Raw genomic sequence first — 57,671 nt, 5'->3', positions numbered from 1 at the left:
CTTTCGCCTTTCGCAATGCGATCATGCGGTGGATGCCGAAATGGCTTCTCAACCGTTATTTCCAGCGCGGCATCCGTTCCGAAGTACTTGCTGCGTCCTCGCTTCGGATCGAAAACTGAGAAAGCATCGCGCGCGCTGGACCTCACTCATGGGGATCCAGCGCGCCGTGTTTCCCTTCCGAAGTGCCGCCGCTATCACGCGAGAAGGCGACAAACACGCCATCGATTTCATCCTGCCGACGGGCGCGAGCGGGCCCGTCGGCGGTATCGTCAAGGTGATGCCGTTGCAGGGGCGGCCTCGCGCTCCTTGGATTGGGCACTCTCCGTCTCGGCGTGCGGATTATGTTTGACCGCCAACAGAGTGTACATCGTCGGCAGCACGAAGAGCGTGAACATCGTGCCGACCAGCATTCCCATCACCACGACGATGCCGATGGCAAACCGGCTGGCCGCGCCCGCCCCGGCGGCGAAGAGAAGCGGAACGAGTCCGGCCACCATGGCAGCGGTGGTCATCAGCACCGGGCGCATTCTGACGGACGCGGAGTGCAGGATGGCTTCGTGCCGTCCCCATCCGTTTGCTCGCTGCATGTCGTTGGCAAAGGAAACCATCAGGATGCCGTGCTTGGAGATCAGGCCGATCAGTGTGACGAGCCCGATCTGGGTATAGATGTTGAGGGTCGTGAACCCGAGATAGAGCGGCACCAGCGCACCGAAGATCGCCAGCGGCACCGTCACCAGAATGACCAGCGGGTCGCGGAAGCTCTCGAACTGGGCGGCCAGCACGAGATAGATGACGATCAGTGCAAATCCGAAAGAGATCGTCAGCTGGTTTCCTTCCTTCACATATTGCCGGCTGTTCGAGAGCCAGTCGACCGACATGCCGGGCGGCAAGGGTTGGCTCTTCAGAAAGTCGACTGCCTGCCCCATGGTCACGCCGGGCAGCAGCACGGCCGAGAGCGTTGCGGCATTCATCTGGTTGAACTGCGACAGCGCATTCGGCTGCGATCGCATCTCGACGTTGACGACCGTGGACAGTGGTACCAGCGTGCCGGAGCCGGTCCGGACATAGAACTGTCCCAGATTGTCCGGCGTCAGCCTCTTGTCCTCGGGCGCCTGGGCGATGACGTCATAGGAACGGTCAAACCAGTTGAAGCGGTTGATGTAATTCTCGCCCACCATGACGGCGAGCGTGTCGGCAATCTCGGACATGGAGATGCCGAGCTCGCCCGCCTTGGCGCGGTCGACCGAGATATGCGCTTCCGGGCTGTCGAAAGCGAGGTCGCTGTCGACAAAGGCGAACAGACCGCTGCGCCAGGCGGCATTCTTGATACCGTCCATTGTTTTGTAGATCGACGAGAAGCCGTCCGCTGAGCGGATAACCATCTGAACCGGCAAGCCGGCGCTGCCGGCGGGCAGGGGGCTGGGCTGGAAAACCGCCGCATAGACACCGGTCACCCCGCCGGCCCGCGCGGCGATCTCGCTCTGGATCTCGCTCGCGCCGTGGTCCCGGTCTTCCCATTCTTTCAGAATGATGCCGCCGAAGCCGATATTGGCGCCATTCGATCCCCCCATGCCGAAAAAGCTGTCCGCGAATTCGGGGAACGTGTGGAATATCTGCTCGACATCGGAGCTGTATTTTGCCGTGTAGTCGACATTGGCATATTGCGGCGCCTTCGTTTGTACGAAGATGTAGCCCATGTCCTCCTGCGGTGCGAGTTCACGCGCCGCGCTTGTGAAGAAGACGACGATGGCGCCCAGAAAGACCGCGCCGGCGATCAGGACCGCTGTCCTCGATTTCATGGTCATGCCCAGCAGGTGGACATAACGATTTGTCACGCGCTCCATCACATGCTCGATGCCCTGGGCAAGACGCCCTTCGGTCATTTTCGAGTGCAGGAGGCGCCCGCTCATCATCGGCGAAAGCGTCAGGGCGACGACGCCGGAAACGATAACCGAACCGGCGAGCGTGAAGGCAAATTCACGAAAGAGCGCACCGGTGAGGCCGCCCATCAGGCCGATCGGCGCGTAAACGGCCGCGAGCGTGATGGTCATGGCGATCACCGGCCCGACGATTTCACGTGCGCCTGCGATCGCAGCCTGTACCGGCGGCGAGCCTTCCTCGATATGGCGATGGATATTTTCCACCACCACAATGGCGTCATCGACCACAAGGCCGATGGCCAGAACCATGGCGAGCAGGGTCAGAAGATTGAGAGAAAAACCGAACATCAGCATCAATGCCGCGGTACCGAGGAGCGAAAGCGGGATGGTGACGATCGGAATGATCACGGCTCTGAACGTGCCGAGAAAGAGGAAGATCACGGCAATCACGATCACCACCGCTTCGATCAGCGTATGTTCGACCTCCGAGATGGAAGCTTCGACGAAATGTGCGACGTCGAACTGGTTCTTGACCGTAAGCCCCGGCGGTGCGACGCGTTGAATGCCCGGCAGCAGCTTGTTCACCGCATCGACGATTTCCAGCGGATTGCCGTCCGGCGTTGGCGAGATCGATATGAAAACGGCCTGATGCCCGGAGCTGATGGCCTTGCCGTCATAATTCTGGCCGCCAAGTTCCACGGTTGCGACATCTTTCAGATAGACCTGTCCGTTCCCGCCGGTCTTCAGCAGCATATTGCGGAATGCGTCGATATTCCGAAGGTCCGTGGTCGCCGTAATGTTGATGGCGGTGTTCGAGCCTTTGATCTGGCCGGGCGCTGCCTGGACGTTGTTCGCGCGTAGCGCGCGCACGACATCGCTTGCCGTCAGGCCGCGCGCAGCGAGTTTCACCGGGTCGACCCATATCCGCATGGCAAAGGGTGCGCCGCCGTCGATCTGCGCAGATGCGACGCCCGGAACGGACGTGATCAACGGCTGGGCAACGCGCGTCGCGAAGTCTGAAATCTGCGACGGAGAAAGCGTGTCGCTTACGAACGAGACGTATTGGATGGCGGAGGCGCCATCGGTGATTTTCGTGATGACGGGATCGGCCGCGCCCTCGGGGAGGCGATATTTCACCTGCTGCACCTTGGACAGGATTTCCGTCATCGAGCGATCGGCATTGGCGTTCAGGATGAGCTTGGCGGCGATATGGCTCTTCCCCTGTGTCGAGGAAGAGGTGATGTATTCGATCCCGTTGGCGGTCGCGATCGCCTGGGCGATCGGGGTGGTCACGAAACCCTGCATCACGTCCTGTGTCGCGCCGGGGAATGCCGTATCGATATTGATCGTGGCGCTTTCCATCCTCGGATATTGACGGATCTGCAGTGAGAATACTGCGCTCAACCCGACCAGGAAGATAAGCAGGCTGACGACGATCGAAAGGATCGGCCGCTTGATAAAGATATCCGTAAACGTCATGTCACTTTTCCTGCGGGGAGCCGGGTTGCTTCACCTCGAGAGATGCGCCCGGCTGGATTCTGAGCTGTCCGTCCGTCACCACCACGTCTCCGGGCACCAGGCCGCGCGTCACGACGACCTCGTTCCCGATGCGGCGCCCGCTGATGACCGGAACGATATCGGCGGTACCGCCTTCCTTCGGCGTCTCGCCGCGAACGACGGCAATGCTGTCGCCTTGCGCGGAAGTCATGATCGCCGTCTCCGGAACGACCAGGGCGTTTTGTTGCGGGGGCAGAGCGAGCGATGCCGTTACATACATGCCGGGGCGCAGCGCGCCGTCCTTGTTGTCCAGAACGGCTTGTACCGAAACATTGCGCGTATCCTTGCCGATCTGCGGTTCGATGGCGTTGACCTTCGCGGTGAATGTCCGCTCCGGCCAGGCGTCGCTTTTCACATCGACGGTGGCTCCGGTTTTTATCCGGCTCAAATCCTGCTGCGGAAGCGCAAATTCGACAAAGAGCGTGTCGAGCGCGGTCAGCGTTGCGACCTCTTCTCCCGCATTGAGATATTGCCCGGGGTCGATCCGACGGATCCCGACCTTGCCGGCAAAAGGCGCCCGGATCTGTTTCTGCCGAATATGCGCCTCGAGACGCTCGACCGCTGCGGCCGCTTGGTCGCGCTGCGCGGCGCGCTGGTCCCGGCGTTCCTTGGAGTCGACGCCGGTGGACGCAAGGCGTTGCGAGCGCTTCAGTTGCGTCTGGGCAAGCGTCAACGCCGCTTTGGCCGAGGCGAGATCGGCACGTTCGGGGGCATCGAACAACTGGACGAGTAAGGCATCCTTCTCGACGGTGTCGCCTGCCTCGAACTCGATATCGACGACACGCCCGCTTGCCTCCGGCGCAAGCATCACTTCATTGACGGCGCGCAAGGTGCCGACCGCGTCGAGAGAAGCGGGAACCTCTCTGGGCTCGACGACGGTTGCTGTAACGGGAAGCGGGCCCTGTGCCCAGCCCTGCTGGCCGCCCAGCCTTATGTTCCGCCACAACACGAGGCCTGCGAACAAAAGGCCCAGAATGACCAACAGAATGATGATCGAGGAAAAACGACGGCCGAGAGATCGCAGACCGCTCGCGGAAACTGCGCTGTCGAAACGGGATGGAGAGGAGTTATTGTCCGGCATGGAAGAGCCGCCTTTACACGAGGTTGGCTTCGGCGAATTCATAGTTCGCCAGATTGTCGAGGAAGTTGGTGACATAGTCCGGACGCCGGTTGCGGAAATCGACGTAGTAGCTGTGCTCCCACACGTCGAGCGTCAGCAGCGCTTTCCCCTCGCCGGTGGAAAGCGGGCTGGCGGCGTTCGCGGTCTTGGCTGTCTTGAGCTTCCCGTCGTCGCCGAGCACGAGCCAGGCCCAGCCGGAGCCGAACTGCCCCACGGCCGCGGTCTTGAAGCTGTCCTTGAAGGCGTCGACGGAGCCGAAATCTTCAACGATCTTGGCTTCCAGCTTGCCGGGGAGTCGCCCGCCTTCGGGAGAGAGGGAATTCCAGAAAAAGCTGTGGTTCCAGTGCTGGCCCGCATTGTTGAAGGCGGGGGCAAGATCGGCCGCGTCCCTGGCGAAGGCGACGATTTCCTCCACCGATTTGCCTTGAAGGTCGGCATTGGCCTCGACCAGGCCGTTCAGGGTGGTCACGTAAGCCTGGTGGTGCTTGCCGTGATGGAGTTCCAGCGTTTCCTGGCACATCCCGCGCGCGGTCAGGGCCTCGCGGGAAAAGGGCAGGGTGGGGAGTTCAAAAGCCATTCTTCATACTCCTGAAAGCTTAAGGCTTGCGCCAAAAGCGGGATACGCATATTTTCCAAGTGAGAGCTTTGAAAACTATCGGCGACAATATGTCAAGCAGAGTCTTGGAAAATTGGAATTGGTCCCCGCGAAATCCTGCGGAACGGATTCTCATGATGTTGAAAATGCATGGGAAACAGACCGCGGCCGAGCTGGGCAAGAGACTCGGCATCACGGGAGAGGCCGCGCGCCAGCAGCTCAACCGGCTTGCGGCGGAAGGCCAGGTCCGGGCGGATAGCACCCCGGCCGGCGTCGGCCGTCCCAGGCAGCAATGGAGCCTGACGCCCGAGGCGCAGTCGGCTTTTCCCGATACCCATGCAAGTCTCACGGTCCAGATTCTGGAATCCGTGCGCTCCCTTTTGGGCGACGAAGCGCTCGACCGCATTATCGACCAGAGAGAGCAGGATACCCGCATCCTCTATGAAGCCGCGATGTCGGGCCATACCAGCCTCAGGGATCGTGTGGCGGCGCTTGCCGAATTGCGCTCGGCAGAGGGGTATATGGCGGCTTGGGAAGAAGCCGAAGACGGCTCCCTGCTCCTGATCGAAAACCATTGTCCGATATGCGCGGCGGCGAGCCTCTGTCAGGGCTTTTGCCGCACTGAACTGGCCCTCTTCCGCTCTCTTCTCGGCCCTGGCGTAACCGTCGAACGCGCCGAACACATCATCGAGGGCGCCCGGCGCTGCGCCTACATCATAAAAGAAGCATAACGACGATACGCCCTGACGGGAGGCCGTTCCTCACTCCTTGTGGGCTCGTTGCCGGCCGGGTCGGAACGGGGCTATTGTGACTTCAATATCCTGCTCCAGAGCGCCTCTGCTGCCGGCGATTGCCGGGCGGCGGGGCGCCAGAGGCGAATTTCGATGGGGATGTCCTGGTCCGGAGGGCCGGCGCGCAACAGGGTTCCCGCTTCGATATCGTCGCTCACAAGGCTGAGCGCGGTCCATGCGACGCCGCGGCCGTCACGGGCCATGGCCGTCAGGACGCTGGCCAGGTGAGAGGAGAATACGGGCTTGGTTCGCGGTGTGCGTCCGGAGGCGGCCCAGGCTGCGGACAGGATTCTCCCCATGCCGGACTCGGCGGAAAAGGATAGTTGCGGCGCCTTTTCCGGGACGACCTGTTTGGCCAGCTCCGGTGAAATCACGGGCAACAGCGTATCCTCGCCCAGCCGTACGGACCGGAAGTCCTTGCCGAACCTTGTCGTTGCGGCTTCGTGGTGATGGCCGAGCAGAAACTGCGCGCGCCCTTCGATCATCAGTCTTTCGCACGCCACCATGTGGTCGGCCGTTAGTTCCACCGTCACGCTTGTCGGTTCGTCCTTCTCCAGACGGCGCAGCCAGGTCGGAAAGAAGGTCAGCGACAGCGCATGGGTAGAGGCGAAGCGAAGCGTTTCGGACGAAATCTTGGCGATCGCGCGCGCTTCCTCCCGCCCGAGCTGGAGACGGCGGACCGTCTGTTCCGCCACAACCTTAAAACTCTCGCCGGCGGCGGTTAGCTTCATTGTGTGTGTGCTGCGGTCGACAAGCGTGGCGCCGACCCACTCTTCCAGGGCCTGAATCCGCCGGCTGAAGGTCGGCTGCGTGACCGCGCGTTGCTCCGCGGCGCGCGCAAAGCCACCGACCTCGACCAGCACCAGAAAATCGTCGAGCCAATCGATATTCACGTCGCCCTCCTTTCCCGTGCGCCTGCGCAGCGCACCTGAAATCGGGACAGTCTTTTGGGTCGGGAAGGGGAATATCGATGCATCAATCTATACGTATAGCGAATTGGAAGTAGGGGGATGCCGCTGCTAGCTTGGCGCCAATTCCGGAGACACTAGCAGCATCGGTGGACGCATATGAGTGAGAAATTCGACGCGATTTCGCTCGAAATCTACTGGAGTAAGCTGATTGCCGTCGCCGACGAGGCGGCGACCACACTGCTGCGTACCGCCTTCTCTCCAATTATACGTGAATCGAATGATTTCGCGACATGCCTGATGAATCTGCGTGGCGAGACGCTGGCCGAGTGCAGCGGCGGCATCCCCGCCTTTGCGGGGCTTCTGGGGCGGGCCTGCCGGAGTATTCTGGAGCGATTTCCGCTGGAAACCTGGCAGGAAGGGGACTGCGTTTTCACGAACGATCCCTGGATCGCGACGGGACATCTGCCGGACATCGCGCTCATCGCGCCGGTCTTTCACAACGGCAGGCTGGTCGCCTTTTCCGGCACGGCGGCCCATGCGCCCGATATCGGCGGGAGCGTCCGGCCCGACAATCGCGAGATATATGAAGAGGGCGTGTGTATCCCGCCTATTCATCTCTACCGGGCCGGCGTTCGCGAGGAGACCATGCTGCGTCTCTTCCTCAACAATGTCCGGCACCCCGATCTGATCCTTGGCGACATCGAGGCGCAGGTGACCGCCAATCAGGTCTGCCGGAAACGTGCATCCGATTTCCTCGCCGATACCGGGCTTGAGGATTTCGAGGATCTGTCGCGCGAGCTTCACGCCATGTCCGAGCAATCCATGCGGCGCGCGATCGCCGCCGTGCCGGACGGCGTTTATTCCTCCTCCGTTCGTCTCGACGGCGCGGGAAACGAGCCGACGGAGATCGAATGCAGGATCGCCGTCGAAGGGGACGGGATGACCGTCGACTATGCGGGCACGTCTCCCCAGGTCGCCAGTGCCATCAACTGCACCATGAACTACACCCAGGCCTATTCCATCTATCCGCTCAAATGCATTCTGGATCCCTATTCGCGGCGTAATGAAGGGTCCTATCGACCGATCCGCGTGGTCGCGCCGGAGGGGTGCATTCTGAATGCGCGTCACCCCGCGCCCGTCGCGGCGAGGCATTTGTCCGGACACGTCCTCTCCTGTGCGATCTACCAGGCGCTGGCCGATGTATTGCCCGACAGGGTGCTGGCCGATAGCGGCGGCGCACCGGCAATGCGCATTTTGGTCGGCGGCCATGACGATCGGGGAGAGCGATACTCCACCATTCTGTTTGCCAGTGCCGGCATGGGCGCGTCCTCGCGCGCCGACGGGCTGTCGACCACGGCTTTCCCGACCAACTCGGGCGCCGGCAGCATCGAAATTCTCGAGGCGACGTCGCCGCTCCTGTTCAAGCGCAAGGAGTTCCGCCGCGATTCGGGCGGTGCCGGTAAATATCGCGGCGGTCTTGGTCAGACGATCGAGATCGAGAACCGCGCCGGGACGCCCGCCCAGATCGTTATCGTCGGCGAGCGGGAGGAAAATCCCGCCCGCGGCATTTTGGGCGGGTTGCCGGGCGCGGCCGCGTCGGCCGCTGTTTCCGGCGTTGGAACGGTCGGGCTCAAATCGCGCAACCTGCTCAAAAGCGGGTCGACCGTCACATTCGAATTCGCCGGTGGCGGCGGATATGGCGATCCGGCGGAGCGCGACGCGGCGGCCATCGAACGGGATCTGGAACTCGATCTGGTGAGCGGGGAAGCGACCTCTCTCCACTACAATAAGAAGCCCGAGGCAAGTGTTCGAAAATGACAAAAACAATCCGTATCGGGATTGATATCGGGGGAACCTTCACCGATTTCGTTCTTCGCGACGAAGTGCGCGACATGACGAGAACCGGCAAGCTCCTCACGACGCCCGAAAATCCGAGCCGGGCCATCATCGACGGCGTGAAGCGCCTGCTCGATGAAACGAATTCGCGGGCCGAGCAGATCCTCGGCATCGTGCACGGCACGACCCTGATTACCAACACCGTGCTGGAACGGACCGGAGCCAGGGTCGGTCTCATAACGACCGGCGGGTTCGCCGACACGCTGGAGATGGGGCACGAGACCCGCTACGACGTCGACGATCTCTTCCAGAGGCCCGCCCCCGTTATCGTCCCGCGCAATCTGCGGCGCGGTGTGGGGGGACGCATGTTCGCCGACGGGCGGGAATGCGAGACGCTCGATGAGGACGCCGTTGCGCGCGAAGTCCGGCAGCTCGTCGAGGATGAGGGGATCGAGGCGCTGGCCATCTCCTTCATGCATGCCTATCGCAATCCGGCACATGAAAAGCAGGCGCTTGAAGTGGTCCGGGCGATCTATCCGGATCTGCTCGTGACGCTTTCATCCGATGTCGCGCCCGAAATCCGCGAGTTCGAGCGGACGAACACTGCCTGCGTCAACGCTTACGTCCAGCCCCGCGTGCACGATTATCTCGACCGCCTGACGGGCGAGCTGGCAGAGCTGGGCTTTGCGGGCAATCTCTCGATCATGCTGTCGAGCGGCGGTTTGACGACGATCGAGGAGGCGAAAGCCTATCCCGTAAGGCTGATCGAATCCGGGCCAGCCGCCGGCGCCATGGCGGCCGCCTATATCGCCCGCCAGATCGGCGAGGACCATCTTCTGTCATTCGATATGGGCGGCACGACGGCCAAAATGTGCGTCATCGAGAACGCCGAGCCGCATGTCAAATACGACTTCGAGGCCGGGCGGCTCGAGCGGTTCAAACCGGGGTCGGGCCTGCCGCTCAAGGTCACTGTGATCGACATGATCGAAATCAGCGGCGGCGGCGGGTCCATGGCCGTGGTGGACGATCTCGGCCTGATGAAGGTCGGCCCCCGCAGCGCGGGCTCGGTGCCCGGGCCGGTCGCCTATGGCCGGGGTGGCGAGGTCCCCACGGTGACCGATGCCGACCTTCTGCTCGGCTATCTCAATCCCGACTATTTCCTGGGCGGTGAAATGGCACTGTCCCTGGAGACGGTCCGGGACGCGGTGAAGGAGAAGCTGGCCTCGCCGCTCGGGATCGGGACGGAGCAGGCGGCGGAAGGAATCCAGAAGATCATCAACGAGAACATGACGGCGGCCACGCGCATGCATCTCGCGGAGAAGGGGAAGGACCCCCGTTCCTATTCGATGGTCGCGTTCGGCGGCGCCGGCCCCGTTCACGCCTACGGCCTTGCCAAGCTGCTGAAGGTAAGGCGGATCGTCGTGCCGATGGGCGCGGGCGTCATTTCCGCTTTCGGCTTTCTTGTGGCGGCGCCCACCACCGACAGCGCGCGGGGGTACTTCGCGCGCCTCGACCGGATCGACTGGGACGAGGTCAACGCCTTGTATGCGGAAATGCAGGCCGATGCCTGCAAGCTGCTCGTCGAAACCGGGGCGGCGACAGAGGACATCCGGTTCCAGTGGAAAGCGGATATGCGCTATCACGGCCAGGGGTTCGAAATCACCGTGCCTCTCCCGCAGGGGCCGCTGTCGAGCGACGACACGAAGGCCGTCCGCGAGGCATTCGACCGGACCTATGGCGAACTGTTCGGACGGACGGTCCCGGGCATCCCGGTCGAGGTGGTAAACTGGCGATTGTCGTCTTCTCTGGACGCGCAGGATATCAGCCTGGCGCACGATCCTGTCGAGACGCCGGCCGAAAGGCCGTCTCGCGAGGTATTCTTCCCCGACTTCGGGAAAATCGAAACGCCGGTATATGACCGATATGCTTTGCGGCCCGGCACGGTCATCGATGGGCCGGCCATCTTCGAGGAGCGAGAAACGAGCTTCAATGTCGGGCCGGACGCCACGGTTGCGGTGGACGAGTTCTCGAACCTGATCGTCGAGATCCGGGAGCCCGGTTCGCAGTGACCCGTCTCGAAGAGTTCGTCGCCATGCCCGGGCGCAAAGCTCGCACGTATTGAAAGATTTGGATTGACCATGACTGCAGACGCTTTCTCACCTGTAAAAATCATCGTGCCCTGCGGCTCCCTCGGGTCCGGCGTTCGCGAAGAGGAGATCGAGTACGGGCTTGCGAAAGGCGCCATGGCCATTGCCTCCGACGCCGGGTCCACCGATAGCGGCGCCGCCTATCTCGCGACCGGAAAATCCAAGAACAGCCGCGGGGCCGTGAAGCGGGACCTCACCATCCTGATGAAGGCGCATGCGAAGGCGGGCATTCCGGTCATCGTCGGAACCTCCGGCCAGGCGGGTGGCGATCTCAATGTGAACTGGACCCGGGACATATTGCTCGAGGTGGTGAAGGAGCTCGGCATCTCTCCCAGGATCGCCTTGCTTTACAGCGAGCAGAACAAGGCCGAGGTGAAGGCCCTGAATGCCGGCGGGCGGATAAAGCCTCTCCCGCCGCTGGGCGCGCTGGAAGATGAAACGGTGGAGTCCTGCGACCACATCGTCGCCCTGATGGGGGTCGAACCCTATATCGCCGCGTTGGAGCAGGGTGCCGATGTGATCCTCGGCGGCCGCTCGACCGACCCGGCCGTGCTCGCCAGCTTCCCGATCTGGAAGGGCGCGGGCTGGGGGGCTGCATGGCATGCGGGCAAGATCGGCGAATGCGGCGTCCAATGCTCGGTCAATCCGACGCTCGGCTCGGGCGTTCTCTTGACGGTCGGCCGGGACGGGTTCGAGGTCGAGCCACTCTCGGAACGCAATACCTGCACGCCCTACAGCGTTTCCGCGCATATGCTCTATGAAAACACGAACCCCTACCTTCTGAACGAGCCGGGCGGCCAGCTCGATGTAAACAACGCCCGCTACGAACAGGAAGAAGACGGCCGCAGCGTTCGCGTCACGGGAGCGGCCTGGAACCCCGGTACCTATACGATGAAGCTGGAAGGGGCCGGCGGCGGCCGCTATCAGACGATCATGCTCGTCGGCATTCAGGATCCGGACGTTCTGCAGGATGTCTCCGGCTTCCACGACCGTTTCCTGGATGTGCTCTATGCGCGGGCCCGTCAGACCCTGCCGCCCGGGGAAGACGACGATTTCCATATCTCGCTTAGAATGTATGGCTGGAACGCGGTCGATGGGGCGGATGTGCCGGAGGGAACGCCGAACCCCCGCGAAATCGGCGTTCTGTTCGTCGCCACGGCCAAGACGCAAGAGCTGGCCAACTCCATTGCCCATGCCTGCAACCCGTATTTCTTCCACTACCCCGCCGTGATGAACAAGGAACTGCCGAGCTACGGCTTTCCGTTCACGCCGGCCGATATTCCCCGCGGGCAGGTCTATGAGTTCAAGCTCAACCATGTCGTCGAGGTCGAAGATCCGCTGCAGCTTGTGAGAACGGTCTGGGTGAATTCTTAAAATCGGTCGTCGCAGCCCGAGAAAGGGAAAATCGTGACAAAATTGCGCAATGTTTGCCGGCATATTCGTTCCAAACAGGCGGGGCCTTTCTGGGTCACCATGGATATCTGGTTCGACAGCGCGGAAAATTTCCAGCGCTACAAGGACAGCCCGGGGCTGGGCCCGGAAGTGTTCGAAAAGCTGTTCGGAACGGATCCCGATCTGGTCAGGAAAATTCCGGTCCCGGATTTCGATCTCGTCAAGATTTCCTATCCGCGTGCCAACCCGCAGGGCGGGATGGTCGAACGCGACATGCATTCCGGTCAGCAATATGTCCGTCTGCTCGACGTGGAACTCGAAGGCCCGTCGGGTATCGATTGATACGAATTTCGCAAGACGAATAAGGCACCCGGCTTGCTAGCTTCGCCGGACGAACAGATATATTCCGTGGACGGCACATGACGCAGCCTCGAACATTGTATGACAAGCTTGTCGACAGTCACACTGTCCGGCGCCTCGACGAGGAAGGCCGGCAGGTTCTCCTCTATGTGGACCGCACGGTGTTGAACGAATATACGAGCCCGCAGGCGTTTACCGGTCTTCGCGAGGCAGGACGGGACGTGTTCCGCCCCCGCTCGGCGATCGCAGTCGTGGATCACGTCAATTCGACCAGACCTGACCGGGATGCGTTGCGCGCCGACCGGGCGAACGATGCGCAGATGTCCTACCTGCAGAAAAACTGCGACGATTTCGGGATCGAGCTTTTCGACCTCTTTCACAGCCAGCAGGGTATCGAGCATGTCGTCATGCCCGAACTGGGGCTTGCCTTGCCGGGGATGGTGATTGCTGCCGGCGACAGCCACACGACGACATATGGCGCGTTCGGCTCGCTCGGCTTCGGTATAGGCACCTCCGATATCGAACATTTCCTGGCGACCCAGACGCTCGTTTACACCCGGCTGCGCAATATGCGGGTAGAGGTGGACGGGGCGCTGCCGGTGGGCGTGACGGCGAAGGACATCATCATGGCCGTCGTCCGCCAACTCGGCGCCGACGGGGCCCGCGGCTATGCCGTCGAATTCGCCGGATCGGCAATCGGGAATCTCTCGATCGAAGGCCGCATGACGGTCTGCAATATGGCCGTGGAATGCGGCGCCCGCGGCGCGGTGATCGCGCCGGACGAAAAGACCTTTTCCTATCTTGCCGACAAGCCGCGCGCCCCGCGGGGCGCGCTTCTGGAAAAAGCGCTGACCGCCTGGCAGTCGCTTCGTACCGACCCCGGCGCGGCGTTCGACGCATATGTCGAAATCGATGCCGCGGCCATCGCGCCGATGGTGACCTGGGGCACGAGCCCCGACCAGGCGGCGCCCGTTACGGATGTGATCCCCGACCCCGCTCACGAAACCAATGACGCCAGGCGGCGGGATGCGGAACGCGCGCTCGACTATATGGGGCTTGCCCCCGGCACGCGGTTGCGGGACATCGCCATAGATCGCGCATTCATCGGGTCCTGCACGAATGCGCGACTTGAGGATCTGCGGGCCGCCGCCACCGTTTTGCAGGGGCGCAAGGTCGCCCCCGGCGTCGCCGCGGCGGTCGTGCCGGGCTCGAGCGAGGTACGCCGCCGGGCCGAAGCGGAAGGCATCGACAGAATATTCATCGATGCCGGTTTCGAGTGGCGGCAATCGGGGTGTTCGATGTGCCTTGCGATGAATGACGATGTGGTGGCGCCGGGAGAACGCTGCGCCTCCAGCACCAACCGGAATTTCGAGGGACGGCAGGGGGCGGGCGCCCGCACGCATCTGATGAGCCCCGCCATGGTCGCCGCCGCCGCCGTCGCCGGTCGTCTTTGCGATGTCAGGAGCATGGAGGCGAGCCATGCGGGCTGAACCGTTTACGCGTAAATCCGGCGTCATGGCCGCGCTTCCGGCGGCGAATATCGACACCGATGTGATCATGCCCAAAACCTTCCTCAAGGGGATCGACAGGAGCGGCCTCGACAGGGGGCTCTTTCACGATCTTCGTTTCGACGAGAACGAAAACCCGCGTCCGGACTTCGTCCTCAACCGGCCGCCCTGGAACGAGGCGAGCTTTCTGGTGACCGGCGCGAATTTCGGCTGCGGGTCGAGCCGGGAACACGCGGTCTGGGGGCTGCGGCAATTCGGGATCGGTGCGATCGTCGCCCCGTCCTTCGCCGGCATCTTCTTCGACAATTGCGCCAGGAACGGTCTGTTGGCGATCGAGGCGTCCGACTCCCAGGTCGGGATATTGATCGAGCACGCGCAGGCAGGCGTCGGCGAGGTGACGATCGACCTGGAGACGCAGACCATCGCGACGCCGGAACGCAGCTTCCATTTCGATATCGACGAGCGCCGCAAGACGATGCTTCTCAACGGGCTCGATGCAGTGGGGATGACGCTGCAATGGCGCGACGAGATCGAAACCTTCCAGTCGCGCTACCTCGCCGATCATGACTGGCTTGCATAAACCGCCAAAAGGTAATCCGACATGACAAAACCTCCCAGAAAGGTGGTCGTCACCCAGAAGTTCTTCGATGACGAAGCCGTAGCGTTTCTGCGCGGCAACGACATCGAGGTCGAGATCGCCACGCTGCCGGACGGCAAGACCGAGGCGCAACTCGACATAGACGACATGAAAAAGCTGCTGGACGGCGCCGGCGGCTGGATCGTCGGCCATGCGAACATTACGCGCGACGCGCTCGGCGCGCTTCCCGATCTCGCCATCGTTTCCCGGAGGGGCGTCGGGTACGAAAAGGTCGATACCGAAGCGGCAAGGGAACTGGGCCGGGTGGTGACGATCGCGGCGGGCGGAAACGATGCGTCCGTCGCCGACCAGGTGATCGGCATGATGATTTCCGCCGGCCGGCGTTTCCGGGAAGCCCAGAACGCCATGAACGGCGGCAAATGGAACATCCTTGTCGGGACCGACCTCTACCGGAAGAAGGTCGGCATTCTCGGTTTCGGGCGGATCGGCCGAAGCCTTGCCAGGAGGCTGCAGGGTTTTGAAGCCGAGATCATGGTGTGTACGCCGCGCCTCCGGGACGAGGACATAAACGCTTACGGATTGTCGAGCGTCGACTTCGACACGCTGCTGGCCGAGTCCGACTACATCTCGCTTCATGCGCCGCTGACCCCGGAAACGCGCCATATCGTCGACGCGGACGCCTTCGGGAAAATGAAGCCGAATGCGGTGCTGATCAATACCGCGCGCGGCGGGCTGGTGGACGACCGGGCCCTGCTCGAGGCGCTGGAAAACGGCCGGATCCTGGGAGCCGGGCTGGATGTCTATGAAAGCGAGAGCGATCCGTCGATGAAGAGCGTGACGGATGCCCTCATCGCGCGCGACGACGTGATCGCGGCGCCGCATGCGGGCGCATCCACGCATGAAGGCCTCGCGCGCACCAATATGATCGCGTCCGTTTGCGCGGTGGAAGTCATCGAAGGCCGTATGCCGCCGCGCGAATGCATCGTTGTCGACGGCAGGTAGGCGGCCGGCGGCGCGGGGGAACTCAGGGGGGAGAGCGCGCATGAATGCGTCGATCAGGAAAGCCGTTGAGTGTGAACTGGGCGGTGTGCAACTCGCACCCTTCGCCGTCATGGCGGCGCTGAGCGCCGTTCTTTTGGTCAGCGGCCATCTGCAGGACGCAGGCATTGTCGGCGCATTCGCCGTCATGTGGTCGATCGGCTTCGTCCTTTACGCCATCGGAGAGAAACTGCCGATCTGGCGGGACTATGTCGGCGGCGGCCTCATCATGGCGTTTGTCGGCACCGCCGTGATGGTGCATTTCGGCTGGATCGGACCGGACGACCGCGCGTTTCTGGCGGAGTCCGTCGTCGGCAACCGCTTTCTCTATTTCCTGCTGGTGGCGCTGGTCGCGGGCTCGATTCTGTCCGTCGACCGGGAGACGCTGCTGCAATCCGTCCTAGGGCTGGTGCCCGTCATGTTGTGCGGCATCGCCGGCGCGGCGGGTACCGGTATCCTGATCGGTCTGGTCTTCCAGATCGAACCTGCCCGCATCGTCACCCACTATGTCCTGCCCGTGATGGGCGGCGGCAACGGGGCGGGCGCCATTCCGATGGCCGAGATCTATACCGATGTCACCGGGGACAATGCGGCGACCTATTACGGCTTCGCGATCTCGATCCTCACCATTGCGAACATGATGGCGATCTTGATGGCTTCGGCCCTGAACAGGATCGGCGACCGTTTTCCTTCGCTGACCGGCAACGGGAAACTGAGCCGTCGCCCGGATGCGCGCGAGATCCCGCGGCACGGGACCGAACCCGAGCCGGACACCGGGCCGGCCCCAGGCAGCGAACCGAACATTCTGGGCGCGATTTTCTTTTCCGTCGCCATGCTGCTGCTGTCGATGCTGCTCTACACCCTCATGCCGCAGATCCATCTGTTTGCCTGGGTGGTCGTCATTTTCGTCGCGCTCAACCTGGCGAATGTTCTTCCGGCCTCGCTCGTACAGGCCCTGGGGACAATGAACGAATGGGGATTGAAGGCCTTCATCGTGCTGGTGCTGGTCGCCGTGGGCGCGATGACGGACCTGAACGAACTGCTCTCCGCTCTCACCTTCGAGAATTTCGTGATCGCCGGCGTCATCGTTCTCGGCGCGACGCTTGGCACCGCCCTCAGCGCGCGGGTCTTCTCCTTCTACCCCGTCGAAGCCGCCATCGCCGCGGGGCTGTGCATGGCGAACCGGGGCGGCAGCGGCGATCTCGAAGTGCTGGGCGCATCCCGGCGCATGGCGCTTTTCCCCTATGCGCAGATTTCCTCGCGCATCGGCGGCGGCATCGTTCTCTTCCTGGCCGGATATCTGTTCCGCATTCTGCTCTGAGGCGCGAAAAGGGGCCCGGGCGTTTACGTCCTGTTGCCGTCCGTCTGCCTCGCCTGCTTGCGATAGTCGCGCGGGGAAATGCCGGTCCAGCGCTTGAACGCGTTGCGGAAATTGGAAATGTCCTCAAAGCCCAGCAGGACGCCGATTTCCGACACGCTGATATCGGTATCCCGGAGATATTCGCAGGCGAGATAGCTCCTGACCTCGTTTACGATGGCCTGATAGCTGGTCCCCTCGTCGAGAAGCCGCCGGCGCAGGGTGCGCGGGCTCATATTGAGCTTCTCGGCGATTTCCGAGGCGTTGGGCAGGCTCGCCCGGGACGTCATCAGAAGCCGCCGCACGATGCTCTGATAGCCGTGGCTTTCCTCCATCCGCCGCAGCAGCTTCTCGCATTGGCGCAGATAGGCGTCGGCGGTCGAGATATGAGCCGCCGGAAGCGGCCGGTCCAGCACCTCCGACGGACCGATCAGCCGGTTGGCGAAATGCCCGTAGGTGGTCGGTATGCCGACGATATCCGAATAGCGCTTCTCCGGAATGGAGGGCGTATAGGCGAGTTCGAGCTGCGCCGATTCGAGCTGCCGGCCGATCAGCTCCCTGAGCGCCGTCGACACGGCGGAGAAAAACAGGTCGGTGAGGAAATTCGGCGCGCCCGGCACGCTGAAGGCCGGGAAATAGGAAACCACGACCGAATCCTCGGCAAAGACGACCTGCACTCTCCCCTTGTCGCCATTGATCGGATTGTACCGCACGAGAATGCGCGCCGCCTGCCTCAGGGTCTGGCAGCTCATCAGCGCATGTCCGAACAGCCCGTGCGTGCCCAGATGGAACCCCGTGCCGACCATGAGCGGCAGCTCCGCATGGCCGTGCGAAATCTCGACGGCGCGGCAGCACAGATCGTAGAGATCCTTCTCGCGCAACGGTTCGTTGTGGTTTTGCGGAAAATCCGATGCGTCATATCCAAGCTGCCGGAGTGTGGATGCGAGAACTGTGACGTAAGCGGGAGACAAATACATTGTTGGCCTACTCCTACCCCCAGATTGACCGGAACGAACCTTCCGAACGAAAGGTTGCCGGTTTCATTATGGTTTTTTGGTTGGGAGGCCCGCGGCAGGTGTGTGCAGAATCATGCGTGGGGCATCGAAATAGGCAGGGGGATCATAGTCGGAACAGAAAGGTCGGGAAAGAATTTTTAAGATCCCTGTACGGAATAACGAGCTACGGAATAGCGAAACGGGAACCGGCATGCGCTTTCGGATGGAAGAAGAGGCGCGGCGGGGCCGGTCTCGGCATGTCGGGGCGGGGTTGGCGGCGCGATGCGCCGTCCGTCTGCCGTGACGCAGGGGGACGCAGGGAAAGAGCGCCGCGGGATGGCCGTTTTTTACCCCCAACTTGGCCTGTTTGAGGCCTGTCGCCCGATGCCGTTCCATCTAGGCTGCGATTTCGCAGATCGTCTGTCCTGAAGCTGGCTCGATACATGGAAGCCGCAGGGGCAGGCGTTATCAGTAATGAACACGAAGGCCATTGCGTCGCCTTGAAGGGGGGGAGGTTTTTGATGAAAATCATGAATACAGCCGCTATGTCGGTCGCCATTTTGGCGCTGGGCATGACGGCGTCCTATGCGAAGGTACCCGAAAGCCAGGTCAACCGGCTGGGGCAGGATCTGACGCCGGTCGGCGCGGAGAAAGCCGGCGACGGCGGGGATATTCCGGCCTGGACCGGGGGATTGAACTCGATCCCCTCCAATGTCAGCTATCAGGAAGGCGATCATCTGGAGAACCCGTTCCCGGATGACAAGCCGCTCTATGTCGTGGACGGCTCCAACATCGACAAGTACCGGGAGTTCCTGACGCCCGGTCAGGCCGCGATGCTGGAACGCTATGACGACTACAAGATGAAAGTCTTCCAGACGCGGCGGAGCTGCGCCTATCCCCAGAACGTCTACGCCGCGACCAAGCGCAATGCGAGCGTCGGCGAACTCGTGGGCGGCGGCAACGGCGTGTCGAAGGCCATCATGGGCTTCCCGTTCCCCATTCCGAACAACGCCTATGAAATCGTGTGGAACCACACGCTGCGCTATCGCTCCTTCAAGCTGATCCGTCAGTTCGCGGCCATGCCGGTCACGCCGAACGGCTCCTACACGCCGCTGATCGTGCAGGACCAGGCGATCCTGTGGTGGTCCGACCCGACGAAGAAGAGCGCGGAAGACCTCAACAACAACTCGATCTACTACATCGCGCACACCATCGCCCCGGCGCGCGCCGCCGGTAACGTGATCCTGGTGCACGAAGCGATCAACGCGGCCAAGCGTCCGCGCCAGGCCTGGCAGTACAGCCCCGGCACGCGCCGCGTGCGCCGCGCGCCGAACATCGCCTTCGACAATCCCGGCGTGAACACGGACGGCCTGTCCACCGCCGACAGCTTCGACGGCTATAACGGTTCGCTGGAACGCTACACCTGGACCGTGCTCGGCAAGAACGTGCGCTACATGGCGGCCAACAATTACGAGATGGGTCTGTCCGACTATGACGACCTCATCGAGCCGCGTCACCTCAACCAGGACCTCGTGCGCTACGAAAAGCATCGCATGTGGGAAGTGCAGGCGGATCTGAAGCCGTCCACCCGCCACGTCTATGCCCGCCGCGTCTTCCATATCGACGAAGATGCCTGGCAGCTCGCAGCGACCGAACTCTATGACGGACGAGGCGACATCTGGCGTGTGCAGGAACTGGAGCAGATCCAGGCCTACAACGTGCCGCTCTGCGCCTATGCCGGTCAGATGGATTACGACCTGCAGGGCAGCCGTTACCTTGCCTCGGCTCTGAACAATGAAGAGCCCGCGGTGAACTTTTTCGCGGACGAGCTGGACGGCGACGAATATTCGCCCAGCGCCATCCGCCGGATGGGCGCCCGCTAAGGCGGCCAACGGTCCATCCGTTCTCGTGAAAAAGCCCCGGGGGGACACCCCCGGGGCCATTCGCGTTTTCCACCATTGGAGATCGAGAGTGAGTGTGCATCGGGACGTTTCGGACGAAATCAAATGCGGCATCGCGCGGTCGCTGGAAGCGAATATGCAAAGAGACGCGATCTGCCGGAAATACGGGGTAAGCGAAGCCGCCTTCCATGAGGTGAAGGCGTTTTACGGGCCCTACCGGACCTGGGGACTTCTGGCCGATCCGCAAACCGGCGAGGGCGAAGTCGAATGGTTGCGGCGCACCGTTATCGACCTGGCGATGGACAAGGCGATATTGCAGGCGCAGTTGCGTCTGAGGCGGCCGGATTGCGCGGCGGCGGCGCGGCGCGCGGCCGGGTCAACCGGCGGCCGGGGCGAGGTCGTGTCCCGCCGCGATGCGGGCATTCTCGCTTTTCTGCGCCGGTTCGTCGGCTGAGGCAGCGCGGAAGGCGCTCGGCGACATGCCGGTCCACCGTTTGAAGGCACTGCGGAAATTCGCCGCGTCCTCGAATCCCACAAGCGCGCCGATTTCGGCAATGCCGATTTCCGTCCGCCGCAGATATTCGCAGGCGACATGGCTGCGAACCTCGTTGCAGATACGCTGATAGGACGTGCCTTCGCCCGTCAGGCGGCGGCGCAGCGTGCGGGGGCTGATATTCAGCATCGCGGCCACGTCGCCCTCGCGCGGGAATTGCGGTTTCATGCGCAGCAATATCCGGCGCACCTGCGTATGCGTGCCATGCGCGCGCCCCATCTGCGCCAGCAGCTTTTCGCACTGCTCCAGATAAAGCGGCGCCGTTTCGATTTCCGCGGCGGGCAGCGGAAGCTGCATCGCGCCGATGGGCCCCAGAAGCCGGTTGGCCTTGTGGCCGAAGGTCGTGCGTATCTTGATGAGCTCGGAAAAGCGTTCCTCGTCCATTCGCGGCACATGCGCCAGCTCCAGGCTGACGCCGGCGAGATCGGTGCTCAGCAGCTCCCGCAGCGCATTGGCGACGGCGGCGTAGAAGATTTCGCTCATCAGGCCGGGAAAGGACGGAATGTCGAAAGGCGGAACGAAACTCAGCACCACATTGTCGGCGGTATAGGAGACGTTCGCGCAGCGCGTTTCCCCGTCGAGCGGGTTGTAGCGCATCAATATCCGGGCCGCCTGATGCAGTGTCCTGCAACTCATCAGGGCGTGGCCGAAAATACCATGCGAGCCGAGGCTCAGCGAGCGGCCGATTCGCAGACCCAGTTCCGGGTGATGCTCCGCGCTGACGGCGATCCGCCTGCACAGATCCGGCAGGTCGTCGCCGGAAAGCCCGAGCCCCTCGAAGGATTGCAGCATCGACGAATCGAAGCCCAGCTCCTCGATAACCACACAGGCTGCAAGCGGATAGCTTTTCGAGATGCGCATGACCGTTCCCTCCCCGAAATGAAGTCTGGACACACAGTAATGGGCTGTCAATCCGGAGAAGAAGCGCAAGAGAAAACCGCGCATCGGGTAGGTGTATTTGCCTCGGCCATGGCGAGAATCGGGGAAAGGTAAAAAATAAGGGTATTTCGGATTGCGAATTGGGATCGGTCTCTGTCGCGGGACGAAAAATCCGTCGGTGTGGCACTTCCGCCGCCCTGAAATCGGCGGCCGCGAAGGGCCATTTTGAACTGGCCAGATCGAACCGTCACATTGGCCAGAAGCCACCTTCAACCGGCCTGCCTCCTTCACGCATACTCCCCTCGCTTCGAAAGGGAGGAGTTCGTTGCGTCATCCGGCATTCGTCGATGAGCGAACGGCGCTCGCGGAAGCGAGAGAAACAAAAGCACGTAGTAGAAACGTAAAGGGGAAAAGGGGGGAAGGAATGACAATCCTGCATTCGCCCGCGAAAGGCGGGCGGCGCGCACTTGTCGCCGCGTCACTGTTGTTTTCACCGGCGCTTGTCGCGTCACCGGCCGACGCTCTGGAATTCCAATTCAGCGATTTGACGATGCAACTGGACACCACGGTGTCCGTATCCGCCGCCATGCGGACGGAAGAGCGGAGCTGCGCTCACATCTCCTATTTCAACGGCGGTTGCCGCCTGTCGGACGGCTCCGGCGCCGACGTCAACCACGACGACGGCAACATCAATGTCGAACAGGGCGAGATCTTCTCCATGCCCTACAAGGCCGTTTCGGAACTGAGCGGCCAGTGGCGCAATTACGGCTTCTATGTCTCCGGCAAGGCCTTTTTCGATCCGGCCGCCCGCGACATCGATGACGGCTATAACGAATACGGTTCTCGGGTCGGTGGCGGCGCAACCCCGCATGGCGGCCGTCCTCTCAACGACGGGGGACGCAGCGCCAAGAAATACGCCATGCGCGACATCAAGCTGCTGGACGCCTATGCCTATGCGGACTGGGACATTGCCGGCATGCCGCTCAATGTGCGTCTCGGCCGGCAGGTGGTGAGTTGGGGCGAAAGCACCTTCATCCAGGGCGGCGTCTCGTCTTATCTGCCTTTCGACGTGGCCGCGCTTTACCAGCCGGGCCTGGAACTGAAGGAAGTCTTCCTGCCGCAGGGCACGGCCTATGCGAGCTTGGGTCTGCCGGGCGACGTCACGTTCGAAGCCATGTATGTCTATGAGCATGAGAAGTCCGAGCTTCCGGCTTGCGGCACGCTCTTCTCGGTCAGCGATGCACTGGGCCAGGGCTGCGGCTATGGCGTTTCGACGGGCGAGTATTATCCCGGCCTGGAGACTGGCAAATTTCCGCCGCCTATTTACGTACCGCGTATTGAAGACCGGAAAACGAAGGATGAGGGGCAATACGGCTTCGCGCTGCGCCACTATGCCGACTGGCTGGGCCAGGGCACGGATCTCGGGCTCTACTTTGTGAACTTCCATTCCAAGCTGCCCTTCGGCACGTTTACCGGGCTTGTCGATACGCTCAACAACATGCCCTTGATGTACGCGACCTGCGGCGGAGATTTGTCCGGTCCGGTTTGTACAGGAAGTGGAGGACTCACCTTTAACGCACCCGGCGAGGCTTATGACGGTTGGCAACTTCCCGTAAGCAGTTTTTTCTATGGTCTGGGTGGTATTTACGGCGGTGAAAAGTACCTGTTGGCGCAGTATCCCGAAGACATCAAGATGATCGGGGCGAGCTTCAACACCTCCGTCACCATGTTGCCGGCAATCTTCGGCGACGGCACGGCGATCTCGGGCGATATCGCCTACTACCCGAACATGCCGTTCCAGGTGGATACGACGGAAATCCTCGCGCACGACTTCGCGCTCTACGGCTTCACGGCCCAGCCGGGCGAGGCGCCGATCTATACCGGCGAAGTGGTCGCACCGGGGCAGGTCATTCCCGGCTACCGGCGGACCAGGGCGCTGCACGGCTCCTTCACTACGCTCTCCACGCTGACGCCGTCCAACTGGTTCGTGCGCAATACGGGTGGCGACTTCACCGTGCTGCTCATCAATGCGGGCTTCCAGTACCTGCCGGATTCGGAGGGCAACCGCTTCGCGATCCCGGGTTCGCACAAGACGCACCCGAATAGCGGTGTCGCTACTGCGGTCGGCGACCTGTGTCAGGCAAATACTGGCGTGGCGAGCCAGAACTGCTCGCTTACGCCGCGTTATGCCTCCGCCTTTTCGGCGGGCTATCGCCTCTACGCCTTTCAGGACTATCACTCCGCCTTCAACACGGGGTGGACGATCGAGCCGCATGTTTTCTGGTCGCATGACGTGGCGGGTTACTCCGCCGGTCCCATCGGCCCGGGCTTCGTGAAGGGCAAGAAGGTCCTGACCCTCGGCGTCGATGCGAAGTATCAGGGCTTCAAGGCCGGTCTTTCCTACACCATGCATATGGGCGCGGAAAACCGGAACGTGGACTACGACAAGAACTTCGTGGCCATGACGGTGTCCTACGCCTTCTGAGGACTGACGAATGCAATCCGGTCCGGCCCCCTCCTCACTAAGGGCCGGGCCGGTATTCCAGGCCGGCTGCTCCGTAGCATGTGCAGCCTTGTATCGGCATCCCACAATTTCGGTGTCACTCAGGCCGGTCAGGGAGCCTCCTGTCTCCCCGCGCTCTTTCCTCCACTGGCGTCAAAAGACAGGGGGAGGTGGCCCGGTTGCGTCTCTCACGACGCGCCGGGTCATTTTTATTCGGGCGGAAATCTCTTCGTCCTCGCCCATGCCGCGGCTTGATCCCGTCTCCGCAAACGGCCTACCCTGCGCCCTCATTTTAAAGAGTGAGGGTCATGCGCATTCGGGCGGCGGTCGGGTTTCTGGTTCTCATGGCGGTTTCATGGGGCGCGGCGCAACATTCCGCGCAGGCGGAACCGGCCGGGCAGGACCGCGCAGGCGCGGCGCATCCCGTCGCCATCCCGCATTCGCGCGACATCTCCTTCCACGGCAAGACCGGCGGCAGGGACATTCGCCTGCTGGTCTGGGTGCCGCCGGGCGACGCGCCGAAAAACGGCTATCCGGTTCTCTATGCGCTGGATGGCGGTCAGCTCTTCGGCATGTTCTCCGATTTCGCGCAAAGCGCGGCGGCCCGCGCGCGGATGACGGGGCGCGATCCGGCGCTCATCGTCGCGATTACCTATCCCGAAGGCGAATTTTCGTTCGACAGGCGCATTCGCGACCTGACGCCGCCAAGCGACAGGGACGGCTACGTCATGCCCGCCCGCCCCAATGGCCTCCCCTGGCCGGAGCTTGGCGGGGCCGACGCCTGGCTCGATATGATCGAGAATGACATCAAGCCCTTCGTCGCAGCGCATTTCCCCGTCGATGAAACGCGCGAGACCCTGTGGGGGCATTCCTTCGGGGGCATGACGGTGCTGCATGCCGCCTTCGCGCGGCCGGGCGCATTCGACGCCTATGTCGCGGTAAGCCCCTCCCTCTGGTTCAATGACGGTCAGCTCATGCGCGAGGCGAAGCGGTTTCTGGGCACGCCCGCATCCGGAAAGCCCGTTCCGCTTCTGATGATGGCCGGCGGCGCCGAGCAGTCGCTCGACGACTGGGAAAAGCGCAGCGAACACGCCGACAGGTTCCGGGCGTGGAAGGAAAACAACCGGATGATAGGCAATGCGCGCGATCTGGCGGCGCTGATCGAGGAAAAGGGTGCGGCGCGGATCGCGCTGACATTCGAGATCGTGCCGGGGCTCGATCACGGCTCGATCCGGGGCGCGGCGGTGCCGCGCGGCATCGACTTTGCCGGCGAAAGGCGCTGAGGAAAACCGTCAGCGCGCCCGGCGGGCCTCCGACGGCGAGACGCCATAGGCGCGGCGGAAGGCGGTTGCGAAATTGGCCGGGCTCCCATAGCCCGCGATATAGGCAGCCTCCGCCACGCTGATCCCCTCTTCGGCGAGGCGGTGCCGCGCGGTGTCGAGCCGCAGCTTTCTCAGCAGGTCGAAAACGGATGTTCCGTAAACGGAGCGGCAGGCCCGTTGCAGGCTGCTCGGGCTCATGGCGAGCGCCCTGGCGATCTCGTCCAGCGTCAGCGGCTGGTGGAGATGGGCGATCAGGAAATCCTCGATGTCGCGCGCCTTGCGGCGCAGCCCGGCCGACCCGGCATCGCCCGGCCGGTCGGCCAGCGATCCGGTTCCCTCCAGCAGCAGCTCGATGGCGCGCGATTCCAGATAGAGCGTTTCGAGTTCCGGCGTTACGGGGCAAGGCCGCAGGATTTCCTCGGCGATCTGCACGGCCCGGCGGTTGGGCACCCAGTGCCGCACCGCGAGATGGCTGCGCGTGAAGCGCCCGATCGGCGATTGCCGCCCGAGTTCCAGCAGGCCCGTCTTTTCCAGCCATGACATTTGCAGGGTGATGTTCACCTTCCGCGTGCGCGTGCCGCGCAGGCCCCGCCGCGAAAACGAGACCGGCTCGCGCAGCGACACCAGCGTACCGCAGGCCTTGTGACGGGCCGGGCCCGAATGCCCGCCGAACGGGACGACATGATTGTCGTAAATGCCTTCCAGGGATCCGTCGAGGACGAGCGAACAGACCAGCCGGCTCGCCGTGCGGGCGGGCGGCGTGGAAAGACCGTTTTCCATCCCGTCGCTGGAATGAAGGCTCAGCCCGTCCCTCAATTCGATCAGCCGGAACCCCTGCCGGGGCAGGTAGTCCATGCTGGCCGTGCGGGGGCTCGGTGGGTCGGCGGGCGCCATGCGCAAACTCTGTTCCTCTGCAAACCCGCCCAGCCTATACCTTTGACATAATAATGAGAAGCGTTATTAAAAAACCGCCATTACGGCATGATGAAGCGGCAAACTGATTGGATATCAAAGACTTCTGACCGGTCGGCAAAGGCCCGCCCCTTGTCCCATTTCCGTGGGAAGGCTACTCAGTTGATAATCATTCGCAAAACGGCGCAAGCCGGTTCAAGAGCTGGGGGCGATACCATGTTTGAGAGTTTCGACGATAAGGGACGCCGCGCGCGTCTGATGTGCCACGCGGCGCCCGGCGCGCTGGTTCTGGCGCTCGGTCTGGCATTCGCCGGTCCGGCGCAGGCGCAGGACGCGGCCACGGCGGAAGCCGGGGCGGCCGAGGAAGTGACGGCGCCCATCGTCATCGAGGGCGAGGGCGCGCCGGAGACCACGGAAGGCACGAACAGCTTCACCAGCAGCGTCGCCACGGTGGGCGGTAAGACGCCCGCTTCCGTCCGCGAGATTCCGCAGGCCGTTTCCGTCGTCACCCGCGAGCGGATGGACGAACTCAACATGACGCAGCTCGAAGATGCGGCGCGCCGCACCACGGGCATGCTGGTGCTGACCAACGATCCGGGCCGGTCGAGCATTTTCACGCGCGGCTTCGAGCTCGATACGCTGACGGTGGAGGGGCTGCCTGCGCCGCTGTCGAGCATCTACGGCACGCAGCCCGATCTCGCCATTGCCGACCGTGTGGAGTTTCTGCGCGGTCCCGCCGGTCTCTTCACCGGCGCCGGCGAAATCAGCGGCATCGCCAATCTCGGCCTGAAGAAGGCGCATAAGGACTTCGCCGTGAAGGGCAAGGCGTCGGCGGGCTCCTGGAACAATTACCGCGTGGAAGGCGATGTGAACGCGCCGCTGGTCGAATCCGGCGCGCTGCGCGCCCGTCTCGTCGCCGCCTATCAGGACCGCGACAGCTTCATCGATGTGGACGAGAACCAGGTCGGCGTCGTCTATGGCACACTCGGCGCCGATCTCGGCCCGAAGACCAAGCTCGACCTTTTCGTCTGGCATCAGCAGCGCGATTCCGTGCCCTTCAACGGCCTGCCGGTCGACACGAACGGCAATCTGCTCGACATCGACCGCTCCACCTTTGTCGGCGCGTCATGGAACAATTTCGAGAACGAGATTTTCGAAAGCGTCGCCAAGTTCAGCCATGAGTTCGACAACGGCTTCAAGCTCAATCTCTCCGCGCGCTACTCCGACCGCGACGTGGAGCTTGCCTATGCCTATGGCCGCACGGCGATCAATCCGCCGACGACCACGACCACCAGCATGGCCGGGCTCGCCCGTAAATACGATGAGGAAACCTTTTCCACCGACGCGAATGTCGTGATGCCCTTCCAGGCCTTCGGCCAGTTGCAGGAATTCGTGGTCGGTGTGGATTACCGCCATTACGAGCAGACGGTGGAAGAATGGCGAGGGGCGGTTCCCTATTCCTACGACGTTTACAATCCGAACCCCTATGCCGTGCCGAAGCCGGCCATGCCCTATGGCAATCCGGCAAGGAGCGAGCCGACCCAGACCGGGATCTATGCGCAGGGCCGCATTCGCCCGATGGCGGGGCTGACGCTCGTGCTCGGCGCGCGCGAAACCTGGTATGAGAACGAGACCACGGATACCGTCACCGGCGTCGTATCCGAGCGCAAGGACATCGACGGCGAGTTCACGCCCTTTGCCGGTGTGAGCTACGACCTCACGCAGAACATTTCGCTCTTTGCCAGCTATGCCGAAATCTTCCAGCCGCAGTCGCAGATCACGACGCCGGTCACGGGCGAAAACTACGAGGCGGGCGTGAAGTTCGACGGCATGATGGGCGGCGACTTCAACGGCGCCCTGTCCGTCTTCCGCCTGAACCAGACCGACCGCGTGGTGCAAAACCCCTCGAGCCCGGGCGTCTACTACGCCGGCGGCGAAGTGAAGTCGGAAGGCTTCGAGGCGGAGATCAGCGGCAATCTGACCGAGAAGCTCGACCTCTTCGCCGGTTATGCCTTCACCGTCACCGAATATGTGGACGATCCGTCGGTGCCCTCCGGGACGACCTTCAGCACCTATACGCCGAAGCACAATGCGAATCTCTGGCTGCGCTACAGCTTCGGTCCGGATGACGGCGTGCTCAACGGTCTTTACATTGCCGGTGGCGGACGCGCGGTCAGCGACTTCTACAATGGCGTCATCGAAGGGCCGGGCTATGCCACGCTCGACGCGCAGCTCGGCTACAAGGTGACGGAGAACGTGAAGGCGACATTCTCGGTCAATAATCTGCTCGACCGGAAATATTACGAGCGCGTGGGCGGACCGGGGCTTTTCAACTTCTACGGCGCGCCCCGAAATGTGATGTTCACCCTCGAGGCGGACTTCTGACCGGGCCACGCGCCCGCCCATGAAAGAGCGATGCAGGGCCGCCATGCTGGCGGCCCTCTTCTGCGTTCCGGACGGAGCGCCATCCGACGAAAGGTGATGTCCCATGCGTCTTGTCCTTGCAGCCCTCTCGCTGTTCCTGCTCCTGCCCCTGATGGCTGGCCCGGCGAATGCGCGCATGGTGACCGATCTCGCGGGCCGCGAGGTGAACGTGCCCGACCATGTGGACAAGGTGCTGCTGGGCGAGGGGCGTTTCCTGCCCGCGCTCGGCATATTGGAGCCGGAGGATCCCGTCGCGCTGCTTTCCGGCATGATGGCCGATCTCGAACTTCTCGACCCGGCGACCTATCACCAATATGCCGACGCCTTCCCGGCGCTGACCAGGCTGCCGACCATCGGCCGCAGCACGACGGAGACCTTCAGCGTCGAAAAGGCGATCTCGCTCGCGCCCGACGTGGCGATCTTCGGCATCTCCGGCGGCCACGGCCCGTCGGAAAAAAGCGCGCGTGTCATCGAGACGCTGCAGGATGCGGGCGTCGCCGTCGTCTTCATCGATTTCCGACAGGACCCGATCGTCAACACGCCGAAAAGCATCGCGCTGCTGGGCGAGATTCTCGGCCGGGAAAAGAGGGCGGCGGCCTTCAACGCATTCTATGCCGCGCAGCTCGACATCGTCGAAAGCCGCCTCGCCGATGTGAAGGAGCGTCCGACGGTCTTTCTCGAAAGCCGCGTGGGCCTGCACGACCAGTGCTGCGAGACGATGGGCGAGGGCATGCTGGGCCGCTTCATCGGGCTGGCGGGCGGCGACAATATCGCGATCGGCCTCGTGCCCGGCGTGGTCGGCACGGTCTCGATCGAGCATCTCCTCCAGGTTCAGCCCGACCATTATGTGGCGACCGGCATCGGCTCTTCCTGGGGCGATCCCGTCAAGGGCCGCGTGATCCTGGGCACCGGCGCGACGATGGATATGGCGCAGCGCTCGCTGGCCGAGGCGATGGAGCGTCCGGGCCTTGCCGAACTCGATGCCGTGCGCGAGGGCCATGTCCACGCTATATGGCATCACTTCTACAATTCGCCCTTCAACGTCGTGGCCCTGCAGGAAATGGCGAAATGGTTCCACCCCGACCTCTTTGCCGATCTCGATCCGCGTCATAGGCTGGCCGAAGCGTATCGGCGGTTCCAGCCGGTCCCGCTCGAGGGAGCCTTCTGGGCCAGCCTGCCGGAGAAAGCGCAGTGAACGACCCGCGCATCGAGGCGGAGGTCAGCCTCGCCGATTCCTATCGCGCCTTCACCGCCAGGCGCATGGCGGTGCTGGCCTTCTTCGTGCTCGCCACGCTGACCTCCTTCGTCTGGGACGTGGCGACCGGCCCGGCCCTGTTGCCGCTGGGCGATGTCGTGTCGGGCATCTTCGATCCGGAAAGTCTCACCCGGGCGCAATCGGTCATCATCTGGGATGTGCGCCTGCCCTATGCGCTGATGGCGCTTCTGGTCGGGGCGACGCTCGGCCTCGCGGGCGCGGAGATGCAGACCTCCCTCAACAATCCGCTGGCAAGCCCCTATACGCTCGGCGTCACCGCCGCCGCCACGCTGGGCGCATCGCTTGCCATCGTGTTCGGGATCGCGCTGCCCGGCATCCCGCAAAACGTCATCGTGCCGGTCTGCGCCTTCGCGACGGCGATGGGCGCGACGGGGCTCATTCTCGTCTTCTCGCGCAGCTACGGCGCCACCGTCGATACGATCGTGCTTTTCGGCATCGCGGTTCTGTTCGCGATGGAGGCGCTCGTTTCGCTGGTTCAGTTCGTCGCCGACAGCGACACGCTCCAGCAGATCGTTTTCTGGACCATGGGCTCGCTCGGTCGCGCCGACTGGGACAAGATTTCCATTGTCACGCTGGTCTTCGCGGTCTGCGCCGTCTTCTCGTTCTTCGACGTCTGGAAGATGACAGCCCTGCGCGCGGGCGAGGATCAGGCGCGTGCGCTGGGGATCGCGGTGGAACGGTTGCGCATCCTCGTTCTCGTCCGGGCGAGCCTTCTCTGCGCCATCGCGGTGTCCTTCGTCGGCACGGTGGGTTTCGTCGGGCTGGTCGGGCCGCATATCAGCCGGCTTGCGCTGGGCGAGGATCATCGTTTCTTCCTCCCCGGCGCTGCGCTGGCGGGCGCGCTGATGCTCTCGCTCGCCTCGCTGGCCAGCAAGGTAATCGTGCCGGGCCTCATCCTGCCGGTCGGCATCGTGACCGCGCTGGCCGGCATCCCGCTTTTCGTGACGCTGATCGTCCTGCAGCGGAGGTTCGGATGACGGAGGGGCTGGCCGTATCGGGGCTCACCGCCGGCTATGGCGCCCGGCATGTGTTCGACCGCTTGACGATCCCGGCCATTGAGGGCGGAAAGCTCGTGGCGTTGATCGGCCCCAACGCGGTCGGCAAGTCGACGCTGCTCAAGGCGTTGATCGGCATTCGGCCCGTCCATGAAGGCTCCATCAGCCTTTTCGGCGAGGAACTCACCGCGCTTGCCGTCTCGGACCGGGCGCGCCGCATCGGCTACCTGCCGCAGACATTGCCGCAGGCGACGACGCTCGTCGCCTACGAACTCGTGTTGAGCGCGGCGCGGGCGATGGCCACGGGATCGGAAACCCGGGAGGCGGTGGAAGAGCGGATCGACCGCGTTTTCGACGAACTCGACATACGCGAGCTTGCCCTGCGGCGCATGGGCGAGATGTCGGGCGGCCAGCGCCAGATGGTGGGCCTTGCGCAGGTGCTGGTGCGCGAACCCCGCCTGCTTCTTCTGGATGAGCCGACCAGCGCGCTCGATTTGCGCTGGCAGTTGCGCGTTCTCGAAACGGTGCGCACGACCGTGAGCGCGACTGGCGCGCTCTGCCTGCTCGCCGTACACGATCTCAACCTTGCGCTGCGTTTTGCCGACCGGGTGATCCTGCTCGGCTCGGGCGGCCTTCTGGCGGCGGGCGAGCCGACGGACGTGCTGACCCCCGATCTGATCGAAGAGGCCTACGGCGTTTCGGCGCGCGTCGAAAGCTGTTCGCTCGGCTTCCCCATCGTGCTGGCCGACCGGGCCGTCCATCGTAATACCGAACCGGGCTCGCGCTGACGGGCCGAATTGAGGCTATTGGAGGAGAAGATGTTCGTTGTCGAGGCCCGCGTGGAAACCGAACACGCGTCGAAATATATCGCTCAGCTCTGCAAGCATTTCCGGCACAAGGTGCCCGCGGAGTATGACGAGATATCCGGCGAGGTCGATTTCCAGCCGGGGCGTTGCGAATTGAAGGCGGAAGCGGGCGCGCTCTTTATGCGGTGCGAAACCGACGACGAGGAAAATGTCGGCCGCCTCAAATTCATCCTCGAAGATCATTTGAAGCGCTTCGCCTGGCGGGAAAAACCGGAGATCACCTGGAAGGGTGCCCAGGGGCACTAGAACGGTTCGTGGGTCCGGCGCATTCCCTTTCTATCAGGAAGCTCGTCGACGCCGCCGCGCTGACGAGCAGTTCGAGGCCGCTGCGCGCATGGGGACCGTGCGCGAAAGAGATCCCGCCATGCGCCGGATCGTCGAGCAGCGCAAGGATCTGGCATTCGTCGGCGGAAAACCGTTCGGCGGAGCCGGGGCAGAAATCGCGCCCCATGCAATATTCGCAGGCCTCGACGAGCCCGAGAAAAGCCGGCGCGAGAAGGCCGCAGCCATGGGATTCCAGCGCGGCATAAAGGCAGGGCAGGACATTGTCCTCGCCACGGCTACGGGCGGCGTGGCAGCACCGGATCGCGCTGATTGCGATATCCTGTTCGATGGTCGTTCTCATTTTACCGCGTCGTTCGGCAGTTCGTCGGGCCAGGAAGGCGGCCCGCATGGCGATCCGCTATTGCACCAGTTGCAGCCCCGGATTGGCATGGATCAGATAGGCGGCGGGCCGCCCGACCGGGTCTCGCCGCATTGGAACGACAAGGCCGCTCTCTTTCAGCGCCCGGGCGAACGCTTCGGCGGGAACCGCCGCCATGCGCTGCGCCGCCGGGGGCAGCCAGGCACCCAGCGCGGCCTTGGCCGGCTCCGGCTGTCCGTGCTGGAACAGGCTGACGACCTGTAGCAGCCGTCCTTCATCCATGCTCAGCACCTTGCTGCGGGGACAGCGCACATCGAGCGGACGCCGCGTCGCGGCGGCGACCATGTTGATGAGCCCGTCGAATGCGGATGTTCCCCAGACGGGCAGTCCGGCGGACAGAAGGCCGCCGCGCCAGTCCGGGCAGTCTTCGCCCGGCCGTCGCCAGGCTTCGGCGAAGAGTCTCAAGGTCGTCGTCAGCAGCAGCTCCGGTGTCTTCAAGTCCGAAAGCGGCGTGTCGGCGGGGTAGGTGGGCGGCGGTGTCGGCATCCTCGTCTCCGGTTTCCGAAGGATCGCATTCGCAACAAACCAGATTTGATATTGAAAATCAATCGCAACTAGGGTCAAATCCGGGTCGATACTTGTCGACCGCGATGAACGGAGTTGTTGAGGAGGTCCGATGACGATGGAACGCACCGAAGGAACGTCGCTTGAAGAGCTGGATCTGGCGCCCCGGGCCGTCAATGCGCTGAGGCATGGCGGCATCTTCACCCTGGAAGAGGCGGCGCAGTGGAGCGATCGCGACCTTCTTTCCCTGCCGCAGATGGGGTCTGTATCCCTTGCCTCTCTGCGCACGCTGATCGGCGACAGAATAAATGGTTGAACGCCGGATGCCGAACGAGGTCGTTTCGTGAAATCTCCCAGGACACAGAACGAAGCCGCGGAGGCTTTCGTGTCGGTACTGCCTTACCGCCTGTTTGAAGTGCGTCTTCTGAGGAAGACCGTTCTCTCTCCCCATCTGTGCCGCCTGACCTTTACGGGCGACGACATCGATATGATGTGCACCGGTGCGCCGGATCAGCGCATCAAGGTGTTTTTCCCGGGAGCGGACGGCAAGCCGCCGAGCCTGCCGCTGGACGACAGTTGGCTGGGCGCCTATCAGGCCATGCCGACGGGCGAGAGGCCGCCGCGCCGGACCTACACCATTCGCGCCCTGCGGCCGGGCGAAATGGACATCGATTTCGTCCTTCACGGTGAAACCGGCCCGGCCTCGCGCTGGGCGCTCCATGCGGACCCCGGTGCCCGCATACAGCTTGCCGCGCCGAACCGGGCTTACGACGGCGATACGGGCGGGTATGAATGGCGCCCGCCGACCGGGGCGAAAAGAGTTCTGATTATCGCCGACGAAACCGCCTTGCCCGCCGTGACCGGCATTCTGGAAGATCTCGCCGCGCTGGACGTCAGGCCCCTTGCGGAGGTCTATCTTGAAATGCCGTCCACGGACGATTGCGTGGGCCTGCCGGATTTTCCGGAATTGAACCTCGAATGGCTGCCGCGCAAGCCCGGCGACCGCCACGGCGCGCAGATGCTCTCCGCCGCCGCGCGCGCCCATGTGCCGTCCGATCCGGCGCCGGATCGGGCGGACGCCCTGCCAGACATCGATGTCGATACCGACATCCTCTGGGATCGTGCGACCACGGACAGGAAGGATTTCTATGTCTGGGTGGCGGGCGAGGCCCATGCGGTGAAGGAAATACGCCGCATCCTGCTGAAAGAGCGGGGTGTGGACCGCAAATCGGCCAATCTCATGGGATATTGGCGCGCTGGCCGCGTGATGGACTAGGAGGGCGTCGTCTCCGGGCGCGCCGCCACACGGCTTGCGAATCTGAAGACGCGGGAATGCGCGGCGACCGGGACGGACTGATGCGTCTCCCCGTCGAGCAACCGGTATTCGACATGAAGGCCCGGAGGCCCGTTCGCCGACAGGTTCTTCGACAGGCTTTCCGCATCTGCGATCATGCGCTCGCTGATCGCGGGCCGGTCCGGCGTTTCGTTCCCGCCGACGGCGATCAGGACGGAGGCGTCGGTATCGCCCGGCAAACGCCCGATAAGCTCGTCCGCTTCCTTCGTCAGCCGTCCGTCGTCCCACCAGAGCGAGGGGCTGAGGGCGGCATAACCGTCAAAGACATGCGGCGCGGTGAGCAGCGCATGAAGGGCGAAAAAGCCGCCGAAGGAATGTCCCCACAATATCCGGCGCCCGGGATTGACGGGATACCGCGCCGCGACGGCCCGGCGGAGCGGACCGCTCAGAAAGTCGAGAAACGCATCCGCGCCGCCCGGCTGGTGCCAGGGCGCGCCTTGCATGAACTTCGCGCCGAGTTTCGGCGAGCGGTGTTTCGGCAGCAGGTCATAGGCACGCCGCCCCATATTGATGGGGTCGTCTCCGGGATAGCCGACCGCCACGATGATGAAAGGCTCGATCGCGCTTTCGCGGGCAAAGCGCGCCTGGAAATGCAGCGCTTCCGCTGCGCTCGCAATCCAGGCGTTCCCGTCGAGCATGTAGAGAACCGGATAGCCACCGGGCGGCGGCGGGACGCCGGGCGTCGCCACGAAAACCGCATGGGGCCCGTGCGGTCCTTCCGCCGTGTAGCGATGGATATAGGGCAGCCGGAAACCGCTGCCGTCATCCATCAGAAGCCCATCCGCCGATTGCTGCGCCTTTTCCGCTGCCTGGCGGCTATATCGCCTGAGGCAGACGCTCCGGGCGGTCTCGCGGAGAGTGCGAAGGATCATGCGGTCCCTTTCATCCTGCTTTCCGGCGCGGCGCGCGCATGGGGCCCGCGTTACCATTTCACGCTGGTGCCGATGCCGAGCAGGCGTCCCCGGCCGGCATAAACCGCGGTCGGACCGGCATAGTCGACGGAAAAGGAGATCGGCCGCTCGTCCAGCAGATTGTCGCCGAATGCATAGAAGTCGAGGTTCTCGTTACGCCATCCGATGCGGGTGTCGACGATATTGTAGTCTTCCATCTTCTGCGCATTGGCGAGGTCGGCATAGCGCGCGCCCATATATTGCTCCTGCGCGCGCAGATAGAACGTACCCGGAAGAGCCACATACTCCCCCGGCAGGGTCAGGCTGATCCCCAGATTGGCCGTCCATTTCGGCACTTGCGGAACGCGGTTGCCGTTCCGCGCCCCGGCGGCGCCGGACGCCCCGCCGACATTGACCATCTCGGATTCGGTGTATCCCACACCGCCGAAAAGCGCCATCCAGTCGGTCAGTCTCAGCTGGCCCGATGCTTCCACGCCATAGCTCTCATAGTCCTGATTGGTCGTGTAGACCTGAAATGTCGTGTTGTCGAAACCCGTCAGCTGGCCGTCCTTCACCTCGTTGTAGAACGCGGCGACATCCAGTTGCGCGGTCGTGCCGAAAACGGACTTCGTGCCGAATTCATAGGTCCAGCTCTTTGCCGGGTGAAAGGGAGGCGAGGTCGCGCCCTGCGAGGCAAAGGGCGTTGCCTTCTCGAAGCCGCCCGAGGCGTATCCCCGGGCAACGGAGGCATAGCTCATGAGGCCCTCGCCCCAATGATAGGTCAGCCCGGCATGGCCGCTCGCATAATTGTCGGCAAAGCTGCTCTTCTGGTCGAGCGACGCGACGGTCAGCGGGGGAGCGCCCTTGTAGTGGGATTCCAGCGTCTGCGTATCCCGCGCGAGCCTCAATCCGCCCGTCACCTCCCAGTCGAGCCCGAGCGGGACGGAAACGTCGCCGAAAAGCGCAATGGTCTGGCTCGTGATCCGGTTGTCCCAGGTTCCGTTGAAGGTGGCGCCCACAAGCGGATTGTTGTTGGCCGTTCGGTCGAGCGTGTAATCGGATCGGAAATAATTGGCGCCGACTACCCATTGCAGCAGCTGCTTCTGCGGCGAGTTCAGCCGGAATTCCTGCGTGAACAGCCCTTCCTCTTCGGCGGTGCCCACCTTGTCGATGGCCGGATTGGTCCAGAGCGAGGGGAGGGGGAAGATTTCGCTGAGGATCAGCGTGTCCGTGAAGTCGCCATAGTTCCAGATGTCGATCTGCTGATAGCTGGTAACCGAGGTGAAGGTGAAGTCCTCCCAGTCCTTCTGGATGTCGAGCGTGCCCTGGGCCAGGATGCGCCGGTTCTTCGGCACGACGTCCTCGCCGCTTGTCGGGAAGTCGGGCGTCTCGAGCAGGAGATAGGCCGGGTTCGATCTCTCGTCCCGGCTATAGGAGCCGGTGAGGTCGATGGTCAGCGAATGGTCCGGCGTATAGCGCAGCGAGGCGCGGCCCGCGCCGATATGCGCGCCGCCCACCTTCCGGTCGAGTATGCTGTTATAGATGTCGCCGTCGTATTTTTGGTATCGTACGGCGCCGCGCAGGGCGAGCGTGTCCGGCACGAGCGAGGCGCCGCCCGCCGCCTCGACGAAGGTGTGGCCGTCCGACCCGGTTTCGGCGGTCAAACGCGCTTCGTTCGTTCCATCCGCCTTCCGGTGAACCACATTCACGATACCGCCAAGCGCGTTGCGCCCGAATGTCGTGCCCTGCGGTCCGCGCAGCACCTCCACCCGCTCCACATCCAGCAGGATCGGGGCGAAGCCGGAAATGCTGGTGGGCACGCCGTCGGCGGCGAAGCCGATGGTGCTGTCGAGCGAGTTCAGCGGCGTACCGAGCGTGGCCACGCCGCGCATGTTCATGAAGGTTTCGCCGAAACGCGAATAGTCGACGAAATTCGTGGTCGGCGACCGCCCCGCTATTTCGGCGCCGGGATCGAGCGCGGAAGGGCGTATGTCGTCCTCGTTCAGAATGGTCGTGCTCACCGGTGCGTCGGAGACCTTTTCGAGATGTTTGCGCGCGGTGATCGTGATGGTGTCCTCGACGGCGGCGTCATCCTTTGTGTCGCTCTTTTCATCGACGGCTGTCTGGGAGCGGCCGGCGGTTGAAAGAAGCAGGGAGGCGGCGACACCCAGCAGGCAGGCGGAGCGAACATATCGGAAGGTCATGGGCAAATCCTGAAAACAAGTACTGGCAAAAAGAAGATGCGGACCCGTCCGGTCCGCATCTCCCGACCAATTCGTCTGTAGAAGGATTTTATTAGCCGCCGGAGGCGTTTACGATCCGTCGCGCTATTGCGGGGCGAAGGAACACTGTTGCGACTCGCAATTAGTGGGAGGGCATCTCCGGTTCCCTCGTGGGAGGGTGGCCGAAATGACGCCGATAGGCCGCCGTGAAGGCGGCCGCATTGGAAAAGCCGACGCGATATCCGGCTTCGGAAACCTTGAGCCCGTGTTCCAGGATCAGAAGCCGGGCCATCTGGAGCCGGCGGTCGCGGACATAGCCGAAAATGGTCGTGCCGAAGGCCGCCCGGAAATTGATGCGCAGCGTGGTGACGTTGACCCCGACTTGCGCGGCCAGATCCAGCGTCTTGGGCGGATCGGCAAGCGAGGCGTCCAGAATCTCGCGCGCATGCATGACCTGTTCGTAGTGGCGGCGGCCGAGCTTGTCGACCAGCAGGTGTTCTTTCTCGAGCAATTGAGCGGTCTCGACGATGAGCGAGAGCGTATTGCTCTCCAGGAAGATGTGCCGCAGGGGGCCGGTATAGGGATTTTCGAGATTCTTGCGCGCGGCGCTCAGCAGCCTCTCGGACTTCGGAAGCGACACGCTCTGGAAATCGCCTTCCAGCAGACGGCTCAGTGTGGCGAGCCCGTCCTCGTTTACCGTCTCGCCGAAGCGGCTGAAGAATTCGGGCTGAAGCGTGAAGCCGATGGCCTGGCTGCGCTGTCCCTTGCGCCAGCTGCGGCGGCAGATGGCCGGCGCGCCGAACGCGATGAGCGAGGGCCGTCCCTGCTCCTGCGTCACGGGCCCATGGCCTGCGATTTCGAGAGGGCCTTCCCCGCCGCTGAGCAGCACCCCGAACGTGATCGAGGGACCGACATGCACGTCGATGCTTTCATCCTGCGAATAGGTGATGTCATGGCCGGTCGCCAGCAGGCCGGGCTGCACCTCTTCGGCCATGAGGGTGCCCGCAAACAGCGGCGCATCCGACACTTGGGCCGGGTCGAGCGCGATTTCCATGCGCAGGCACCGTTCGACCGCCTCGCGCATCAGGTCGGTGCGTGAAAACTCGTCGCGGGCGGAAGCTGGCTGCATGTTCATGATCAGCTCACTCGAGTTCGAAGGCGGCTTTTCGGTCTCACCCTATCAATATTGCAAGTGATTATTAAAAGCAACAAGAGCCGTCCGGCACGAACGGGCAACCGGCGTCAAACTTGCAGAAAACCCGCTGGAAAACCGGAACCGGAGGATTAAAGGGTGAGGGACAAGGTCATTTGCGTTGGCCGAAACAATGTCGACATTATTCTCGATGTCGACTTCGCGCGGCTGCGGCCCGATACCAAGCAGCCCTCCGGCCCGGCCCGTATCGTCATGGGCGGCCAATGCATGAATGCGGCGGCGACGCTTGCCGCGCTCGGGCAGAGCCGGGGAGAGGCCTTCAGCGTCGTCTATGCAGGCGTAACCGGCGATGACGAGAACGGTGTGCGTGTGCGCGAATTCCTGACGGCGCGCGGCATCGACGGCGCAGGCTGCATCACCGCGGTCGGCCTGCCCAACACCGCGGCCTATATCCTGCTCGACCGGGAAACGGGCGAGCGCGGTATCGTCGAAACCGTGCCCGAAGGCTACCCGCCATATCCTTCCACACTGCCCGAAAGCATCTGGAAAGGGGCGAGCTATGCCTATTTCGACGGCATGGATATGCCCGGATCCGTGGCGATCGCGCAGGAGGCGCGTGAGCGCGGCGTGCCGACGCTCTGCGATGTGGAGATGGTCTCCGAAGACACGCTGGCCCTCATCGCCGCGTGCGACACGGCCATCCTGCCACGCCCCGTCGCCGGGGAAATTGCGGGCACGGATGAGCTGAAGCCCATGCTCGAAAAGCTCGTCGCGCTGGGCGCGCGCCGCGCAGCCGTCACCATGGGCGCGGAAGGAACCGCCGGCTTGAACGAAGCGGGAGAGCTATGCCGCGTGGCCGCCCTGCCGCCGGAAAGGATCGTGGATACGACGGGCGCGGGCGATGCCTTCCATGCCGGGTTTCTGTTCGCCGATATGTCCGGCGCCGGTTTCGAGGCGGCGCTGCGCTTCGGCGCCGAGGTTGCGAGCGTGAAATGCGCCCATGCCGGACCGTCGAGCCCGCCCGATGCGCTTCACGCGCTGGGCGCGGGCCTGGGGCAAAAGGTCAGGTGAAGAGCTTCTTCCGGATACAGGCATGGACGCCCCAATTGCCGTCCACCACCTGCGTCACGCTGAAGTCGACTGCGACCGAGATAAGCGAAATCGCTTCGTCTTCGCTCAATCCCTTCGAGGTCATGAGGAAGCGTCGCGTCTTCCGGAAGGCGTCCCGCATCGCCATGTCGATGGAAGACTGCTTATAGACTTCCGCCTGCGCGTTCTTGCCCAGTTCCTTCAGATAGTTCGGATGGCTGAAACCGAGGATCACCCATTCGTCTTCCGTTTCGATCAGCGGATAGTCGAGATCGAAAAGCTTGCCGGTCAGATCGCTCTTCCGGTGCAGCACGACCTGGAAGACGCCGGTCAGCGAACATTCGATGGCGGTACCGCAAAGTTCGGAATCGCCTTGCGAGGCATGCGGATCGCCGATGGACAAAAGCCCGCCCGCCACGGCGACGGGCAGGAAGATGCGCGAGCCCGGCCCCAGCCGCCAATTGTCGAGATTGCCGCCGAAATGCGCGGGCGGCACACTGTCCACGATCCCGCGATGGTCCGGCGCCAGTGCGATGACGCCGAAATGCGGGCGCAGCGGAATTTCGACATCCTTCAGCACGTCGAAATTCTTTTCCACCGTGGTCGGGTCCACCTGCACGCCGGGATAGTCGATTTTCTCATGCGTCACGCCAAACGGGTCGGTCTGCGGCGTCCAGCGATAATTATAGACGGCGCGGGCGCATTCCTTGCCATGGCGTTTGTCGATTTCGTAGATCGTCACCACTTCGCGCGGCGCGGGCGGCGTGATGAGGTCGCTGTAATGGAAGCCCCACCAGGCCGCCGCGTTGCTGCCGAAGCTGCGTCCCGCAAAACGCTGGCTCGCGCTGGGCCGCAGCGCGATGTCGAGAATCCGGAGTTCGATAATGTCGCCGGGTTTGGAGTCTTCCACGGCGACGGGGCCGGTCATGATGTGAACGCCGAAGCCTTCGCCTGCGCCGCGCCCATAGGTGGAGGCGTCGAGCGGGCCTGCGCCGCGCCGGTCCACATTCTTGCCGTCCTTCGTCCAGTGGAACACATCCTCCGCACCCGGATCGCCTTCGACCATGCGCTCATGATCGTCATTGGCGTGATGCGTCAGCGTTTCGATGGTGATGAAATCGCCCGATTTCATTTCCACCACCGGCGGCAGGAAGCGGCTGAAATAGCCCCAATGCACGGTCTTGCGCGTCACGGGCAGATAGTGATGGGCAGGTCCGCCGCCCCTGGGCTCGGTGGTCGTCGCCTCCGGCGGCGAGAGCACCTGCAACTCGCCATCCTCCTCCGCCGGGGCGGGGGAGGGGGCGTCCGCTGTCTCCTGCAGGTCGGACCAGCCGCTCTCCTTGTCGTCGGGCCGTCCGCGATTGATCGTCCAGGGCCCCTCATCCGGCACGGCGGCAAGGCCCGACCGGCGAAACTCGCGCGGCGACACCTTGTAGTGGTCGCGAAAGGCGCGGCTGAAATGCGCCGCGTCGTTGAAGCCCCAGCGGAAGCAGATATCCGAGATCGAAAGCTGCGCATGAACCGGGCTTTCGAGGTCGTAGCGGCAGCGCTCCAGCCGGCGGAAGCGCACATAGCGCCCGAAGCTCTGCCCGACGGATTCGAAGAGCTTCTGCACATAGCGCGGCGAAATGCCGTGTTCCTCCGCGATCCGCGTGAGCGAGAGGTCGGGATCGCTGAGATGGGATTCGATGGTCTGGCAGATGCGATGCAAGAGCGCCGCGCGCACGCCCGCCGCGCCGCCAAGCGCGCGTGTATCCGCCTGGCGGAAAATTCCCGCCATCAGGAATTCCGGCAGCGCCATCTCGATGGGGCGGAGCTGGTCGACGCTGAGGTCTTCCAGCGCCTCGCCCACCGAGGCGAGGAAGCCCGCCAGCACATGACCCACGCCCGCCCGGCCCGACATATGGATGACCTTGGTCGGCAAGGGCGCCATCAGCTTCGGCCGGAAGGCCGAGCTTGGAATATGGATCATGATGAGGCGGCAATTCGTGTCGAGCGTCAGCGTGGTGTGAGAGCCGACGGCCGCGTAAACGATGTCGCCCGACATGGCCTTCAGGTCGTTGCCGCCATCGTGAAACGTCATGCGGCCTTCGAGCACCGAGACGACCCAGACGCCGTCCTTGCCGATCTCGCGATTGATCTCCTGGATCGCGCTGATTTCCTGCGGCGTGGAGATGAGGCGCGTGAAATTGATGCCGGAATGCGAGGTCACGACGGAGAGAAGGCCATAGGCTCCTTCTTCCGTTTCATGGCCGGTCGGCTTCAGCGCCAGACGGCGCATGGCATCCTGCCATGCCTCATAGCGGTCGGGTTTCGGATAGGCTTCTGTGGAAAAGCGCCAGGCTTCCATTGGGGTCACGCACTCATGTTACAAGCGTGCATCCCGAACATTGCCTGTTCGGGATGCCACATGCTGACAAATTGTGCAGCCGCAACGGTCTCGCGCGCTCCTGTCAGCCAAGAACCCGGCATTCATGCCGCTGGCTGCAAATACCTGCCCCTACGGCAGCAAGAAGCGTGCCCGCGTTACGAGACGTTCATTTTCCGCCGGTGGGGAAGATGCTGCGCGGCACCTTCACATGCACGCCCTGCTTGCCGTCCACCACCTGCGTTACGGTGAAATCCGCCGTAATGCTCATCAGCGAATAGGCGTCGTCCTTGCTGAGGTCCTGCTTGTCATTGAGGAATTTGAGCATGTCGAGCGAGGCATTGCGCATCGCATTGTCGAGATCTTCGTCGAAGCCGTGCACGATCCAGTAGCTCGGCGTTTCGAGCAGCGGCGAGGGAAACTCGAAATCCTTGCGCAGCACGATCTGGAAGAGCACGTCGAGCGAGGCCTCGATGGCCGTGCCGCTGATTTCGCCGTCGCCCTGCGAGACATGCGGATCGCCGATGGAAAAGAGCCCGCCATCCACCTGCACCGGATAGAACATCGTCGCGCCCGCGCCGATGCGCCAATTGTCGATATTGCCGCCATGCGCGCCCGGCGGAATGGTGCTGACCCGGCCGGGCGCGTCGGGTGCGACGCCCGCCGTGCCCAGATGCGGCCGGATGGGCACCCGCACGCCGTTCAGCGCCCGCTGCCGGTCGCATTCCGGACAATTGGTGATCTTGCCCGGCGTCTCGTAAAGGCCCGGATAGTCATAGGCGTAATGCGCCTCGGCGAGATTGGTGGAGCGGTCGATCTTGTAGATCGTCACGCGTTCCTTCTCGCCGAATTCCTTGTAGAGATGGCCCCAGTTCGCCGCGAGGTTCGAGCCATAGTCGAAGCGCGGCACCATGCGCAGATAGCGCACTTCCAGCATGTCGCCGGGCTTGGCGTCTTCGACATAGATCGGCCCGGTCATCAGATGCACGCCGGGATTGCGGTCGGCTTCCGGCACGGTGTCGTAGATGTGGCGCACGGAAGCATCCATCATCAGATCCGGCGCATCGCCCGCGTGATGCGTCAGCGCCTCGGCCTGGATGAGGGCGCCGCTCTTGACGGTCAGTGCCGGGGCGAGCGAAGCGTCGAAATAGCCCCAATGCACCGTTTCGGGGGTCGCCCGCAGCATATGGAGCCCTGTCGGCTCGCTGCGGTCGGTTCCGGTAGAGCCCTTGCTGGCCAACATCTGATCCATCGTCCACTCCTCTTCAACGCGGGAGGCCGGACATGATCCCGACCCTGACGGAAAGACTAGAAGCGGCAAGGGCAATACGTCTTGCATGCCCGCGCAGCGGAAATTGATGATTTGGCCCGGCAGACAAAAGCTGCCTCCGAAACGGGCAGCATCGCGCATCGAAAAGCTGCAGAAACGGATGAGGGTCAGGCGCCGAAGACGACGGTGGTCATGTCGAGCGATCCGTATTCGACGACCGGCGTTTCGAAATGGGCCGGCTCGCCTTTCGCCCGCGCGCCCATGACGTAGAGAAGCGGCCAGTAATGGTCGGGCGAAGGAACGGAAAGCCGGGCATCCCGCCCGAAACTCTCGTAATCGACGAGCTTTTCCGGTTCGTCCGAGGCGATGCTTTCGCGGATATAGTCGCCGAACCGGGCCGCCCAGTCATAGCTGCCGTCGCGCATGCGCCAGTTCATTTCCGGCAGGTTGTGCACGATATTGCCGCTGCCCATGACGAGAACGCCGTCGTCGCGGAACGCGGCGAGCTTCTTTCCCGCCTCGTAATGCCACGATGAGGGCTGGCGAATATCCATGCTGAGCTGGATGAGCGGAACGTCCGCATCCGGATAAATCTTCTTCAGCACCGCCCAGCTTCCATGGTCGTATCCCCATTCATGGTCGATCTCGGCCTCGAGCGGTGCCAGGCGCCGGACGAGTTCGGCCGCCAGCGCCGGGTCGCCCGGCGCGGGATACTGCATCTCATACATTTCCTGCGGAAAGCCGCCGAAATCATGGATGGTGCGGGGATGGATCTGCCCCGTTACGCGCACGCCCCTCGTGCACCAATGGGCGGAAACGCAGATGATGGCGCGCGGCTTGCCGATCTCCTGCCCGAGCCTTTCCCACATGCGCGTGAAGAAATTGTCTTCCATCACATTGCCCGGACTTCCATGTCCGATGAAGATGGCGGGCATGCGCTTGCTCGGGGCGGGGGGCGTCATTTGTCGGTCTTTCTTTCTCTGCGTTTGTGACGGCGGGGCTCAGGCGCTGACCTTCATGCGTTCCCATGCCTGCTGGTAGCGCTCGACCAGCCAGACATTGAGATCGCTTTGCGCCTGTTCCTGCCATGAATAGCGGCCGCGCGGCGCGAAGCGGGAATTAAGGCCCACCTGCACCAGTTCGTCCACATGCTGGTCCTGGCTCGTAATCTCGATCGTGTGTTTCATGGTGAAGTCCATGAGTTCCTCATACATCGGATGCTCCATGGCGCCCGGCGCCATCAGCAGGCCGATGGTCATGGAATGCTCCTTCGCCGATTCCGCATGCAGGATGAGATAGATCACCATGCTCGACGTCATCACCAGCGACAGCGTCGGCGGCACATTGGCGAACATCACGCGGTGGCGTTCTTCATCCGTGAGGTTGGGGAACACCGGCAGCACCGCCTTTTGCGTCGGATTGAAGGCCGGGTCCATATGGAGCGCGCCGTTGAAGCGCAGATAGCCGGCCGCGCCTTCCGGCACCGGCGGAAAGCTGCACAGCTCGCTCGGAATGAACTCGTGCAGCGGGCCCTGGTGCAGGCGGCTGGCGTGGTAGCCGTCATTGTTGTTTTCCATCTGCACCTTCCAGTTCCACTCGAACTTCAAGGGCTCGTCCGGTGCCGGTCCTTCGGCATGGGCAAGGTCGTAGTTCTTGAACGCCTCCTGCACCGTCGTCAGGCGGGGGGAGAGCGGGGCGGCGTTCTCGTCGAAATTGACGAAGATGAAGCCTTCCCACACCTCGGTCTTGATTTCCGGCAGGCGAATGTCGTCGCGGTGGAAATTGCAGGTCTTGTTCATGGCCGGCGCACCGGACAGCCGCCCGTCCAGCGCATAGGTCCAGTGGTGATAGGGGCAGACGAAACCGCGCGTATTGCCCCGGCCTTCCGCCACCAGCATGGCGCGGTGCTGGCACACCGCCGACAGCGCCTTCAGCTCGTTGTCCCGTGTGCGGCAAATGATGAGCGGCTCGTTGATATGCGTCACGGTGAAATAGTCGCCGGGATTCTTCACCTGTTCCACACGGCCGACGCAGAGCCATTCATGGTTGAAGAGCGCTTCCTTCTCGAATTCGAAAAACGCCTCGCTGGTGTAGCAGGCCGGCGGCAGCGTCTCGGCACCCAGCACGTCGACAATGGAACTTTCCATACTCTGGAAAAATGCCTCGTTCAGCGGATTGTCGGTCATATGCGTTTGCCTCTTGCCGGTTGTGACATTTGCTCGCCGCCGGCGGGATGCGCGGCGGTCCCTTGCGAATGGCACGGGCCCTCCATACGGCCTCCTACGCAACAATCAGGCCGATGGAGGGTTGCCGTGCCGGGGCTCGTCCGAGGAACGGTCCGCGCCCGCGGCGCATGGGCGCCGAAGGCGGCGGAAGAGAGCCCTTCACATCGAAAAGACTACCGGCTCCCTCTCGTGCACTCTTGCGATATGCCGCCCAAAAACTTTGTTCCCGGACGGAAAGAAGCGCACGATCTGCACAGCTTTGGCGCATCGCTGCCCGGATTTTCAGCATCGCGGCCGTCTGCTCCGGGGCCGCGTTGTTTTGTGCAAGCAATCGAGCGTGAAGGCACAAGACGCCCGGACCGGCTCTCTTCTAGGCTTTATCGGAACTTGGAACGAAGAAGAGCCGAAAGGGTGCAGCCCATGAAGATCGCCGTCATTTCCGGCAGCCAGCGTCCGAACTCGCAATCGCTGAAGGTTGCGCGCTATCTCGAAGAGCGCGTCGCCGGGTTATGTGAAGGAAGCTCGGTCTATCTGCTGGAACTGGGCACGGGGCCGTTGCCGCTCTGGGATCAGAGCATGTTCACCGGCGATCCCTCGCCGCTCAAGGAGGCCTGGGCGCCGATTTCTGCGGCGCTGACCGAGGCGGACGCCATCGTCGTGGTGACGCCGGAATGGCACGGCATGGTGCCGCCCGCGCTCAAGAATTTCCTGCTCATGTGCTCGAAGGAACTGGCCAACAAGCCGGGCCTCATCGTCTCCGTCTCCGCCTCGCTGGGCGGCTCCTATCCCGTCGTGGAACTGCGCACCAGCGGCTACAAGAACAACCGCATTTGCTGGATCCCCGATCACGTCATCATCCGTAATGTCTCGAAAATGCTGAACGGCGATCCCGCCTCCGAAGAGGAAAAGACGGTCGTGGGCCGTTGCGACCACGCGCTGCGCATTCTCGTGGAATATGGAAAGGCATTGAGGGCCGTGCGCGAAAGCGGCGTCGCCGATTACGACACCTACGCATTCGGCATGTGAGGGGCCGCGCCCGCCGGTCAAAGCGTAGGGCGCCTCGGGACAAGTATCTGGCACGGCTTTTGGATAGGGTTTTGTCAGCGACATATTTCCGGCGGTCCGGCTCGCCGGCCCAATAACCGGACTTTCTGTAAGGATGAGTGCAGATGGACTACGAAATCCTTGAGATCAAACCGATGACGGCGAATATCGGCGCCGAGGTTTTTGGTGTCGATCTTTCGGAGCCGCTCACCGACGCGCTCACGGCCGAGCTGCGGCAGGCCATTACCGACTATCAGGTAATCTTCTTCCGCGATCAGCATATCGACCACGACCAGCACAAGGCGCTGGGCAAGGCCTTCGGCGAACTGGCGATCCATAGCGGTGTGGCCGGTCTCGCCGAGCACCCGGAAATCGTGGCGATCCACGCGGATGCGAATTCCAAATTCATCGCGGGCGACAACTGGCACTCGGATCTCACCTGCAACGACATTCCGCCCATGGGCAGCATTCTCTATCTGCACACCGTGCCGGAGGTCGGCGGCGATACGCTTTTCGCCAGCATGTATGCCGCCTATGATGCGCTGTCGGATCGCATGAAAGCCTATCTCGAAGGGCTCTACGCGGTGCATGACGGCGAGCATGTCTATCGTCCGATCACGAACGATCCGGACAAGAAGTTCCCCTGCAACGAGCATCCCGTCGTGCGCACGCATCCGGTCTCGGGCAAGAAGGGCATTTTCGTCAATCCCTCCTACACCACCAAGATCGTGGGCATGAGGAAAGACGAAAGCGACGGCATCCTGCAGATGCTCTACAAGCATTGCGCCAACCCGAACTTCCAGGTGCGCTTCCGCTGGCAGCCCAACTCCATTGCCTTCTGGGACAATCGCTGCACCTGGCATCTGGCCGTCTGGGACTATTTCCCGCAGACCCGCTCCGGCTTCCGCGTTACCGTCGCCGAAGACAAGCGGCCCGCGTAAAATCCCACGCGCCAACGACAAAGGCCCGCCATTGGCGAGCCTTTTTCTTTGCGGGGAGAGGAAGAGAAAGATCAGTCGTTCTCGTCGAAGCCGGTGGAAAGGCTGAGCGGAGCCCAGCGGGCCGTTTCCGCGTGGAAGGCGCCGAGCTTCCGGCCGACATAGAAAAGCGCGTCGGCCCCCAGCAGCAGTTGCAGCGGCGGCTCTTCCGCCTCCGCGATATGCACGATGGCAAGCGCCGCCTTCACCGGATCGCCCGGCTCGTCGCCCGCGTGGTCGGCGAAAATCCGCCGCGCCTCATGCGCGGTCGTCTCATAGTCCTCGATCTCGCGGGCCGTGAAGGACATGGACCCGCCGGCGAACTCCGTGCGAAGGCCGCCCGGTTCCACATTCGTGACCTTGATGCCGAGCGGACCGACTTCTTCCGCCAGCGTCTGGCCGATGCACTCCATCGCGAATTTGCTGGCGCCGTAGATTCCGGTGCCCCACCAGGACGCAAGCCCGCTCACCGAGGTGATGTTGATGATGCGCCCCGCGCGCCGCGCCCGCATGGAGGGCAGCACGGACTGGATAACCGAAACGGCGCCGAAGAAATTCACCTCGAACTGCGCCCGGATTTCCGCCATCGACGCTTCCTCGATCGCGCCCACAAGCCCGTAACCCGCATTGTTCACCAGGATATCGACAGGGCCGAGATCCGCCTCTATGCGCGCGGCCGTCTCGCGCACCGCCTCCTGCTCGGTCACGTCGAGCAGATAGCCGTGTGCGAGGCCGGGTGCGAGCGCCTCGAAGGCGACGCGGTCCTCTTCGCGGCGCACCGTCCCGGCGACATGGTCGCCCAGGCGCAGCGCCGCATAGGCGACGGCGCGGCCAAGCCCGCTGCTGACGCCGGTGATCCACCATATGCGCGTATCGCACTCTGCCATGGGGTCCTCTCCCGTAAATCCGAAACTGACGGGAAGACCGCTCAGTAGGGTTTGTCGCCCTTCACCCAGAGGCGATGCATCAGCCGGTAATATTTGGTGTCGTCATAGACCGTGCCGGTATGCAGCGTGCAGCGATTGTCCCACATGAGAATGTCGCCGACCTGCCATTTGTGCCGATGCACGAATTCATCCCGCGTCACGAAGTCCACGAGTTCGTCCACCAGCTCCAGCCCGTCCGGGTTGGGCATGCCGACGATCTCCTTCACGGTCCCGGTGCTGACCCAGAGCGCCTTGCGTCCATTGGCCGGATGCGTCCGGATGAGCGGATGGATAACGTCCGGATTGGCCGCTTTCATTTCCTCGGAAAGCTCCATCCGGCCGAACTCGCGCGTGGACATCAGATGTTGATAGCTGTGATGCAGCTTGAGCTTGTCGAGCTCCGCCTTGCGGTCCTCGCTCAATGCGTTGTAGGCGGCGCACTGGTCGGCCAGCAGCGTGTCGCTGCCTTCCGGCGGCACTTCCTTGGCATAGAGCATGGTGCATTTCACGGGTTCTTCCTTGTAGGAATAATCCGTATGCCAGCCGACGCCGTCATTATGGGCGCCGATCGGTTTCCCGTCGACTTCGCGATTGGAGAGGATGAAGATTTCCGGATAGCCGGGCAGCGTGAACTGCGTCTGGGTATGGCCTTCAGGCTCGCCGAAACGCGAGATGAACGCCATCAGGTCGTCCGGTTCCATCTCCTGGCCGCGCAACAGGATGGCGCCGCGCTTGTTGAAAGTATCCACGACCGCATCCAGCGTTTCGTCATCCGCCGTCTTCAGGTCGACATCCAGTATTTCCGCGCCGAAGCCGGGTTTCAGCTCGCGCAGTTTCAGTTGAGGCGCCATGGTCACTTCGTCAATCGCTGTCACTTGGATGACGAAGGCTATTCATCTTCTATGGGGCGATCTTGTTTCGATGCGCCCAATCCTTTGCCGCCCGTAAAACGCGCAAACGGCCCCGGTGTCGCGAATGCCGAACAATGCGGCAGAGACGGAGGCGGGGGCAAAACCTTCCATAAACCGGCGATGGCGTTGCGGAAGCTGCGGAATAGCTCCGTTTCATGCGGCATTGGCCACCTCGCGGCCCGGCGCATGACGGTGTTTTCCGCAAGCCTGTTTGCAGCGAAAGCGGCTGGGCGCGGCGGTTCGCGGCAATCAATCTGTCCCCTGAACGAGGGAAGGCGAACGCATACTTGTCTGAATACGCCCGGCAGCGGGGCGATGCCGAAATCGGTGGCAAGTCATGCCACAGCCCCGGGAATAGAGGCTGACAAGAAGTCAGTTCTGGCGCGCTGAAAAACGGAAAGCCGAACGAATTCAATAGCTTCGTTCTCTGGCACGCCTATTGCTCTTCTCATCCCTGCCGCTCATGCAACTTGTTCGCAGCGCGGCCTTGTTTGTGTGAAGGGGGCTTCTGGCATGCGAAGAAAACTACTTCTCTCCTCTGTTTCCATGATGGTGCTGATGGTCGGCGCGACGGCCTTGCCGCGTGTTGTCCACGCCCAGGAAGCAAGTGGGGAAACTGCCGCGACGGGTGACGACACGCCTGTCATGACGCTATCGACGACGCCGTCCGGCGAGACGGATGGCGAAACGGCCGACGGCAAGAAGAAGACGGCCGAGATGGTCGTGATTTCAGAACGCGACAAGGCGGGCCTGCTGGAGCAGCAGCCGAGCGACCTGCTGTTCGGTATCGACAAGCCGCTGCTCGAGACGGCGCGCTCCGCGACCTTTGTCAGCGACGACACGCTCGATGCCTATGGCGTGACGACGGTCAACGATCTGGCCTCCGTGTCGCCGGGCACGTTCACTGCGTCTTTCTATGGCGTGGAAGGCGCGGTCAATGTGCGCGGTCTTCTGGCGGAAACCTATTTCCACGGCTTCAAGCGCATCGAAAACCGCGGCACCTATCAGACGCCGCTCGGTTCCACCTCGCGCGTGGACATTCTGCGCGGTCCGCCCACGGCGAATTTCGGGCCGGGCAAGGTCGGCGGCTCGATGAACCTCGAGCCCAAGACCGCGAAGATCTCGGAAGAAGCCGGCTACCTCACCGAACTGACGGGCGAGGTCTCTGGCACCTTCGGCTCCTATGACAAGAAGAACGGCAGCTTCCAGGCCGGTATCCCGATGAGCTTCGGCAATACCGACGGCGGCATCTATGTTTATGGCGAGATCGAGGATTCCGGCAGCTTCTACAATGGCATCGACCCGGAGCATCAGCTCCTGCAGCTGACCGGCGATTTCGATATGAACAATGGCTGGTCGTTCAAGATGGGCGGCATGTTCTATCACTCCGACGGCTATGTGCAGACGCCGGGCTGGAACCGCCTGACCCAGGATCTGATCGACAACGGCACTTACACCACGGGTCAGAATACGGGCCTGACGGATTCCAACGGCAACGGCTATCTCGATGCTGGCGAACTTCCGGCCGGCGGTCTCGGCTACTATCCGCCTTACTATTTCGGTGTTGCACAGGTCTATCGTCAGTTGGATACGGGTGTCGGAACCACGCATCTGAGCCCGCATGACGTCTATATCAGCGACAGGGACTTCTCCGAGACCTACACCGTCACCCTGTTCGGCGATCTTGTGCACAAATATGACGACGGGTCGCAGCTCAAGTTCCAGCTCTTCTTCGACTCGCTGGGCAATGAGCGTTTCGTGAGCTACGGCTTCCCGGCCGACTACGAAGCCTATACGGGTGAGGCGCGCGTGAGCTACAGCGGCAGCTTCGCCCCGGATCTCGCTTTCGTGCCGTTCACCCTCGACTACAATGTCGGTGTGTCCAACCGCTACTACTCGGCGATCAAGAAAGAGTCCTACAATTACGGCGGTATCGCGCTCGATCGTCGCGACCTCTCGGTAGGCGCCACGCCGACCGATACGCTCGGCTCTCCCTTCGATGCGGGTTCCGGCTACGGTTGGGACAACAATGTCGAGTCCACCTGGAACGACGCAGGCATCTACGCCATGCTCGATTCCAACCTGGGCAACGCCATCGACATCACCCTGACCGGTCGCTACGACTGGTATGCGGCGGAGTCCGTCGATCGCGGTACGCTCTGCTACTGCACGCCCGGTCATCAGTATAATGACGATGGAAAATTCACCTATTCGGCGATGGCCATGGTGCCGCTGCCCTATGGGTTCCGTCCTTACGTGACCTATGCCAAGACCTCGGCCATCGAGTTCGGCCAGGTCGGCGACGTGGCCCCGAGCAATCTGGCCAATGGCAGTTGGCTTTCCGACGGTGACCTGACCGAAGTGGGCATCAAGCTGGAAGCCTTCGACGGCATCCTGACCGGCTCCGTCGCGGCCTATCGCCAGCACAGGACCATCTTCGACACGGTCAGCGGTAGCGTCGACAAGACGGAAGGCAAGGGTGTCGAGCTGGAAATGCGTTATCTGGCGACGGACAATCTGAGCTTCACCTTCGCGGGTAACGCTCAGCAGACCAAGATCCTCGGCAGCTACAACGCCTTCTACTACTTCCGTCCGGAAGACTTCGGCCTCGACCCCATCGACTATTATGGCGGTGCGCTGGCCGTGTACGACTTCAGCGACATGGCGGGCTTTACCGGCAACTCCTACTACGCCGGTGAAATCGAGGACCGCCGTATTCCGGAAATCGTGGCAAGTCTGTTCGCGACCTACACCACGGACCAGTATTCCTGGGGTCAGCTCGGGGCGACGGCGGGCGTGAAATATGTGTCGGAGACCGCCGGTCTCTCGGCCAATCCCGTCCACTACCCGGACTACTACCTCGTACAGGCCTCGGCTTTTGCGGACTTCTACGACTGGAAAGTCCAGCTCAACGTGAACAACCTGTTCGACGAAGAATATTTCACCCCGCTTCAGGACCTCTATGGCGACATCGCCGCGCTGCCCGGCAAGGGCCGCGAATGGCGTGTCACCGCGACATACCGGTTCTGACGACGACTGAAGTTTGTGTGACGGGAAAGAGTATCGGAGGCCAAAGGCAAAATGAGTGAACTTCGTGACAACCTCTATGCGTGGTTCGTCCTGCTGTCTTTCAGCCTGATGTTCTTTCTCGTCACCGCAACCACTTTCACCTCTCTCGGCGTGGTCCTGCCCGACATGGTGCGGGACCTCGGCTGGGACTGGACCTCGGCCGGGCTCGGCTTCACCCTGCTCGGCATCTCCTGCGGCCTGTCCAGCTATCCGCCGGCCCTGATGATCCGCCATACCAATGTCCGCCTCACCGTGCTTTTCGGCGGCGCCATGATGGTGGCGGGCTTTCTCTGCCTCTACGAGGTGCAGACCATCTGGGCCTATTTCCTGGGAACGGTGCTCGCGGGCACGGGCTTTTCCTTCGTGGCGACGGTGCCCGGCACCTATGTCATCGCGCGCTGCTTCAAGAAGCAGTCCATGGCATTCGGCATTTACTACACATTGGGCGGTCTCGGCGGCATTGTCGGCCCGCTGATCTATTTCACCGCGGTCGGCGTCTGGGACAACTGGCGCATGCACTGGATGATCGCCGCCGTCCTGACCGGCATCGCCGCGCTCATCATTGCGATCTTCCTCCGCGAGGGCGAAGAGCAGGACAAGAAGGCTGAGGAAATCGCCAACGACGCCGTCGTCGATGCGGCGCCCGGCGTCCACATGACGAAAGAAACCTGGACCGTCATGCAGGCGCTTCGCACGCCGCAATTCTATATCATCGCAGCGGCCTATGTTTCCTTCCTGCTCTGCGGCATCACGGTGAACAGCCTCTCCGTGGCGCATCTGACGGAGCATGGCGTCGCCATGGCGCTCGCCGGCAGCCTGCTCAGCGTCGAGGCGTTTCTCAATTCCGTGGCGCGCGCGGGAAGCGGTTTCCTCGGCGAATTCTTCGAGCCGAAAAAACTTCTCTTCATGTCGCTGATGTGCCTCGTCGTGGGCATGGTGGCCCTGACGCTCGGCACGAGCTTTCCCATCCTGATGGTCTATGCGGCCGGGATCGGCATTGGCTATGGCGCCACCTTCCTCGCGACCAGCGTGCTGCTGATGAACTATTTCGGCCGCGGCCCCTATCTGGAGCTTTTCTCCATGGTGAACGTGGCCGCGACGCTCGCCTCGTTCGGCCCGTTCTTCGGCGGCTATGTACGCGACACGACGGGCTCTTTCGTCTCGGCCTTTCTGCTCTTTGCGATCGTACCCGCGGTGGTGGGCGGCGCGGTGCTGCTGATGCGCCCGCCGGTGCGAAGCGACGAAGGCGAGGCGGCGGCCGAAGGCCAGGTTGAAGAAAGGGGAGAAGAGGAACTGCGAATGGAGGCCGTCGGCTCTTCGAGCTGAGGTCCCCGAAAGGCGTGAGTAAGGATGGGACGGTGTTGTCCCGCGAAACCAGAAACGAGAGTACCAAGATGACGAAGCAATTCGGCGTTTTCCTTCCCATCGCGAATGGCGGATGGATCATTTCCAAGAACACGCCCAAGCTGGACGCGTCCTACAAGCAGAACCGCGACGCGGCGGTGCTTGCCGACGAGATCGGGCTGGATTTCATCATGTCGATGATGAAGTGGCGCGGCTTCGGCGGCGAGACGGAGCATTGGGGCACCTCGCTCGAATCCGTCACCATGATGGCCGGTATCGCCGAGGCGACGAAGAACGCCAAGATCATCGCCACGGTTCATACCCTGCTGCAGAACCCCGCCGTCGTCGCCAAGATGATTACGACGCTCGACCACATCTCGGGCGGCCGCGCAGGGCTCAACATCGTCTCCGGCGCCTACAAGGATGAGTTCGACCAGATGGGCGCCTGGCCGGAAAATCTCGACCATGACGGCCGCTACCGCTATGCGGAAGAATGGGCCAAGCTCGTCCGGACCATGTGGGAGAAGGACCATGTGGACTATGAAGGCGAGTTCTTCACCTTCAAGGATTGCGTCTCCGAGCCCAAGCCGATGTCGAGCCCGCGCCCCTACATGATCTGCGCCGGGCAGTCGGAGCGGGGCCTGCGCTTTACCGTGCAGAACACGGATGCCTGCTTCATCGGCGGCAAGACGGCGGAAGACACGCAGCGCATTTCCCGCATGGCCCGCCGCGTCGCGGATGAATACAACGAGACGATCAAGGCCTTCGCCATGAGCACGGTCGTGTTCGGCGAGACCGACGAGGAGGCCGCCGAAAAGGTCGCCTACTACAAGGAAGGTCTCGATTGGGGCGCGGTGCAGGGCATGATGCGCTCCTACGGCATGGAAGCCGACGGCAGCTCCAGCGTCATGGGCGAGAAGGCGAAGGAAACCTTCATGACCCATGTCGTGCACGGCACGCCCGAGACCTGCCTCGAAAAGCTGAAAGAGCAGGTCGAGTTCTGCGAGCTCGATGGCGTCATGCTGATCTTCCCCGACTATGTCGAAGGACTGAAGATCATGGGCGCGGAAGTGCTGCCCAAGCTCCGGGCTCACTTCGCATGACGGAGCTTGCGCAAAATGCGGCGCCCGCGGGCGTCGGCGACCTGAAGGCATGGATCGCGCCGAACCGGACAGCGCTGTGCGTCATCGACATCCAGGTCGATTTCGCCGCGCCGGACGGGCTGCTGGCGGGCTTCGGGGTGGATATGTCCGCCGTGCCGGCGGCGATCGCAAAGACGGAGCGTCTGATCGCCGCCGCGCGCAAGGCGGGGGTGCCGGTGATCTTCATCGGCCTCTCTACCTCGCCGGAAACCGACAGCCCGTCATGGGGCGAGTGGATGCGCCGTCGCCACGGCGATCCGGAGGCGGAAAGCGCGGTCTGCCGCGCCGGCTCGCCGGGCGCCGCGTTCTACGGTCCTCAGCCGCTGCCGGGCGATCCCGTGGTGATGAAGCCGAAATACTCCGCCTTCTACGAAACCGACTTCGCGGACGTGCTGTGCGATACGGGCGCGGACACGCTCGTCGTCTGCGGCCTCACCACGGAGTGTTGCATCGACTGCACGGTGCGCGACGCTTTCCACCGCGACTATCACGTCTTCATCGCGGAGGACGCCTGCGCTGCCTATGGCGCGGACGTGCATGAAGGAGCGCTGCGCTCGCTGGAACTCAATTGCGCCATCCTGACAAAGACGGCGGACATCGAAGGCGCGTGGGAAAACTGCAAATGACGGATCTTCTGAATATCAAAATGCCCGCGCCCTATCAGGTGGGCGAGGAAGAGCGCGCCGCGCTTTCGGCTTCCATCGACAAGGACGAGCTGACGGAACTCGCACTGGAGCTCGGCAATATCCCGAGCCCCTCCCGCCATGAGGCCGAGGCGAGCAACTATGTCTTCGAATGGCTGGAGCGCGAAGGCTTTGCCCCGCGCGCCGTCGGCGCCACGCCGGAGCGGCAGAACGTCATCGGCGAATATGGCGGCTATGGCGAAGGCAAGAACCTGCTCTTTACCGCGCATCTCGATACCGAAAGCCCGACTTGGGAACCGGATCTCGATGTGGCGCGCTATCGGCCGGAGACGCTGGAAAATCGCGAATGGCAGGAATGCTGGCTCGAGGACGGCAAGCTTTTCGGCTACCCGATCGCCAATGATCGCGGCCCCATGAGCTGCTTCATGATCGCGGCCAAGGCGCTGAAAAAGGCCGGCTTCGATCTTTCCGGCAAACTCTATCTCACTGCCTGCCCGGGCGAGATCGGCCCGGAGCCCATCGAGGAGCGCCGGGGCGTCGACTATCTCGGCAAGGATATCGGCGCGCATTACCTCTTCCATCATGGCGGCGTCTCGCCCGATTTCGCCATCGCGGCGGAAGGCACCGATTTCGGGCTCACCTGGCAGGGCTGCGGCTATGTGGTGTTCCGTATCCGGATCTACGGGCAGGGCATGTTCACGCCCATTCTGGACACGCCGGAAAATATTCTGGAGCACCCCAACCCGATCTACCGGCTGGGGCCCATTCTCGAAGCGCTGCATGAATGGGGACGCACCTATCCCGAGCGTCATCGTTATGAAAGCGAGGGCGGCATCTCCATTCCCAAGACGCAGATCGACAGTATCCGCGCCGGCATCCCCCATTCCTTCGGGGCGGGCACGGAAGTCGTTTCGCTCTACACCGAAGCGGGCCTGACGCCGAAGCAGAAGGCCGCCGATGTGCAGCATGAGCTGACGGCGCTCATGCGTCAGTTCGATCTCGAAGGGTTCGACATTGAGCCCATGGTGGTGCGTCACGGCTTCGAGGCGGATGCCGATGAGGTCGCCCCGCTCGTATCCGCCGTGGGCCGCGCGACGAGCCTCTCTCTCGGGCGGCCGCTGGAACGCGCAAATCCCGTCTATTCCAGCATGTGGCGCGACCAGAACGTCTTCAACATGCATCGCGTGCCCGCCGTCACCACGGGCATGCCGCGCTGGCGGCCCTCGCCGGACGATCTTGCCGACAGTGCGCTCGTTTACGCATTGACCGCGCTTGCCGTCTGCGGCCGGGCGGAGGGACGCCGCAATGCCGGCACCTACAAGCCCGTCTATGGAGACAAGCCGTTCTGAGGCGCGCCATGGTTGAACGGACGAAAGACGGACAGGATATGACTGAAATCGACGAGAATCTGTTTCGCAGGGCGCTGGGCTGTTTTGCAAGCGGCGTCACCATCGTCACCACATTGCAGGACGACGCCCCGGCGGGCACCACGGTCAGCGCCTTCTCCGCGCTCTCCATGGCGCCGCCCCTGGTGATGGTGAGCATGGATCGCGGCAGCAACACGCTGGCCGCCATTCGGGATGCCGGCTTTTTCGGTGTGAACATTCTTTCGGCAGAACAGGCCGCCATTGCCCGAAAATTCGCCTCTTCCAGGGGCGGACCGAAATTCGAGGGCGTGGACTGGCAAAGCAGGGTAACGGGCGCACCGCTTTTTGCGGAGAACAGCTCGACCATCGATTGCGAGCTGGAAGCCGTCCATGACGGCGGCGATCACGAAATCCTTGTGGGACGGGTGCTTTTCGTCGGCTGTCCGGGCGAGACGGAGCCGCTTCTCTATTTTCAAAGCGCGTTCCGGGAGCTGGTCTCGACATGAAAACGCCGCGTTCCGGAGCGGGTAGAGCGCCGGGTTACGGTGAGTTGAGCGCCGCCGCGCGCATGGCATCGGATGTGCAACTGGAAGACCGCCCGTCGGGCGCGAGCGACCGTTCCGCCGTTCGGTCCGCTCGCCGGCGCGGCAGTAGAGTACAAGGAGTTGATTAGTTGAGTTCGCTGGACTTTCGAGAGGGGCATCCCGGTTCGAGCCGTGTCGTGGGTCTTGCGATCGTGCTTGGTCTTCATGT

General features: G+C 62.9%; 48 protein-coding genes (1 of these 48 running past the window's edge). 30 read left to right on the top strand and 18 right to left on the bottom strand.

What is annotated here, in order from left to right; translation table 11 throughout:
• Positions 1-119, top strand: partial view of an FAD-dependent oxidoreductase gene (locus tag FHS78_RS16445; RefSeq protein WP_167095468.1) — the end only. The gene continues 1,069 nt to the left of window position 1, outside the view; only the last 119 of its 1,188 coding nucleotides appear in the window; its start codon lies beyond the left edge, outside the window; its stop codon occupies positions 117-119.
• 150 nt (positions 120-269) lie between these two features.
• On the opposite strand, the gene FHS78_RS16440 is transcribed toward FHS78_RS16445, so the two are convergent.
• Genes FHS78_RS16440 through FHS78_RS16430 form a run of 3 tightly spaced genes read right to left on the bottom strand, consistent with a single transcriptional unit; the run spans position 270 to position 5,134 of the window.
• Positions 270-3,359, bottom strand: a complete 3,090-nt coding sequence (locus tag FHS78_RS16440) for an efflux RND transporter permease subunit (protein ID WP_167095467.1) — start codon at positions 3,357-3,359, stop codon at positions 270-272.
• Position 3,360: 1 nt separating this feature from the next.
• Positions 3,361-4,518 carry an efflux RND transporter periplasmic adaptor subunit gene (locus FHS78_RS16435; protein ID WP_167095466.1) on the bottom strand — a complete coding sequence of 386 codons (1,158 nt, stop codon included), beginning with the start codon at positions 4,516-4,518 and terminating at the stop codon, positions 3,361-3,363.
• Between the two features lie 13 nt (positions 4,519-4,531).
• A complete protein-coding gene (locus FHS78_RS16430; RefSeq protein ID WP_167095465.1) occupies positions 4,532-5,134 on the bottom strand; it encodes a superoxide dismutase in 603 nt (200 codons plus the stop codon).
• A gap of 164 nt (positions 5,135-5,298) precedes the next feature.
• Between FHS78_RS16430 and FHS78_RS16425 the strand changes: the two genes are divergently transcribed.
• Entirely contained in the window at positions 5,299-5,883 is a 585-nt protein-coding gene (locus FHS78_RS16425) for a helix-turn-helix transcriptional regulator (RefSeq protein WP_246220558.1), read from the top strand.
• A gap of 71 nt (positions 5,884-5,954) precedes the next feature.
• On the opposite strand, the gene FHS78_RS16420 is transcribed toward FHS78_RS16425, so the two are convergent.
• Positions 5,955-6,836 (bottom strand): LysR substrate-binding domain-containing protein, encoded by an 882-nt coding sequence (locus FHS78_RS16420; protein ID WP_167095464.1) that lies wholly within the window; start codon positions 6,834-6,836, stop codon positions 5,955-5,957.
• 174 nt (positions 6,837-7,010) lie between these two features.
• On the opposite strand from FHS78_RS16420, the gene FHS78_RS16415 reads away from it, so the two are divergent.
• The 8 genes from FHS78_RS16415 (at position 7,011) to FHS78_RS16380 (ending at position 17,054) form a co-directional block, all read left to right on the top strand.
• Positions 7,011-8,672, top strand: coding sequence for a hydantoinase B/oxoprolinase family protein (locus tag FHS78_RS16415; RefSeq protein WP_167095463.1), 1,662 nt, complete (start codon positions 7,011-7,013; stop codon positions 8,670-8,672).
• Positions 8,669-10,759: a hydantoinase/oxoprolinase family protein gene (locus FHS78_RS16410; protein WP_167095462.1), complete on the top strand. Its 2,091-nt coding sequence runs from the start codon at positions 8,669-8,671 to the stop codon at positions 10,757-10,759. The genes FHS78_RS16415 and FHS78_RS16410 overlap by 4 nt, the downstream gene beginning before the upstream one ends.
• A 69-nt stretch (positions 10,760-10,828) precedes the next feature.
• Complete coding sequence (locus FHS78_RS16405; protein WP_167095461.1) at positions 10,829-12,211, top strand: acyclic terpene utilization AtuA family protein; 1,383 nt, start codon at positions 10,829-10,831, stop codon at positions 12,209-12,211.
• A 33-nt stretch (positions 12,212-12,244) separates the two neighbouring features.
• The gene (locus FHS78_RS16400) at positions 12,245-12,571 is read left to right on the top strand and encodes a DUF4387 family protein (protein WP_167095460.1); all 327 of its coding nucleotides are present in this window, start codon (positions 12,245-12,247) and stop codon (positions 12,569-12,571) included.
• Between the two features lie 77 nt (positions 12,572-12,648).
• Positions 12,649-14,079 carry a 3-isopropylmalate dehydratase large subunit gene (gene leuC, locus FHS78_RS16395; protein WP_167095459.1) on the top strand — a complete coding sequence of 477 codons (1,431 nt, stop codon included), beginning with the start codon at positions 12,649-12,651 and terminating at the stop codon, positions 14,077-14,079.
• Positions 14,069-14,677 (top strand): 3-isopropylmalate dehydratase small subunit, encoded by a 609-nt coding sequence (gene leuD, locus FHS78_RS16390; RefSeq protein WP_167095458.1) that lies wholly within the window; start codon positions 14,069-14,071, stop codon positions 14,675-14,677. The genes leuC and leuD overlap by 11 nt, the downstream gene beginning before the upstream one ends.
• 21 nt (positions 14,678-14,698) lie before the next feature.
• Positions 14,699-15,697, top strand: a complete 999-nt coding sequence (locus tag FHS78_RS16385; RefSeq protein ID WP_167095457.1) for a phosphoglycerate dehydrogenase — start codon at positions 14,699-14,701, stop codon at positions 15,695-15,697.
• Positions 15,698-15,737: 40 nt separating this feature from the next.
• Positions 15,738-17,054: a 2-hydroxycarboxylate transporter family protein gene (locus FHS78_RS16380; protein ID WP_167095456.1), complete on the top strand. Its 1,317-nt coding sequence runs from the start codon at positions 15,738-15,740 to the stop codon at positions 17,052-17,054.
• A 23-nt stretch (positions 17,055-17,077) separates the two neighbouring features.
• Here FHS78_RS16380 and FHS78_RS16375 read toward each other — a convergent pair whose 3' ends face one another.
• A complete protein-coding gene (locus FHS78_RS16375; protein ID WP_167095455.1) occupies positions 17,078-18,067 on the bottom strand; it encodes an AraC family transcriptional regulator in 990 nt (329 codons plus the stop codon).
• Between the two features lie 548 nt (positions 18,068-18,615).
• On the opposite strand from FHS78_RS16375, the gene FHS78_RS16370 reads away from it, so the two are divergent.
• Positions 18,616-19,968, top strand: a complete 1,353-nt coding sequence (locus FHS78_RS16370) for a DUF1329 domain-containing protein (RefSeq protein ID WP_167095454.1) — start codon at positions 18,616-18,618, stop codon at positions 19,966-19,968.
• Positions 19,969-20,056: 88 nt separating this feature from the next.
• Positions 20,057-20,440 (top strand): hypothetical protein, encoded by a 384-nt coding sequence (locus FHS78_RS16365; RefSeq protein WP_167095453.1) that lies wholly within the window; start codon positions 20,057-20,059, stop codon positions 20,438-20,440.
• On the opposite strand, the gene FHS78_RS16360 is transcribed toward FHS78_RS16365, so the two are convergent.
• Positions 20,363-21,400 carry an AraC family transcriptional regulator gene (locus tag FHS78_RS16360; protein ID WP_167095452.1) on the bottom strand — a complete coding sequence of 346 codons (1,038 nt, stop codon included), beginning with the start codon at positions 21,398-21,400 and terminating at the stop codon, positions 20,363-20,365. The genes FHS78_RS16365 and FHS78_RS16360 overlap by 78 nt on opposite strands.
• A gap of 442 nt (positions 21,401-21,842) precedes the next feature.
• Here FHS78_RS16360 and FHS78_RS16355 point away from each other — a divergent pair, with 442 nt between their 5' ends.
• Complete coding sequence (locus tag FHS78_RS16355) at positions 21,843-23,903, top strand: DUF1302 domain-containing protein (RefSeq protein ID WP_281356696.1); 2,061 nt, start codon at positions 21,843-21,845, stop codon at positions 23,901-23,903.
• A gap of 326 nt (positions 23,904-24,229) precedes the next feature.
• On the top strand, positions 24,230-25,204 hold the full coding sequence (locus FHS78_RS16350; protein WP_167095450.1) for an alpha/beta hydrolase: 975 nt from the start codon (positions 24,230-24,232) through the stop codon (positions 25,202-25,204).
• Positions 25,205-25,213: 9 nt separating this feature from the next.
• Here the strand turns inward: FHS78_RS16350 and FHS78_RS16345 are convergent, their stop codons facing one another.
• On the bottom strand, positions 25,214-26,137 hold the full coding sequence (locus FHS78_RS16345; protein WP_167095449.1) for a helix-turn-helix transcriptional regulator: 924 nt from the start codon (positions 26,135-26,137) through the stop codon (positions 25,214-25,216).
• Between the two features lie 234 nt (positions 26,138-26,371).
• Between FHS78_RS16345 and FHS78_RS16340 the strand changes: the two genes are divergently transcribed.
• The 5 genes from FHS78_RS16340 (at position 26,372) to FHS78_RS16320 (ending at position 31,962) form a co-directional block, all read left to right on the top strand.
• Positions 26,372-28,540: a TonB-dependent siderophore receptor gene (locus tag FHS78_RS16340; RefSeq protein ID WP_167095448.1), complete on the top strand. Its 2,169-nt coding sequence runs from the start codon at positions 26,372-26,374 to the stop codon at positions 28,538-28,540.
• A 103-nt stretch (positions 28,541-28,643) separates the two neighbouring features.
• Positions 28,644-29,774: an ABC transporter substrate-binding protein gene (locus tag FHS78_RS16335; protein WP_167095447.1), complete on the top strand. Its 1,131-nt coding sequence runs from the start codon at positions 28,644-28,646 to the stop codon at positions 29,772-29,774.
• Positions 29,771-30,832 (top strand): FecCD family ABC transporter permease, encoded by a 1,062-nt coding sequence (locus tag FHS78_RS16330; protein ID WP_343042000.1) that lies wholly within the window; start codon positions 29,771-29,773, stop codon positions 30,830-30,832. The genes FHS78_RS16335 and FHS78_RS16330 overlap by 4 nt, the downstream gene beginning before the upstream one ends.
• Complete coding sequence (locus FHS78_RS16325) at positions 30,829-31,638, top strand: ABC transporter ATP-binding protein (RefSeq protein ID WP_167095446.1); 810 nt, start codon at positions 30,829-30,831, stop codon at positions 31,636-31,638. Before FHS78_RS16330 ends, FHS78_RS16325 begins: the two co-directional genes overlap by 4 nt.
• A 30-nt stretch (positions 31,639-31,668) precedes the next feature.
• Positions 31,669-31,962, top strand: a complete 294-nt coding sequence (locus FHS78_RS16320; protein WP_167095445.1) for a DUF2218 domain-containing protein — start codon at positions 31,669-31,671, stop codon at positions 31,960-31,962.
• On the opposite strand, the gene FHS78_RS16315 is transcribed toward FHS78_RS16320, so the two are convergent.
• Both FHS78_RS16315 and FHS78_RS16310 read right to left on the bottom strand, forming a co-directional pair.
• Entirely contained in the window at positions 31,934-32,341 is a 408-nt protein-coding gene (locus FHS78_RS16315) for a hypothetical protein (RefSeq protein WP_167095444.1), read from the bottom strand. The two genes, FHS78_RS16320 and FHS78_RS16315, sit on opposite strands and share 29 nt — an antisense overlap.
• A gap of 57 nt (positions 32,342-32,398) precedes the next feature.
• On the bottom strand, positions 32,399-32,905 hold the full coding sequence (locus FHS78_RS16310) for a hypothetical protein (protein ID WP_167095443.1): 507 nt from the start codon (positions 32,903-32,905) through the stop codon (positions 32,399-32,401).
• A 130-nt stretch (positions 32,906-33,035) separates the two neighbouring features.
• Here FHS78_RS16310 and FHS78_RS16305 point away from each other — a divergent pair, with 130 nt between their 5' ends.
• Positions 33,036-33,239: a DNA-directed RNA polymerase subunit alpha C-terminal domain-containing protein gene (locus FHS78_RS16305; protein ID WP_167095442.1), complete on the top strand. Its 204-nt coding sequence runs from the start codon at positions 33,036-33,038 to the stop codon at positions 33,237-33,239.
• 27 nt (positions 33,240-33,266) lie between these two features.
• Positions 33,267-34,199: a siderophore-interacting protein gene (locus FHS78_RS16300; protein ID WP_343041999.1), complete on the top strand. Its 933-nt coding sequence runs from the start codon at positions 33,267-33,269 to the stop codon at positions 34,197-34,199.
• Here FHS78_RS16300 and FHS78_RS16295 read toward each other — a convergent pair.
• The 3 genes from FHS78_RS16295 to FHS78_RS16285 all read right to left on the bottom strand — a co-directional run bounded on the left by FHS78_RS16295 (position 34,196) and on the right by FHS78_RS16285 (position 38,524).
• Positions 34,196-35,149, bottom strand: a complete 954-nt coding sequence (locus FHS78_RS16295; protein ID WP_167095441.1) for an alpha/beta hydrolase — start codon at positions 35,147-35,149, stop codon at positions 34,196-34,198. The two genes, FHS78_RS16300 and FHS78_RS16295, sit on opposite strands and share 4 nt — an antisense overlap.
• A 50-nt stretch (positions 35,150-35,199) precedes the next feature.
• A complete protein-coding gene (locus tag FHS78_RS16290) occupies positions 35,200-37,371 on the bottom strand; it encodes a TonB-dependent receptor (RefSeq protein ID WP_167095440.1) in 2,172 nt (723 codons plus the stop codon).
• A 160-nt stretch (positions 37,372-37,531) separates the two neighbouring features.
• Entirely contained in the window at positions 37,532-38,524 is a 993-nt protein-coding gene (locus FHS78_RS16285) for a helix-turn-helix transcriptional regulator (RefSeq protein WP_167095439.1), read from the bottom strand.
• 156 nt (positions 38,525-38,680) lie between these two features.
• Here FHS78_RS16285 and FHS78_RS16280 point away from each other — a divergent pair, with 156 nt between their 5' ends.
• Complete coding sequence (locus tag FHS78_RS16280) at positions 38,681-39,613, top strand: PfkB family carbohydrate kinase (RefSeq protein ID WP_167095438.1); 933 nt, start codon at positions 38,681-38,683, stop codon at positions 39,611-39,613.
• Here FHS78_RS16280 and FHS78_RS16275 read toward each other — a convergent pair.
• The 4 genes from FHS78_RS16275 to FHS78_RS16260 all read right to left on the bottom strand — a co-directional run bounded on the left by FHS78_RS16275 (position 39,606) and on the right by FHS78_RS16260 (position 45,455).
• On the bottom strand, positions 39,606-41,981 hold the full coding sequence (locus FHS78_RS16275) for an acetamidase/formamidase family protein (protein WP_167095437.1): 2,376 nt from the start codon (positions 41,979-41,981) through the stop codon (positions 39,606-39,608). The two genes, FHS78_RS16280 and FHS78_RS16275, sit on opposite strands and share 8 nt — an antisense overlap.
• 187 nt (positions 41,982-42,168) lie before the next feature.
• Entirely contained in the window at positions 42,169-43,251 is a 1,083-nt protein-coding gene (locus FHS78_RS16270; protein WP_246220557.1) for an acetamidase/formamidase family protein, read from the bottom strand.
• A gap of 185 nt (positions 43,252-43,436) precedes the next feature.
• Positions 43,437-44,231: a 4,5-DOPA-extradiol-dioxygenase gene (ygiD, locus tag FHS78_RS16265; RefSeq protein WP_167095436.1), complete on the bottom strand. Its 795-nt coding sequence runs from the start codon at positions 44,229-44,231 to the stop codon at positions 43,437-43,439.
• A 39-nt stretch (positions 44,232-44,270) separates the two neighbouring features.
• Positions 44,271-45,455, bottom strand: coding sequence for an aromatic ring-hydroxylating oxygenase subunit alpha (locus tag FHS78_RS16260; protein ID WP_167095435.1), 1,185 nt, complete (start codon positions 45,453-45,455; stop codon positions 44,271-44,273).
• Positions 45,456-45,914: 459 nt separating this feature from the next.
• Between FHS78_RS16260 and FHS78_RS16255 the strand changes: the two genes are divergently transcribed.
• Together FHS78_RS16255 and FHS78_RS16250 are read left to right on the top strand one after the other, a co-directional pair.
• Positions 45,915-46,520: an NADPH-dependent FMN reductase gene (locus tag FHS78_RS16255; RefSeq protein ID WP_167095434.1), complete on the top strand. Its 606-nt coding sequence runs from the start codon at positions 45,915-45,917 to the stop codon at positions 46,518-46,520.
• A gap of 143 nt (positions 46,521-46,663) precedes the next feature.
• Positions 46,664-47,479, top strand: coding sequence for a TauD/TfdA dioxygenase family protein (locus FHS78_RS16250; RefSeq protein ID WP_167095433.1), 816 nt, complete (start codon positions 46,664-46,666; stop codon positions 47,477-47,479).
• A gap of 71 nt (positions 47,480-47,550) precedes the next feature.
• Here the strand turns inward: FHS78_RS16250 and FHS78_RS16245 are convergent, their stop codons facing one another.
• Complete coding sequence (locus FHS78_RS16245; RefSeq protein WP_167095432.1) at positions 47,551-48,402, bottom strand: oxidoreductase; 852 nt, start codon at positions 48,400-48,402, stop codon at positions 47,551-47,553.
• 41 nt (positions 48,403-48,443) lie between these two features.
• A complete protein-coding gene (locus FHS78_RS16240; RefSeq protein WP_167095431.1) occupies positions 48,444-49,292 on the bottom strand; it encodes a TauD/TfdA dioxygenase family protein in 849 nt (282 codons plus the stop codon).
• A 573-nt stretch (positions 49,293-49,865) separates the two neighbouring features.
• On the opposite strand from FHS78_RS16240, the gene FHS78_RS16235 reads away from it, so the two are divergent.
• From FHS78_RS16235 to FHS78_RS16210, 6 genes are all read left to right on the top strand, one after another.
• Positions 49,866-52,382, top strand: coding sequence for a TonB-dependent siderophore receptor (locus FHS78_RS16235; RefSeq protein WP_167095430.1), 2,517 nt, complete (start codon positions 49,866-49,868; stop codon positions 52,380-52,382).
• Positions 52,383-52,433: 51 nt separating this feature from the next.
• Positions 52,434-53,747 (top strand): MFS transporter, encoded by a 1,314-nt coding sequence (locus FHS78_RS16230; protein ID WP_167095429.1) that lies wholly within the window; start codon positions 52,434-52,436, stop codon positions 53,745-53,747.
• Positions 53,748-53,815: 68 nt separating this feature from the next.
• Positions 53,816-54,868, top strand: a complete 1,053-nt coding sequence (locus FHS78_RS16225) for an LLM class flavin-dependent oxidoreductase (RefSeq protein ID WP_167095428.1) — start codon at positions 53,816-53,818, stop codon at positions 54,866-54,868.
• Positions 54,865-55,533 carry a cysteine hydrolase family protein gene (locus FHS78_RS16220; protein ID WP_167095427.1) on the top strand — a complete coding sequence of 223 codons (669 nt, stop codon included), beginning with the start codon at positions 54,865-54,867 and terminating at the stop codon, positions 55,531-55,533. The genes FHS78_RS16225 and FHS78_RS16220 overlap by 4 nt, the downstream gene beginning before the upstream one ends.
• Positions 55,530-56,900: a zinc-binding metallopeptidase family protein gene (locus FHS78_RS16215; RefSeq protein ID WP_167095426.1), complete on the top strand. Its 1,371-nt coding sequence runs from the start codon at positions 55,530-55,532 to the stop codon at positions 56,898-56,900. The genes FHS78_RS16220 and FHS78_RS16215 overlap by 4 nt, the downstream gene beginning before the upstream one ends.
• 38 nt (positions 56,901-56,938) lie before the next feature.
• Positions 56,939-57,424 carry a flavin reductase family protein gene (locus tag FHS78_RS16210; RefSeq protein ID WP_167095425.1) on the top strand — a complete coding sequence of 162 codons (486 nt, stop codon included), beginning with the start codon at positions 56,939-56,941 and terminating at the stop codon, positions 57,422-57,424.
• Positions 57,425-57,671: the final 247 nt, after the last annotated feature.

Origin of the sequence: Parvibaculum indicum, from assembly GCF_011762095.1 — a bacterium.
GTDB lineage: Bacteria > Pseudomonadota > Alphaproteobacteria > Parvibaculales > Parvibaculaceae > Parvibaculum > Parvibaculum indicum.
This window is presented reverse-complemented; position numbering and strand designations above follow the sequence as displayed.

What these genes read in the sequence shown, in the direction of transcription:
- FHS78_RS16210 (WP_167095425.1), top strand. Translation starts at nt 56,939, where the DNA reads ATGACTGAAATCGACGAGAATCTGTTTCGCAGGGCGCTGGGCTGTTTT.
- FHS78_RS16375 (WP_167095455.1), bottom strand. Translation starts at nt 18,067, where the DNA reads ATGTATTTGTCTCCCGCTTACGTCACAGTTCTCGCATCCACACTCCGG.
- FHS78_RS16370 (WP_167095454.1), top strand. Translation starts at nt 18,616, where the DNA reads ATGAATACAGCCGCTATGTCGGTCGCCATTTTGGCGCTGGGCATGACG.
- FHS78_RS16340 (WP_167095448.1), top strand. Translation starts at nt 26,372, where the DNA reads ATGTTTGAGAGTTTCGACGATAAGGGACGCCGCGCGCGTCTGATGTGC.
- FHS78_RS16220 (WP_167095427.1), top strand. Translation starts at nt 54,865, where the DNA reads ATGACGGAGCTTGCGCAAAATGCGGCGCCCGCGGGCGTCGGCGACCTG.
- FHS78_RS16435 (WP_167095466.1), bottom strand. Translation starts at nt 4,518, where the DNA reads ATGCCGGACAATAACTCCTCTCCATCCCGTTTCGACAGCGCAGTTTCC.
- FHS78_RS16355 (WP_281356696.1), top strand. Translation starts at nt 21,843, where the DNA reads ATGACAATCCTGCATTCGCCCGCGAAAGGCGGGCGGCGCGCACTTGTC.
- FHS78_RS16290 (WP_167095440.1), bottom strand. Translation starts at nt 37,371, where the DNA reads ATGACCTTCCGATATGTTCGCTCCGCCTGCCTGCTGGGTGTCGCCGCC.
- FHS78_RS16275 (WP_167095437.1), bottom strand. Translation starts at nt 41,981, where the DNA reads ATGGAAGCCTGGCGCTTTTCCACAGAAGCCTATCCGAAACCCGACCGC.
- leuD (WP_167095458.1), top strand. Translation starts at nt 14,069, where the DNA reads ATGCGGGCTGAACCGTTTACGCGTAAATCCGGCGTCATGGCCGCGCTT.
- leuC (WP_167095459.1), top strand. Translation starts at nt 12,649, where the DNA reads ATGACGCAGCCTCGAACATTGTATGACAAGCTTGTCGACAGTCACACT.
- FHS78_RS16310 (WP_167095443.1), bottom strand. Translation starts at nt 32,905, where the DNA reads ATGCCGACACCGCCGCCCACCTACCCCGCCGACACGCCGCTTTCGGAC.
- FHS78_RS16415 (WP_167095463.1), top strand. Translation starts at nt 7,011, where the DNA reads ATGAGTGAGAAATTCGACGCGATTTCGCTCGAAATCTACTGGAGTAAG.
- FHS78_RS16425 (WP_246220558.1), top strand. Translation starts at nt 5,299, where the DNA reads ATGCATGGGAAACAGACCGCGGCCGAGCTGGGCAAGAGACTCGGCATC.
- FHS78_RS16270 (WP_246220557.1), bottom strand. Translation starts at nt 43,251, where the DNA reads ATGGATCAGATGTTGGCCAGCAAGGGCTCTACCGGAACCGACCGCAGC.
- FHS78_RS16350 (WP_167095450.1), top strand. Translation starts at nt 24,230, where the DNA reads ATGCGCATTCGGGCGGCGGTCGGGTTTCTGGTTCTCATGGCGGTTTCA.
- FHS78_RS16230 (WP_167095429.1), top strand. Translation starts at nt 52,434, where the DNA reads ATGAGTGAACTTCGTGACAACCTCTATGCGTGGTTCGTCCTGCTGTCT.
- FHS78_RS16320 (WP_167095445.1), top strand. Translation starts at nt 31,669, where the DNA reads ATGTTCGTTGTCGAGGCCCGCGTGGAAACCGAACACGCGTCGAAATAT.
- FHS78_RS16215 (WP_167095426.1), top strand. Translation starts at nt 55,530, where the DNA reads ATGACGGATCTTCTGAATATCAAAATGCCCGCGCCCTATCAGGTGGGC.
- FHS78_RS16260 (WP_167095435.1), bottom strand. Translation starts at nt 45,455, where the DNA reads ATGACCGACAATCCGCTGAACGAGGCATTTTTCCAGAGTATGGAAAGT.
- FHS78_RS16325 (WP_167095446.1), top strand. Translation starts at nt 30,829, where the DNA reads ATGACGGAGGGGCTGGCCGTATCGGGGCTCACCGCCGGCTATGGCGCC.
- FHS78_RS16225 (WP_167095428.1), top strand. Translation starts at nt 53,816, where the DNA reads ATGACGAAGCAATTCGGCGTTTTCCTTCCCATCGCGAATGGCGGATGG.
- FHS78_RS16285 (WP_167095439.1), bottom strand. Translation starts at nt 38,524, where the DNA reads ATGAACATGCAGCCAGCTTCCGCCCGCGACGAGTTTTCACGCACCGAC.
- FHS78_RS16430 (WP_167095465.1), bottom strand. Translation starts at nt 5,134, where the DNA reads ATGGCTTTTGAACTCCCCACCCTGCCCTTTTCCCGCGAGGCCCTGACC.
- FHS78_RS16240 (WP_167095431.1), bottom strand. Translation starts at nt 49,292, where the DNA reads ATGGCGCCTCAACTGAAACTGCGCGAGCTGAAACCCGGCTTCGGCGCG.
- FHS78_RS16315 (WP_167095444.1), bottom strand. Translation starts at nt 32,341, where the DNA reads ATGAGAACGACCATCGAACAGGATATCGCAATCAGCGCGATCCGGTGC.
- FHS78_RS16250 (WP_167095433.1), top strand. Translation starts at nt 46,664, where the DNA reads ATGGACTACGAAATCCTTGAGATCAAACCGATGACGGCGAATATCGGC.
- FHS78_RS16405 (WP_167095461.1), top strand. Translation starts at nt 10,829, where the DNA reads ATGACTGCAGACGCTTTCTCACCTGTAAAAATCATCGTGCCCTGCGGC.
- FHS78_RS16335 (WP_167095447.1), top strand. Translation starts at nt 28,644, where the DNA reads ATGCGTCTTGTCCTTGCAGCCCTCTCGCTGTTCCTGCTCCTGCCCCTG.
- FHS78_RS16380 (WP_167095456.1), top strand. Translation starts at nt 15,738, where the DNA reads ATGAATGCGTCGATCAGGAAAGCCGTTGAGTGTGAACTGGGCGGTGTG.
- ygiD (WP_167095436.1), bottom strand. Translation starts at nt 44,231, where the DNA reads ATGACGCCCCCCGCCCCGAGCAAGCGCATGCCCGCCATCTTCATCGGA.
- FHS78_RS16245 (WP_167095432.1), bottom strand. Translation starts at nt 48,402, where the DNA reads ATGGCAGAGTGCGATACGCGCATATGGTGGATCACCGGCGTCAGCAGC.
- FHS78_RS16385 (WP_167095457.1), top strand. Translation starts at nt 14,699, where the DNA reads ATGACAAAACCTCCCAGAAAGGTGGTCGTCACCCAGAAGTTCTTCGAT.
- FHS78_RS16255 (WP_167095434.1), top strand. Translation starts at nt 45,915, where the DNA reads ATGAAGATCGCCGTCATTTCCGGCAGCCAGCGTCCGAACTCGCAATCG.
- FHS78_RS16360 (WP_167095452.1), bottom strand. Translation starts at nt 21,400, where the DNA reads ATGCGCATCTCGAAAAGCTATCCGCTTGCAGCCTGTGTGGTTATCGAG.
- FHS78_RS16305 (WP_167095442.1), top strand. Translation starts at nt 33,036, where the DNA reads ATGACGATGGAACGCACCGAAGGAACGTCGCTTGAAGAGCTGGATCTG.
- FHS78_RS16410 (WP_167095462.1), top strand. Translation starts at nt 8,669, where the DNA reads ATGACAAAAACAATCCGTATCGGGATTGATATCGGGGGAACCTTCACC.
- FHS78_RS16345 (WP_167095449.1), bottom strand. Translation starts at nt 26,137, where the DNA reads ATGGCGCCCGCCGACCCACCGAGCCCCCGCACGGCCAGCATGGACTAC.
- FHS78_RS16295 (WP_167095441.1), bottom strand. Translation starts at nt 35,149, where the DNA reads ATGATCCTTCGCACTCTCCGCGAGACCGCCCGGAGCGTCTGCCTCAGG.
- FHS78_RS16440 (WP_167095467.1), bottom strand. Translation starts at nt 3,359, where the DNA reads ATGACGTTTACGGATATCTTTATCAAGCGGCCGATCCTTTCGATCGTC.
- FHS78_RS16235 (WP_167095430.1), top strand. Translation starts at nt 49,866, where the DNA reads ATGCGAAGAAAACTACTTCTCTCCTCTGTTTCCATGATGGTGCTGATG.